Here is a 57,671-nt window from a genome sequence, read left to right on the forward strand (position 1 = left end):
CTGCTTGTATTTTGTTTTCTTGATTCACCTTACTCCCCTCCTACCGCTGCAGCTGGTGGTTCCACCTTGGGTGCCATTGGATGTGTCAGCCAGCATGCTACCTGATGTGTCGATGAAACTTCGGTCGTATCTGGCATCTCTTCCAGACAGATTTTCATCGCATGTTTGCATCTGGCTGCAAAAGGACAGCCTTTTGGCGGTTTAAACAGATCCGGAGGAGTTCCAGGAATCGGCAGCAGTTCTTGGTCACTCGTTTGATCCAGTCGTGGCATGGAAGCCAGCAAGCCCCATGTATAGGGATGCTTCGGATTATAAAAGATCTCTTCCAATTTGCCCGATTCAACGACTTTCCCGGCATACATCACGACAACTCTTTCAGCGATATCTGCAACAACACCCAAGTCATGGGTAATCAAAATAATGGATGTTTTGATTTTTTTCTGCAAATCTTTCATTAAGTCAATTATTTGTGCCTGAATGGTTACATCCAACGCAGTGGTTGGTTCGTCAGCAATCAATACCTTGGGAGCACATGCCAGCGCAATCGCAATCATCGCCCGTTGTCTCATCCCACCACTGAATTGGTGTGGATATTGATTGAAACGTTTTTCCGGACTGGGAATCCCTACCAAACGGAGCATTTCTATCGCTTTTTTCTTTGCATCTGCTTTGTTCATTTTCTGATGCTTGATGATCCCTTCCATGATCTGGCTTCCAACTGTCATCGTAGGGTTAAGGGAGGTCATTGGATCCTGGAAGATCATCGCAATTTGCGTACCCCGAATCTTTTCCATCTCTTTTTCAGATACTTTGGTTAGATCTTTTCCGTCAAATAAAATTTCTCCACCTTTGATGACCGATGGCGGACTGGGGAGAAGACGCATAATGGTTTGTGAGGTTACACTTTTACCACAGCCCGACTCACCGACAATCGCAATGGTTTCCCCTTCTTTCAGATCAAAGGATACTCCGCGTACAGCCTGTACTTCGCCCCCGTGCGTCTTAAAAGAAACCTGTAAATTCCGCACTTCCAATACTGTTGACATTTCCATCCCTCCTTATTTCCTCATTCTCGGGTCAAGCGCATCGCGCAATCCATCACCGATCAGGTTAAATGACAACATCATAGTTCCCAAAACGATAGCTGGAATTAATAATTCATGCGGAAAAATTTGCAAGTTTTTCGCACCATCGTTAATAATTACGCCCAAGCTTGCTTCAGGTGGACGAATACCCAAGCCGATAAAGCTTAAAAAGGCTTCATAGAATATCGCTGTTGGGATCGCAAACATAATCGCTACAATAATCGGGCCAATGACGTTCGGCAACAAATGCTTGAACATAATCCGGAAATGGCTTGCACCCAAGGTTTTGGCTGCCAAGACATACTCCTGGCTTTTCAGTTTCAATACTTGTGCACGCACAACCCGAGCGGTTGGCAGCCAGTTCGTCAGTGCCAATGCCAACGCAATCGGTAAAATTCCCGGTTCAAATACGATCAGGAGTAAAATAACCACAATGGTGTTGGGTATACTATATAGGACTTCAATCACGCGCTGCAGGATGTCATCTACGATTCCACCAAAGTAACCGGAAATGACACCAATCATCACACCCAGAGCAATCTCCAGAATCGCTGCCAGGAAAGCAATCATCAGAGAAATTTTCGTTCCATACCAGACCCGGGTCCATAAATCGCGGCCAAGGTTATCCGTTCCAAATCGATAATCATCGCCACTAATCAAACTCTGGATCGTCGGTTCCATATCCTGAAGTGACAGGTTTTGCGTCTGATAATCCGTTTTCCCCATGGAAGGGCCAATAAATGTAAAGAAAAGAATAATTGCTAGTAAAACAACGCCAATCATGGCTCCTGCATTTCTATAAAATCGGCGCCAAACATCTTTCCAAAAACCGACCGATGGTCGTGAAATCTGGTTTTGTGCCATATTGTCCATTTTTACCGGTTGAAACATTTCTTTTGTGAGCTGCACAGATTCTTTCATCAAACCATTCACTCCTTCCCGCCTTGAGTTATACGAATGCGCGGATCAATCAGTCCATACAAAATATCCACAATAAAGATGGCCAATAACAGGAATGCACTATAGAAAATGGTTACTCCCAAAATCATGGTGTAATCGTTATTGGTAATCGTTTCCACAAACAACTTGCCCATTCCCGGAATGGCAAAGATCAGTTCAACTGTCATAGAACCAGTCATGATGTTGACCGTCATAGGGCCCAAAATGGTTACCGCCGGAATCAATGCATTGCGCAAAGCGTGTTTAAAAATGATCGCATTTGAGGCCAATCCCTTTGCTTTCGCAGTTTTGATATAATCCTGCTCCATGACCTCAACCATTTCCGTTCGGATATAGCGGGAGATTTGAGCAATCACCAAACCAGACAAGGCCAGAGTTGGAAGTACGGTATGTTCCCAAGTCCCCCAGAGCGCAACCGGAAACCAGCCCAATTTCAGACCAACCACATAGGATAACACTGCAGCTACCACAAACCCGGGAACCGAAACTCCCAGGATGGCTATCACGGTCGCCATATTATCGATCCAGCTTCCCCGTTTCAATCCTGCGATTACTCCCAAAATGATACCGATGATCGATCCAAATAGAATCGCCTGTAATCCCAACTGCGCAGAAGCCGGAAATCCTTCCAATACCATGTCTGTGACTTTGCGACCGTCAAAAGTCAACGATGTTCCCAGGTCTCCTTTCAATAAACCGCCAAGGTATCGGAAATATTGAACATGTAATGGATCTTTCAAACCATATTCTCTTAAAATCTGTTCTTTCAGTTGAGGAGGAAGCTTTTCTTCATTGCGAAGTGGACTTCCCGGAAGCATGTGCATCAGGAAAAAGGTGACGGTAATAATCAACCATAAGGTGACCGCCATGTAGGCAAAGCGCTTCAGCGTATACTTCAATAAATCCACATTCCTCACATCCTTTCATCAAGATACAAGGTATATGTCGCAACGGACATATACCTTGTACTTTTATTACAAAATTATTTAGATTCGATATATGCTTCTTTCAGGTCAAAATCTCCACCAATGAAGTGCCATTTGACTCCTTTAACATACGGTTTTACCAGATACAACCGGTCATTATAGTGTGATGGCATAGCTCCTACATCTTCAACAAAGATTTTTTCCGCTTTAATCAGATCTTGAGCCCGTTCTTCAAAGTTTGGATTGGTTGCAGACTTTTTAACCAATTTGTCGTATTCAGCATTACTCCATTTTCCTCTGTTGTTCGGGCTGTCGCTTAAAAAGAATTCCATATACGTCATCGGATCATTGTAGTCAGGTCCCCAACCAAACATCGCCAGTTCAAAGTCGCCCTTCTCGGTCAATTCCAAACGCTGTTTAAATGTTACACTCTTGATTTTTACATTTACTCCAAGATTGGTACGCAATTGCTCTTTGTAGAATTGAGCAGTTTCAGGGTTTGGCTGGATATTGTTGATAAGGAGTTCAAGTTCAGGTGGAGCGGACATACCAATTTCTTTTAATCCTTCTTTCAATAATCTTTGTGCTTCCGCTTTGTTTACTTTTGGCGGTTCTACTTTATACAAATCACGGAACGATTTTCCATTTACTTTAATCTGAGGTGGAACCCAAGCGCCAGCGGGTTTACCAATACGGAAAACTTTTGCAACCAATTGTTCACGATCTACAGAGAGATTAAATGCTTGACGGATTTTTTTGTTACCCAGGAATTTCGCCACTTCTGGTCTTTTTGCCTTAAAGTTGAACATCAGTACCCAACTGCTAGCGTACGGAGGAATGAATTTATCTTTGTGGTTTAAATATTTACTTAAATATGCACCAGTTACGGGACCGCTCCAGTCAAGTTGACCTGTCTCATACAACTTGAGCGCCGTACCTGTCTCCGTTATGGCATGCAGATTCACCGTCTCCAATTTCACCTTATCTTTATCCCAGTAGTTTTCATTTTTCTTCAGCACGATTAAATTCTTTTTCTTTTCTGCAATTTTAAACGGTCCAGTAAATGCCATCTTATCCGGTCCTAAAGCATACTGTTTTCCAAACTTTTTCACCAGGTCTTCCCTTACTGGAAAATAGGTTGCAAAGGAGACTAAATCCAGGAAGAAAGGAATCGGTGCCTTAAGTTTTACCTCCAATGTCTTATCATCAAGTGCCTTAACTCCCAGGGAATCTACAGGCTTTTTACCTTGAGTGACTTCTTCTCCATTTTCAAGGTAAGCCATGATGAAAGAATATTGGGATGCAGTCTTTGGATCAGCTGCCCGTTTCCAGGCAAATTCAAAGTCTTTTGCTGTAACAGGCTTTCCATCGCTCCATTTCGCATCACGCAGCTTAAATTTGTATGTTTTCTTATCCGCACTTACTTCCGGCATTCCAGCCGCCAATGCAGGTTGGGGATTTCCATCTTTGTCAAATCGGAAGAGACCCTCTTGCGTATTTTTGGTAATGTCAATCATCGTGGTGTCTCCATCCATCCCGTAGTCCAGGGTTTTCGGCTCTTCACCCATATACCAGTTCAATGTTTTGGTATCTTTAGGCTTGTCCGCAGTTTTGTTGCCACCGCCACCACAAGCAGCCAAAAGCGAAGAAGAAACTAGTAAAAGTGCCAATGAGAGCGCTACTTTCTTGCGCATGCGGTATTGTGCCTCCTTTTTATATATTTTGAAGATATATATGGTTAAGACCAAAGTCTTAATCCCTTAGTAATAATCATATACTTTTTTTGATGATAGGCAAGCATATGAATAATAAATTATTTCTATGATTAAAACTCTTGAATTTATTAAAAATGAATCAACCTTGCCTTCTTGATCCAATCTTACGAATTACAAATATATATGATAACATTCGTCATTCATCTTCTTTTACAGGGGATCAAGTCAACCTGTTTTGAGTCATTTCACTTCAATTTAATAGCTCTAAAATACATATATATATTCACAATTTTAATAATAAAATCTGGAAAAAAAGCGCTTTCATAAAAAAGTTGATAGGATATAGTGGAGGATATTAATATCATATTCGATTTTGCAATCATAGTAAAGCTTTAATTTAAAATTTGTTTCCTTTTTTACTGATAAAAAATAGTTCATTTTGCCTGAAGTTATTACTGCTCACATCGTACAGGAGAAAGGTCTCAGTTTGGCAACAATTTCTCTTCTGCATTGCATAATTATAACTGAAATTTGTATAGATATAAAATCAAATTTTAAATTCCTTTATTTGTTATTAATAAAGATTTCCCTAAGAATAAATTAAGTATAATCTATATTAAATAACAATTTTTGTATAATTAAATACAATTATTTACTTAATAATAATCATACATTCTCCTGAAATAAAATGCAAGTATTTTAATATAAAACAATTAAACGATAACTTGATAGAACTTTCATCCTATGGACAGAACATATCTATTTGGTAAATATTGATATTTTTTTTGGCATAAATAAAAAATGAGGAAAGCATGTTGTCGAGCAACACCATCAGAGGGGAAAAAGGTGTTCTGTTTTCTATAAAGCTAAGGGATGGGTTCCTTGCCGATTGACTGTGATGGCACAGAAGTCGTCACGGAGAAAGGAACCCATCCCGAAGCGCGGGAGAAACGTATCCATATTTTCTGGATAACCTCGAAAAGAAACCCCTTTATTTTTCACCCTGGTTACTTCTTTCTCTTCTTGATCCAATCTATTTCTGGTATGGAGATCTTCCATTTCTTTTTTACCAGTTTCACAAATTTCTTTAACAGAACCAGTTTTTTCTCTTCTTTTTGTGCCGCTGCCAGTATATAGGGTTTTGCTTGGTCGAGAGATAGGCTTTGCTCCCCATATATCGCTTTTAGCACCTGAAATAACTGTTCTGGAAACAACATCTGAACATAAATCAATGCAAATTCCGATTCACTGAGCGGAGTCATCTCCTGATATCCTGATAAGATTGTGGACAATACACGTATACTCCCGGTTCGTCCATAAGCATATAAAAGCCATTGAGTGAGATCACGTACGCGAATATCGCAAATTACATCTGCCCAATCGACCAAATAAATTTGCTGCTCTCGATCAGATACAATATTTCCGCGATGCAAATTGTTATGACAGATATTTCCGTATTGAGCTGTTTCTTTACAAACAGAATCTCCGCCCATCTTCGTAAAATATTCAAGTAAATTTTCCATAATCCCTTGGGTATAAGTAGCATAATCCAACCAAGTGATATCGGCATCGGTCGGTTGATGAGTCCACTTGGCTGCAAGCTGGAACAATTCGATTTGCCGATGTGCCTGTTTAAACTGGGAAGACCACCTTCCTGTTTGTTGGAATTTTCGATGAAATAGGGTTGGAACAAAATCCTGACTACTTTGATGGACAAACGCCAAATAACGACTCACCTGTTTCCATTCATCCAAATGATGAAGACGAACAGGCTGTGCATCGATCCATGGCAATAAAACATAACGATGATGAAAACCATTAAAAAAAGGCTTTTTATTTTTGGTCAAAATGGGCTTGGGAATCATCACATCTTTTTGTTCCAAATAATCTCCCAGTTCAAGAATGAACTGCCAACGATCTTTTTGACCCGGCCGTATTCTTTTTAAAACAAATGCGCCTTGATCTGTTTCGATATTTAAAACACCAGCGAGCGGCTTGGCACGAATTATACGCAAATCATAATGATATTGCAGAAATTCATTCAGTCTGGATTCACCTGTCCACTTGATCACATTTTCCATCATTTCTGGCATCTTTCTCACCTCTTGCGATTAAATTATGCCCAGTTGATGGAAAATGTGCGAACGCCTAAAGCCAAAAAAAAGAGCGACTCTGAAGATCGCTCCCTACTTCTCATCCTGACTGATATATGCCCATTTCAAACTGTATTCAACGCCATAAGGATGACGATAAAAGTCTTTCACATGCTTTTTCTGCAAAAAAGCACTTCCTTTATAATACAGCGGAATCACGACAGCCAGTTTTCCGGGCTGAACGATCAACTGCTCCGCTTTCATCCAATCTTTCATTTTCCTTGTCTCATCCGTTTGGTTCAAACTGGAGTCAATGATTCGATCCAACATGGGGCTGTTGAACCCACCTTCATTCATTTCTGAGGTAGAGTGCCAAATATTGATAAAACTGCTGGGATCATTATAATCAGCTGTCCAACCCTCGAATAACAAATCAAATTTTTTATTCTTCTTTAACACCTTTCGTGCGTCAGGAGCAGGAGTATCAATCAATACTTCCAGGCCCAGATTTTCTTTTAACTGTCTTTTGATCTCCAGTGCCGCTCCACGTCTTTCATCATCAGGTGAAAGCAATACAAGTTTGGGGGGCTTATCCAAATTTAGTTCGGCCAATCCCTTTCTCAAATACTCTTGTGCTTTTTTCCGGTTGAAAGTTACCAAGTCTTTCTTGGCTATACTGCGAAATGATTTGCCATCGACAACAATCGACGGAGGTACCAACGCTCCAGCTGGAGTCGATCCATCTTTGATGAATTTGACAATCGCCTGGCGATCAATAGCCAATGTTAAAGCAAAACGTATATTTTCGTTACGGAAAAATTCTTTTTTATGGTTCATGATGAGATAGTTGAGTCGTGCCGTTTCTGCATGAACATATTCAGGAGAATTAATATATGCATCATTAAAATTTTGCAACCGGGCAATATCCAATTTTCCTGAATTATACAAATCAATTTCCTTAGCCGTATCTTTCATGATATGAATGGTCACTTGATTTAAGCTTACACTGCCTCGATCCCAATAAGTGGGATTTTTCTTTAAAATGATTTTTGAAGGTGTAAAGCTTTCCATCACAAACGGGCCATTGTAAACCATGGAAGTGGAATTGACTGCATATTGTTCATTAAATTTTTCAACAATATCTTTTCTTAAAGGAACAAAATTGGGCATGGCCACAACACTGAGAAAGTGTGAATCTCTTTTTTCCAACTCCACTTTCAATGTTTTATCATCCAGGGCCTGAATTCCAACCTGATCTGCAGTAACTTGTCCCAAATTATATTCCCGCGCATTTTTAATTGTGTGTAAAGCATACGCCATTTGTGCTTTCATCTCGGGATCCAGCATCCGTTTCCAGGCGTACTCAAAGTCATGGGCAGTGACGGGCTTGCCATCACTCCATTTCGCATCTTTACGGATATAAAAAGTATAAACTTTTCCGTCTTCGGTGATCTCGTATTTCTCTGCAACACCAAGTACCGGGCGATTATCTTTTCCAATTCGCATAAGTCCTTCCTGAACACTGTTTAAAACGTTTCCACCATTGATTTCCGCAAATTTGGCTGGATCCAACTGTGTGGGCATCCTTGCTTCCGTGATTTCCAATGTCTGATCTTTACTTAATCCACCTTCTTCTTTTAAATCCAGGGCCTCTGTTACATCACAAGCCGTAAATAACAGAGAGCTTGCACAAATACTCAGAAAGGCAGCTCGCCATTTTTTCAAACCCTTAACCTCCCATATTTTTAAATATTTGGTCGAAATCAGTTTTCAAAAATCCGTTTTTTCTTTGGAAAACGGATTCCTTCCCTCATTATGAAAACACGATCACATGGAAAGTGATCCTGAGATCCCTATTTGACCATCGCCTAATCTGGCTTGCTTTTTTGTTTATTATAATGATATCTAGGGAAAATTAAAATATAAAAGCATTTTTTAACAAATGGATTATTATTAAAAAAAGCGTTATTTTTCCTTAAAAAAGGAAAAATAACGCTTTTTTTAATTTCTTTCCATCATTTGCTAATATATGCCCATTTTAGACTGTACTCCGCTCCAAACGGGTGTCGAATGAAATCCTTGATGTTGGATCGTTGTAAAAAAGTTTCTCCTTGATAGTACAAAGGGATGACAATAGCCAATTGATCAGGATCAATCAACAGTTTTTCAATTCTTGTTAAATAAGTAAGTCTTTTTTCCTCATCCGTTGTTTTCTGACTTAATTCTACCAAGTTGGTTAATACAGATGATTGTTGGATGAGATCTCTACCTGTTTTGGATGACAGGAGTTCCAAAAAAGTACCGGGATCATTGATATCCGCTGTCCATGAGTCCAGCATGAAATCATATTGTCCTGTCTGCTTCAGGCTTTCCAGTTTTTCCGGTTCAGGTGTTTCCAATAAAATATCCAGTCCCAAATTCTCTTGTAACTGTTTTTTGATCTCGATGGCCACTTTTTTTCTTTTATCATCCGGTACAAGAAAACGTAACGAAGGCGGACGTTCGTCGAGTTCCCTTAACCCATTGGCCAAATACTTCTTCGCCTTTTCCGGATTATAGGAAACAAGCGATTTCAAACTCACATTTCGATAAGTTTGGCCTTCACTGGTAATCAATTCAGGTGGAACCATTCCTTCAGCAACCTTGGATCCATCTTTTAACCTTCTAACAATCACTCGACGGTCAATGGCTAATGAAATGGCTTTGCGAATATGTTCATTTTGGAAAAATGGCTTGTTCAGATTCATGAACAGGTAATGTGTTTGTGCCATTTCGGTATGAACATACTCGGAAGATTGCTGAAAACCTTCAGGGTCATCATGAATTCTAGCCACATCCAACTGACCTTGATTATACAGTTCTTTCTCCTTTTCAGGATCTTTCATTACATGAATTTCAACCATTTTCAGGCTCACGTTACTTCGATCCCAATAGGTATTGTTCTTCATCAGCACAATTTTTGACGGAGTAAAGGTGATCATCACAAATGGACCGTTGTACACCATCGTATTTGAGCTTGTGGCATATTGCTCATTATACTTCTCAATGATGTCTTGCCTTTGTGGAGCCAAAATGGGTAATGCCACTTTACTCAAAAAGTTCTTGTCTGGCTTACTTAGCTTGACCTGAAGGGTCAAGTCATCCACCACTTTAATTCCGACAACATCCTGTGACACTTTTCCCTGCTGATAAAGATAGGCATTTTTGATCCCATACAAAACAGAAGCAAACGAGGATTTATGTTTTGGCTCCAAGAGGCGTTTCCATGCATAGGCAAAGTCGTGGGCTGTCACTGCCTTTCCATCGCTCCATTTGGCATCGTTCCGGATCTTGAACGTATATATTTTTCCATCCTCACTGACTTGTACATCTTCTGCCATTCCTGGTACCGGTCGATGCTCTTTCCCCATTCTCATTAAAGGTTCTGTTACATTGTTCAATACGTTAAGGCCATTGATTTCACTTAAATATACAGGATCAAGCCTGGCATCCATTCGTGGCTCAGTCATCCTTAACACTTGTCCATCCTCTAAGCCTCGGTTGAGATTGGCTCCCCATCCCATCGGCAATTCACAACCGGCAAGAATAAGAGGAAGGATCAGCAGGCAGATCCAATATTTTATGTTCTTCAAATTGACCACCCAACTGTTTCTATGGTACTGCTTGTTGGCACCTGATCTGTTCACAACATGTCCGTTCTCAAGACCTCGATCGTCTGATTTTCCACTTGCTGTTTTCATTGTAACAAAATTGCTTTTCCCACAGCTTTTTTTTACAAATTAATTAGACAGTTTTTACAACCTGTTAAAAATACCTACAAATACTCACAAAAAAATCCCTGCCTTCTACTCAAATCGAAAGCAGAGATGGATGTTCATGATTTTAAGCAAAGGGAGGGTTCTTTTTGGACACTGGATAAATCACATCAAGTCCACCTGTCACATTGATAATATTGCCCGTAAGAAAATCCGATTCATCCTGGCAAAGGAAATGAATCACACGCGCAACATCTTCTCCAGAACCAGGCCTGCCCCGAGGTGTTTCATCATCTGATAATTGAGCGACATCCTGAATACGCCACTCTTTTTTCTCACCTACAATGTCTCCTGGACAAACCATATTCACTGTAATCCCATATGGAGCTTCTTCGACAGCCAACGTTTTTGTAAAGGAAACCAATCCTGTTTTGGCTGCTGCATAGACTGAACGGTCAGGCCAAGAAGGCGCTTCGCCTGCCCGACCAAAGCCGAACATTATGATTCTCCCCCATTGCTGGCGACGCATATAAGGTAAAGCAGCATGAATGGTCCATAGTGCACTCAGCAGGTTTCCCGTCACCATTTGATCGATATCCTGCAGGGAATGTTCATAAAACAGTTTCCGCTCACGAATAAACGGCCCCACTGCATGAATGAGTGCATCAATACGTCCAAAATGGCGATAAACATTTTCTACTAATTGAACCGCTTCCTCTTGAACGGTCACATCAGCTGGAAAAAACTCAGCAACTATTTGTTGTTCATGTAAATCCTGTAACCAACTGGACATCTCTGACTTCCATTTTCGCCCATTAATAGCCAAATACCAGCGATTTTCACCCATTATCGATGCTGTCAACTTCCCAATTCCACTCGTTGCTCCTGTAATCAATGCGACACGCCTTTGTTTCAATCGCACATTCATCCTTTCCCAGATCGAAGGAAGAAGTAAATCACCTCAAGCTTCTATGTTCTCCGATAGAAAAACTTGCCATCTTGTTCTTCCTGCACCAGCTGGTTCTCATATCGCAGATACTCCAAGTGTGCAAGCGTTTCGGCTATGGCAAAACGCAAATTATGCACGGAAAGATTTTGACCAAACATATAAAAACATGTTTCTACGGTCGTTACTTTTCCTTTTTCAGCCACAAATTCAAGTATGGTTTGTAAACGCTTGTTATGATGCTCTTCCAATTGAGCAATGCGTTCTTGATAATGGTCAAACATCGGTCCATGAGAGGGAAATACCCATTTTACCGGAAACTCTTTCAGTTTGTTTAATGTATCAAAATAAAGAGCAAGCGGATTATGATGGCACTCAGGCCATAAACTGATATTGGGCGTAATTTTTGGAAGGATTGCATCTCCACCAATCAGGATTTGTCGTTTCGCATCATAAAAACTCAAATGCCCATCTGCATGCCCAGGGGTATGAACAATTTCATAGACGTGATCTCCCAGGCGAATGGTCTGACCAGCGGATAAAAATTGAACATTTGGATGGGGTTCTACCCATTGATGAAATCCTTTCAGGTGGTCAGGTATTTGTTTCACCCAGTTTTCTGGCAAACCGTGTTTTCTGTAAAAATCCGCCATATGTTCTGGTAAATGACTCTTTCGATCAAAAAAGAGCATCGCTTGCTTCCAATCCGTCTCTGAAATATAGACAGGTGCCTGTGTCATCTCCTGGAGTGTTCCAGCCATGCCATAGTGATCCGGGTGATAATGCGTTAACACAATTTTCTCCACATCTGTCCAAGAAAAGCCAACTTCGGAACGAACTTTCTCCCAAACATCCAAACTGTCTTGCGTCTTTAATCCTGTATCGACAATGGTGTAACCGTTTTTCCCCTGAATCAGGTAAGCTTTGATGATTTTTAACGGAAATGGTAAAGGCAATGCTACTTCGATGATATCTTCCCATTTATTCATCCTTGGTTTCCCCTTCTTTATATAGTCCATTCACTCAAAGATGCGACTTGATATGTAGCCGATATCGAAGAGTGCTCATACATTTCTGGCGTTGTTACTCCACTATAAACGAGCAAGGTATCAATCTGCGAATTCACACCAGCCAAAATATCGGTCTCTAAATTATCCCCTATGATTAGCGTATTCTCAGGGGAAGAACCTAATTTTTCCAAAGCATAGCGTAAAATAATGGGCTCTGGCTTTCCAATGATTAGCGGTTTAACACCTGTTGCTGTAGCAATGGCAGCAATCAGCGAACCAGCTCCGGGTAACAAACCGATTTCTGTAGGCAATGCCTTGTCAGGATTTGAACCGATCAACTGAGCTCCTTGACGGATGAAGAGACTTGCTTTCTTCATCTTTTCATAGGTAAATTGACGATCTATTCCCACGACAACCACTTCAGGATTATTTTCTGTCAATGTACAACCTGCCTCTTCAATCGCTCTTTTCAACCCTTCTTCACCGATGACATAGACGTATGGGGAAGAAAGTTCTTCTTTCAGGTAATTCGCTGTAGCCAGTGCAGAAGTGTATACTTGTTCCGGTTTTGCTGGAAATCCAAAAGCACGTAAGCGTTCGGCTACTTGTTCTGGCAGGCGGGATGAATTATTGGTCAAATAAAGATAGCGTCGTTCCGCTTGCTGTAAACGTTTGATGAATTCAACCGCATCAGGAATCATTTCACTTCCACGGTAAAGCGTTCCGTCCAAATCAATTAAGTACCCTTCATATTTCTTCATTTTCTGACCTTCCCCACAATAATCATTCGTTTGCTATCTTTCTGATAGGGTTCCCCACGAAAACTGCCATATGATGCGGTCACACTCATTCCTGCCTGTGTCATCATATCCACCATTTTTTCATACGTATACATTTTTACACGCTCTTCGTATCTTCGTTCTCCACGATCATCCCTAATCCAGATCGTCTTGTGGACAAAATCACCATCGATCCATCGAACTTCCCGAATCCAAACCCCTTCTTCCTCGCGTTCTGATTCTGGAACCAACTGGCGAATAACGGCTTCCCGATTCAGAAAATCAATTAAAAAACGTCCTTCAGGTCTTAACACCCGTACGATTTCACGCAGTACTTGCTGGTTTTCGTCATCTTCCCGAAAATAGCCAAAAGAAGTAAACAGGTTTAATACCACATCAAAAGAATCATCCACAAAAGGGAGTTGGCGCATATCACCATGAACAAATGGAATGTTCAATCCTTCTTGTTGAGTTAATTGATTGGCCCGTTGTAACAAAGTATTTGACAGATCCAAACCAACTACATGCAAGTTCTGTTTAGCCAGCGTAATCGAATGTCGACCCGTCCCACAACATAAATCCAGGATATGGTCACTTGGAGTCAGTTCCAACCACTGGATGACTTGCTGCATTTCCTGAGTCGCCATAGCACGATTTCGATGTCGATACACAATCAAATAATCTTCACCGAAGCTTTGTTCGTACCATTCTGGATTCATTGGATTTCCTCCTTTGATGGCTTACACTTTTCATTTTATCAAAAAAGACAGTCACAATAACGAAGGAATGGGTAAAAGATAAAAACCAGCTTGTTGACTAAGTTTCTGATGTATGTCTGTCAACAGACCCACATGTTGCCGAGCAACATCATCAGAGGGATGAAAAAGGTGTTCTGTTTTTTATAAAACGGAGGGCTGGGTTCCTTACGGAGTGACTGTGATGGTACAGAAGTCGTCACGGAGGAAGGAACCCAGCCCGAAGCAAGGGAGAAACGTATCCATATTTTCAGGAATGCCTCGGTAAAATCTTTAGATGGTTATTGAATAATAAACCCATAATATAAAGCGTGTTCCACTTACATGAAACACGCTTCTTCTCTATATCCGCCGATGCCGAAATACAAGTTTCCAGATCTATGCCAAAGCATTCACTTGCATTCCAAGTAAACGCCTATGCTTCTTGTTCTGCTTTCGGGCGAATATAATAAATACAATTCTGCCCGCCTTTAGCCTTACATGTGTATTGTTCCACTTCTGCATCAAGTAATCTGCGAAACCAATTTAATTCACAGGAACAAGCCTGGTTATAACGATTCGCTACCTGAGCAATCGGGCAGTTATACTCAATCAAAGTAAAGGAGTCCTGATCATTTTCTTCCCATTTCACCATATATCCTTTACTATCTTGTAACTTGGCCAATTCTTCTACACGCTCACGCAAATTCAATCCCTTGAACCGGTCTTGATATGTTTCGGTCAGTCGTTTCTCGCGACTGCGAAACAATTCCTCAATGATTTCTTCTCCATGTCGTTCTTCCAAGTCTTCTAAAAGATCCAGCGTAAAGGTATGATAATTTTTCGGAAAAAACTCCTCAGACTTTTCTGTCAAAAAATACTGACTGGTAGGTCGACCCATCGACTGACGAAGCAATTGGGAGGTGACCAATTGATCTCGCTCCAAGGTATTCAGATGGCGACGCACCGCCATCTCTGTCACTCCCAGATGTTCAGCCATATCACTGACGGTCAACGGCCCCTTCGTCTTGAGCAATACCAGTATTTGATTACGGGTTGAGCCGCTTTCTTTCATCTGGCTTCACCATCCTTCTTTTCATTGTACAGAAACGTACAACACTTGTAAATTTATATGGCATCACACGAATATCTTCTTATGAAAGATTTTTTATATAAAACAAGACATATCTCTTTTTGCATTGAATCAATTTTTCTTTCATTATTCTATATTCCCTAATGCCCGCTCTTTTTCCAGATAGGATTCTACTGATTGAATAAATTGACGATAAGTCTCTGTGTCCTGTCCATACTGCTCCAAGTCTTCTTTTTTCAATTCATCATAATAACGCACCAGTTTGTCTCTGAAATGCACTTTTTCTTTGATCCTGCTTGCCAAAGATGAATCAATGACTTGTTCATCTTCCAAAATATCGACGATATCCAAATAGCCACCCGGATCCCTCATAATAAAACCATCAATCATCACACTGCCTACATCGATCATACACTCAACGGCTAAATGTACAGCACGAGCTACAGCAAATTCCACGACCTGGTTCATCTCTTCAACCCTTGCCTGCTCCAATACCTGAATGCACTTTTCCAAGTAGCGAAGCTGGCGATCAATCCGATCTGTATTCACTTCATATATCATTATATCTTCCCTCCAGATCCTCACATCCGTATAACAACTGCATTTATTATACGACATAATGTTCTTTTTTTGAGATGATTTTCATTTTATGTATATCTTTCCTTTTCCTTCTCCTCCAAGAAAAAAGAGTTCAATCCTTATTATATAGGTAGACTTCGACCAAATAAGTGAATAGGTTCGTACATTTTTCATACGACTCCTTCGCTCCATATATGATTCGGCGATCATTTTGCCTCACTTCTTGTTTCAAGTCTTGACTGATCGATCAGGAAATAAAAGATGTCCCATTCGTCTCCCTTACATAAAAAATGAGATCAAACAGATACTAACTGCTGACAAATCAAATAAAGGAGGGCATATCGTGCAAATCTCAACAAAGGACTTGCAATACCTTACTGATGAAATGTCTTGGGAATTATTGGCGATGAAAAAATGTCACCACTATGCAACTGAATGCCAGGATCAGCAAATAGCACAGCTGATGAATCAAATCGGACAAATGCATCAACAGCACTATGAAACGCTACTGGCTCAATTGCAATCGGCCACGGGTACCACCAATCAAACCACTTATACACAATGAAAGAGGGAGAATCCTATGCAACAGCAACCGATACAAACACAAACAGGGTTACCTCAAATCAAAGGCCCTGAGATGAATGATCGTGATCGAATCAATGATCTTTTAGCTTTCGAAAAATATTTAGCCAGCGGTTATAATACAGCGGCCAACGAAGCAAGCAATGAACAATTATTCCAGGTTCAAATGAATCTGTTAAATGACATACATCGAGCCCAGCACGATCTATTCAATCTTATGCAGCAGAAAGGCTGGTATAAAGTAGAAGCAGCCCAGATGAACCAAATCAGCCAAAAAGCACAGCAATTCGCCAATTATCGTACGCAGTTTCCTTATGCTTGAGATTGTATGCTCCCTGTCGCATGACGCGGGAGCTTTTTTGTATTCTATGCACTAGTTTTGTATAATTTTGGCTTCCTTTGTCACGCTAGAAGGAATGGAATTGATTTCCCAGAAAATGTATGTATGGGATTTGATTTGAGATAGGGGGAGCATCCAATGAACCAGCTAGCCTACATTTCTACACGTGAAGCGGCGGAACGGTTGCAAGTGCACGCTCGTACGATACGTAAATGGATTGATACTTTTGAAGAATATATCTGCCCGGAATGGAATGAACGTGGGCACTATTTATTAACGGAAGAAAGTTTATTACGTCTGGCCGATATTAAGGAAAGACTGCAAGAACCAAACAAATCCATGAGACAAGTGCGCGAAGACCTGTTTCGTGAAGGAAAAATTGCAAAAGACCATGATTGGAATCAAATGAATCCGGAAAAAACTTTCCGTTATATTTCAGACAATATGGAAAATATGATTGACATGGTCGATGAATTATTTACACGAATCGAAAGAATGGAAGGGCATCTCTTTACTTTATTTGATGCGATGGAAAGCATGGAACAACAGTTGGCTGCCGTTTCTTATGAAAGTATTCCAGCCAGTGAAATCCACAAAATGTTCGATGACATCCGTAAAAAACAGGATCAACTGAAAATGGAATTGCGTAATGCGAATTTTACTCAGCGACTCATCTCTGCAACCAGAGAAACTTCATTACCACCTCGCAAGAAAAAGAAAAGTTTTCTTTTCTTCTAAAAAATGAGACGGGTACCGTTTTAATTCAAAAACAGACTCTGGACAGATCCAAGCATTGATGCCAAACTTTACTCATGAACGATATTTCAAATAAAGGAGCTTTACTTATGAACAACGATTTCATGTATTTATATGATGAAACCGAAAACACGCGTACCCGCTTTGTCAGTTTTATAGGTGAAACCAACCGCTTTGATTTGGCCATCACCATAACCGATCGCTTTTATGGTAAATTGCTGGTATTAAATTTACAATCCAACCGATTTGCGATCATTGGTCAAGATGATTTAGATGAGCCAGGTTATCTTGAACATGTCTATCAACTCTCCGAAAAAGAAGCAGATGAGCTACGGCAATTTTTACAAACAATGATTTAAATTAAAAAAACAGAGGTGATCCTGAAGCTGAAAAAAACCCACTAAAAAGTGTGGGTTTTTTTGTTTGTATATCGTTTTACCAACTCGGATACCTTAGGGTTAAGAGGTGAGAAGCCATGAGCAAACAACCCGATTTTAAAGAGTTCAAAACGGTTGAGTCCATGCGAAATGAAATCCTGCCTGAGGAATTTCCTGAAGGTCCTTATGGCTCATCCAGAAACGAAAAGTTAGGTAAAAACTCTCCATGGGAGGCAGATCAGTACAGAGTCTCTGCTTTTACTTATGAAAACCGGGAATTTCATGAAGACTTACAGCGACAGATTCCCGGAAGTCATCCGCTACATGACGATCCAGATCAATAAGAGGTATCCAATTTGGATCTAGGGATTTTTCTGATCAGATACACGGCGAAGTACAAAGTAAGCACATCCAAAATTGCAGAATTCATTTAAATACTCTTCCAGGTAACTGATTTTTGTTTCTGTAGTGGCCCGGACATGGTGATCATGGAAGAAGCCTTTCAACCGCAATTGTCCATATCCCCAGTCCCCTACAATAAAATCGTATTTATTTAATATTTCACTGTATCTTTTTTTAAACGCTTCTGGATTCCAGGCATCTCGATAATTTGTCAACAATTCATATGTAATGCCTTGCACTTCCACTCTATCCATTGATCAACGACGCAATTGGCGCCTTCCTCCTTTTTACTAAATCATGTACTGTCTGGAAACAGCATCCATTTTCTGTAAATCTGATATAGTACAGATTTGTTTTTTTTCATCTGTTAACTATTATGTTATCATATCTTCCATTTCCTCACTATGTTTTTATTGGAAGCGTATTCATGAAAAAAGCGGGCAAGCTAACATCAAGGAGGTGATCCATCTGAAGACTAGAACTTGGATTTATGGCTTGATAAGCTTTGTTATATTCATTATGTCCGCATGTTCCCCTCGTCAAGCAACACCCGAACAAACCGGAAACCCTGATGAACCCCTTTACCGGGAAAGCAATAATCCATCTCGCCTAGGTGCAGTGCGACGAGACAACAGCGATATCAATGGACATGAAAGTGCTGCAAGTGGCGGCCAAAATGAAATTGGCTATTTTCGCCACAATCCGGAGAATTATCGAACCAATGGAAACAAAGTTCCCCAGCCACATAATGTATTTATCGATCGTCCGATCCTCGCCAAGCATATCGCTCAATTGGTAACAGTTTTGCCAGGTGTAAAAGAATCCACCGTATTAGTGACAGACGACCACATTTTTGTCGGTGTCCGTACAAAAAATGGAAAACACAATCCCAAAATCCTAAAAGAAGCAAGACGTACTGCAGAAGCGGTAACTCCACGTTATTATAAAGTGCATGTAACAGATAGTGCCAAACTGGAGTCTCAAATTAACAATGTAGGAATGCGGATGCGTACCAATCACGATGTTGAAGGAGTTAAAGGCGATTTAGAAAATCTGCTGAGACAAATGGGAGATAAAACGCCTCCAGACGTAAACGAAAATATTCAACCCAAGTCCAAAACCGATATCGGATATTAAAAGGACGCTCCATCAGGAGACGTCCTTTTTGTTTAACGAGCGGCTGTTTTTTTGTTCTTGATGAGCTTGTGCAGATTTTACCTGTTCATGCGCATGATAAGAGCTGCGAACAAGCGGTCCTGATTCTACATGGGAAAAGCCCATTTTCAAACCTTCTTCTTTCAAAGCGGCGAATTCTTCTGGTGTATAGTAACGCTCGATTTTGAGATGTTTTTTTGTTGGCTGCAAGTACTGTCCAATGGTCACAATATCCACATCATGCGCTCGAAGATCTCGCATGGCTTCGATCACTTCTTCATAGGTTTCGCCAACGCCCACCATAATACTTGACTTGGTTGGAATTTGTGGCTGCATTTCTTTTGCCCGTTTCAACAGCTCTAAAGAGCGGTCATATTTCGCTTTGGCTCTCACACGATCCGATAAACGTCGAACCGTTTCGATATTGTGGTTGAGGATATCCGGCTTGGCATCCATCACTATCTTAAGTGCATCCCAGTTCCCCAAAAAGTCCGGAATTAATACTTCCACACTTGTAAATGGATTCCGTATCCGAATCGCTTTAATCGTGGCTGCAAAAATGGCAGCTCCACCATCATTCAAATCATCACGAGCAACTGAAGTGACCACTGCGTGCCGAACTCCCATTTGTTCAACCGCTTCCGCCACCCGTTCAGGCTCTGCCCAATCCAACTCAGTCGGCAAACCTGTCTTGACAGCACAGAAACGGCAGGCCCGCGTACATATATCGCCCAAAATCATAAAAGTAGCGGTCCGATTGGCCCAGCACTCATAAATGTTCGGACAACGGGCCTCTTCACAAACCGTGTGAAGCGTCTTGCTTCGCATCATCTTTTTGAGCTCTTGGTAATTCTCACCCGTTGTCAATCGTACCTTTAACCATTCCGGTTTACGTTCTTTTGTCGACAATTTATTCCCTCCATCTATCTGCACTACTTATCAAAAGGTCGCTGTTAGCTAGAAGAGTCATTCTTACTTATTGTACCACAAAACAATGATTCCCTACCTAATCCTCAACCCGTTTGATTTTTTGTTTTGATTAGCAGAAAGATAAAATAGGGAGCACCGATCGCAGCGGTAAATACGCCTGCCGGCACTTCCAATGGTGCAACAATCGTCCGTCCCACCAAATCAGCCAAAACAACGATAATTCCTCCAAGCAGTGCAGATGTAGGAAGTAACATATCATAGGATGAGCCCACCATTCTTCTCGCTGCATGTGGAGCAATCAAACCAACAAAGCTGATCGCTCCGGCAAATGCAACGGCAGAACCAGCCAAACCCGTACCAAGCAATAAAATAAACAATCGATTGCGCTGCACGCGATCCCCCGCACCGATGGCAATATCATCGCCAAATTGCTGGATGTTAACGGTTCTCGACATGAAGAAAGCCAGTGGGATCAGGATACAAACCCATGGAAGCAAAGTGTATACTTCCTTCCACTCGCTTCCGTACACACTTCCGGTAAGCCAGGTTTTGGACTGTACCGCTCTGTAAACGGGTCCAAGCAAGATAATCAGGTTCGTAATTGCCTGTGTTGCTGTATATAATCCAATCCCGACCAAAACCAGCCGGAAAGGAGAAACTCCCTTTTTCCATGCAAAGGCATACATCAACAAAGCAGTGACCGTCGCTCCTAAAAATGCCGCAAAGGGAATCCATCCCAAACTGACAGATAAGGAAGTGGTACTATCACTAAACAAAGTAATAATCGATACAGCAGCAACTGATGCCCCCCCTGTAATCCCAATAATATCAGGGGAAGCAAGTGGATTTCGTACCATTGCCTGGAGCAATGCACCTGAAATCGCCAGAGACATCCCGGCAAACAGGGCAATCAATACTCTCGGAAGGCGAAACGTATTCACAATCAAATGGTGAAACTCGGATCCCTGGCCAATCAATACTTTGAAAACGTCAACCGGAGAGATTGTCACTTCACCCATCCCAATACTAAGCAGGATCACCGCAAACAAAATCACTGCCAGAACCAGAATGACTGCAATGGCTTTCATATCAATGAAAAAGGAAATATTTTTTCCCAAACGGACCCCGCGAAAACGTTTCATCCTTTTTCACCTGCATTTCTACGAGCAAGATAGATAAAAAAGGGAGTACCCATAATCGCTGTCATCACGCCAACTGGAATTTCTTGCTGGGTCATGATAAAACGACCGCCCAAGTCCGCACTGATCAGAAAGATGGCTCCAAAGATGGCACAGTAAGGGATAATCCAACGATAATCAATACCGACCATGGCCCGGACAATATGAGGAACAATTAGACCAACAAAAACAATGGGACCAGCAATCGCCACAGATCCTCCAGCCAATAAAATGATCACGCCACCTACAGATAATTTGATAAGCCCCAACTTCATCCCCAAACCTCTGGCCACATCATCCCCTAACGCCAAAACATTCATCTGCTTCATGACTAATAGTGCAAACAACCAGCCCAAAAAGATAAAGGGAAAAATGCCAGACACCATTTCCAGCTTTCGGCCTTGAACAGAACCGGTCAGCCAGAATAGCAGCTCTTCCAAACCTTTTTCGTTCATCACCAAAATTCCCTGAGTCAGTGAGGCAAATAGAGCAGCTACAGCTGTTCCCGCCAGGGTTAATTTGACCGGCGTCATACCGTCACGCCCTAACGAACCTAAAAAGTAAACAAAAAGTGAAGTGAGTGCAGCCCCAACTAAACCAACCACCATCAAGGAAGTAAATGCCTGCACCGAAAAAAAGGAAACAGCCATTACAATGAAAAAGCTGGCTCCGGCATTAATTCCCAGTGTCGCCGGGGAAGCCAGAGGATTTCGTGTCAAACCTTGCATCAAGCCACCAGCAATGGCCAGGCTTGCTCCTACTACAGCAGCAATCACTGTCCGTGGCACTCGACTCGTCTGAATAATGAGATGCTCGTTTGAACCGTTAAAATGGAAGAAAGAATCCCACACCGTTTGAAAGGTCATATTCTTGAATCCAAACATGATACTTGCCAACATCAATCCCAAAACAAGCAAAGCACCTATAACCAATCCGATTATTTTTGATATCCGCGTATGTAAAATCTCTCTCACTTTCTGTCACCTGACTTCCATTTACACATAAAACCATTCTCAGTCTATTAAATCTTTTCCTTTATTGTCAATGAAAATCATTATCACATTTTTGATTGACAACGATTATCACTATTTGTATATTAGGTAATGAAAATCATTATCAAAAACAACAAAGGGGATACAGAAAATGTTGAAGCGTCATCGTCTGTTCGGCCTTTTTACTCTTCTTATGGTTTTCTCTCTGATCGTTGCTGCCTGCAGCTCTGCACCAGGCGCAGACTCATCCAAAAGCGAAGCCCAAAAAGGGAAAACGCGTACAATTGAACACGTCATGGGTAAAACAGAAGTGCCAGAAACCCCAAAACGTGTAGTGGTTCTCACCAATGAAGGAATCGAGGCTCTTCTCGCATTGGGAGTAAAACCAGTGGGTGCAGTAGAAGGATTTACGGGTGGATGGTATCCTCACATTGCCAAAGAGATGGAAGGCGTTACTTCGGTGGGGACAGAGCATCAGCCCAATTTGGAAGCGATCGCCAAACTGAAACCGGATTTAATCATCGGAATGAAAATGCGGCAAGAAAAAGTGTACAAACAACTTTCAGCCATCGCACCCACCGTCTTCAGTGATAAACTTCGCGGAGACTGGAAAGAAAACTTCAAACTCTATGCAAAAACGGTGAATAAAGAAGCAGAAGGGCAAAAATTAATCGCTGCGTTTGATAAAAAAGTGGAAGAAGTAAAGAAAAAAGCGGGGGACCTGACCAAGAAAAAAATCTCCATCGTTCGTTTTATGCCTGGTAAAGTACGGATTTATCAAGGAGATACCTTCACAGGTGTTATCTTCAAACAGTTAGGCTGGGCACGTCCAGAATTACAGGCGAAAAATGAATTCGCTGTGGAAGTCACTCGTGAACGGATTCCAGATATGGATGGCGACATCCTCTTATACTTCACTTATACACCGAAAAAAGATGGAGATTCTGCTTTGAAATTGGAAAAAGAGTTTACGAACGACCCCTTGTGGAAAAACTTGAATGCAGTCAAAAATCAACAAGTATTTAAAGTGGATGATATTATCTGGAATACCGCTGGCGGAATCAAAGCAGCAAACCTGATGCTTGATGAACTCAGCAACAAATACATTCCACAATTTAAAAAGTAATCCGCTTCCTCCCATCCCATACCACTTCCAAATAAAAGGCATCTCTTGTTTTATACAAGGGATGCCTTTTTCCATTCACCTAAATCTTCCATCCATGTCTTTTTTTATTTGAGACATACTAACATAACAAATGATAACGATATTGGTGATGGTATGAACAAGAAATGGATCTCCTCACTGTGTCTCGGAATATTACTTATATCTACCTGTTCTTTTTTAGACAGTGCACATGCCAAAAACGAAAACCCTGACATGCTCAGGAAACATATGTTTGAGACAATGCAAAACCTGACAGGCATTCCCTGGTACTATTTGGCAGCCATGAATCAATATGAAAAAAATGTTGCCCGTCTTGCCAAAAACAAACCAAAGCAAACAGGGCTGATCTCCATTCAGGTTCCTTCCTATCTATGGGCTGGAAAAGCCAATCCCTATCTTGATGATATGAAACCTGCCTCGATTCACTTTTTTTCAGGTATGGGTAAAGATGCTAACGGGGATGGTCTGGCCAATCGCCAGGATGATCTCGATCTTCTTTATTCTGTTTCTCTCTATCTACTGAAGCAGGGTACGACTGAAACAAACATACGTGAACAATTATGGCAATACTACCAGCATCCGATAACCGTCGATATTATTACTCACATCGCCAAAATTTTCTTGAAATACAATCGGATCGATTTAGACGAATATACTTTTCCCATTCCACGTCCCTATTCTTATAGCTATCGCGATACGTGGGGTGCGGGACGCGGTTGGGGTGGCAGGAGGATCCATGAAGGTACAGACATTTTCGCCGGCTATGGAACGCCTGTCCTCAGTACATGTTATGGGTATGTAGAGTTGATGGGATGGAATCGCTTTGGTGGTTGGCGGATTGGCATTCGTGATATCCATAACAACTACCACTATTTTGCTCATCTGGCCGGATTTCGCAAAGGGTTGAAACAGGGAGACATCGTTAAGCCCGGCGAACGAATTGGCACAGTGGGATCAACCGGATATGGACCTCCTGGGACTGCCGGAAAGTTTCCGCCTCACTTACATTATGGATTGTACAAGTTTAATGGGCGAAATACCTATTCAATTGATCCATATCCGTCACTCAAAAAATGGGAAAGACAAACCTTGAAAAAGAAGAAAGGAAACCAGCTAAAATAGAAAACAGCATGGAATCGGTACACTCAATTGAATGGATAATCATATTTCATGATTTCTGTTATCTTATTCCTGATTACGTGTTTTTTCAGCCACTGAACTAAACTTAAAAAAGGCTACTGGATGATCCCCAGCAGCCTTTTTTATTATTATTCATTCTATTCAGATGATTGATTGAGATGGGATTTTCTTCGAGAGTACAGGAAATAGATAACGATTCCAATCACCCACCAAACGAGGAAACGAATCCAGGTTTCCAATGGTAAGCCAAACATGAGAAAGAGACAGAAAATGACTGCGAGAGTAGGAATAGAGAAAATGGCTAGACCAGGTTTGGACGGAATTCCTGGACAACGGAATTTCCGCTCCAGATTGGGTTGGGTAAATCGAAGCACAATCACTGCAATCGAAATCAGCACGAATGCCGCCAAGGTTCCCAAGTTAACCAGCTCAGCCAGCTTATCTAATGGAAAGATTGCCCCCAACAGTCCACAAGCTATTCCATAGATCCAGGTTGCTTTATATGGCGTTTGATACTTTGGATGGACAGTGGAGAAAAATTTGGGCAGCAATCCATCACGGGACATGGCGAAACCGATCCGGATTTGTCCATAGAGCATAACCAGCATGACGGTCATCATCCCGATCACAACACCGAGGTCGATAATACCAGCAACCCAATCCTGCCCCACAAATTTCATCACATAAGATACAGGAGCCGCTTGTCCCTTGAAATTCGTAAATGGCATAGCTCCGGTAACAATCAGAGTTACAATGATATAGAAAATGGTACAGATCCCCAGGGACCATAAAATTCCTCTGGGCAGATCCTTACCGGGATTCCGTGTTTCTTCAGCTGCTGAACTTACAGCATCAAATCCCAAATAAGCAAAGAACACGACGGATGCGGCTGCCCAAACACCACTAAATCCAAAGGGCATAAATGGGGTCCAGTTGTCCGGTTTTACATAGGCCACACCAACCAGGACGACAAGAACAACGACTGCCAATTTTAACCATACCATGATGTTGTTAACCCATTTTGATTCACGCACACCAATCGAAAGTAAAAAAGTGATAATCATAACAATCAGAAACGCTGGCAGATTAAAGTACGTACCTTGTGCTGTGTCAAATGCTCCCGTCAAGGCTTTCGGTAATTCAATGCCAAATCCACTTAAAAATGATTGGAAGTAACCGGACCATCCACCCGATACCGTACTCACCGCCAGCATATACTCGAGCATCAAATCCCAACCAATGACCCATGCCAGAAACTCACCCAATGTGACATACGTATAGGTATAAACAGATCCAGAAATAGGAACCATGGAAGCAAATTCAGCATAAGCAAAAGCACTGAGAGCACAAGCAATTCCGGCAATGATAAAGGAAAGAACCAGTCCCGGTCCAGCTGTTAATGCCCCTTTTCCTGTCAGCACGAAAATCCCTGTTCCAATAATGGCTCCAATTCCCAAAAAAGTGAGGTCAAATGCGGATAAATCGCGGCGAAGCGGAATTCCTCCAACTCCTTCTTCTCTTTGCTTCAATAAAGTGCTTACACTTTTCCTCCTGAAAAGATCCATCTAACTACCTCCTTTTTTGATTGATGAAGAAATAGATATTTCCATAATTTCAGAAAATATCTATTTCATATTTGTAAAGATATAATAGCATAAATGAATGGAGAATTGAATATAAAAATTCACTTTTTATTAATAAAAACAACGATTTTAACGGGAATTTATATTATAAAATATTATTTTATACATAATATTAAAACAATAAGTTCACCCACTTTTAAAAAGGGGTGAACTTTTTTTGGTTGATTCATTTACGTCCCAGAGCTTCTAAAATAGCGTCTGGCTGTAAACCATGGATCGCCTGATTTCCCACAACCGTTACGGGTACGCCTAAAAATCCCATCTTTTTCACTTCTTCCAGGTAAGCAGGATTTGATCCACAATCTCTTACTTCATACTCAATTTGGTAATCAGACAAAAATCGCTTTAATACGTTACACTCGATACAATGCGGTTTCGAGTAAACAATCACTTTCATTCGAACTTCTTCCCCCTTTTCCCTTATTATATCTTTTTTCTTCCGCTATAATAGGACTAGAATTTGATGAACGGGAGAGATGACATTGCATAAGAATTTACGATCTTTTATCGAACAACTCAAACAGGAAAAGGATTTGGTAGAAATTGATGCACCTGTTGACCCCAATCTTGAACTGGCTGAAATCCACCGACGAGTCATTGCGGAAGAAGGACCTGCTCTGCTCTTTACCAATATTCGCGGGAGCCATTTCCCGGTTATCACTAATTTATTTGGTACTCCACGCCGAGTAGAACTCGCTTTTGGCCCCCGTCCGGAACAGTTGATGAAGCAAATCGTTCAGCTCATGCCTAAGTTAATGCCCCCGAGTCCAAAAGCTTTATGGGGTGAACGAAAGCTCATCAGCGATTTATTCCGAATTGGCCTAAAGCCTGTTTCCAGGAACAAGGCGCCTGTGTTGGAAAAACAGCAAACCAGGGTTGACTTGACCAAACTTCCGGTCATCACATCCTGGCAAGAAGATGGCGGGCCCTTTATCACACTCCCATTGGTTTACACCGAACATCCGGTCACCCATCAGCATAATCTGGGCATGTATCGCATGCAAATCTTTGATGAAAAAACAACCGGAATGCACTGGCAAATCCACAAAGGCGGCGGGTTCCATTACCATGAAGCGGAACAGCGCAATGAGCCCTTGCCTGTTCGGGTTTTTCTAGGGGGACCACCTGCACTCATCGTATCCGCCATTGCTCCGGTTCCTGAATTTTTGCCTGAACTTTTACTGGCTTCCCTGCTATTGGGAGAAAAATTACCTGTGGTCAAAGAAGGACAAGGATACCCCATCGTAGCTGAAGCAGAGTTTGTTCTTTCTGGAAAGGTATTGCCACACGAGCGTCGGCTTGAAGGGCCTTTTGGAGACCACTATGGTTACTATTCTCTGGCTCATGAATTCCCTGTTTTCCATGTTGAAAGTATCCATCACCGCAAAGATGCCATTTACCCTGCTACTGTCGTTGGAAAGCCAAAGCAGGAGGACTACTATTTAGGCGAGTTTCTGCAACGTCTTCTTTCTCCAGCCTATCCGATGGCCATGCCAGGTGTCCGTGATCTATGGGCTTATCCAGAAACAGGTGTTCATGCTCTGGCTGCTGCCGTTGTACGCGAAAGCTATAAACGGGAAGCCCTTGCCAATGCCTTCCGTATTCTAGGTGAAGGTCAATTAACCCTCACCAAGTTTTTAATCATTACGGATCAGCCCACTCCTCTCGAAGATTTCAAACGTCTTTTTGAGCTCATCATGGAGCGATTTGATCCGGCAACCGACCTGTTTATCTTTAACCATACTTCGATGGATACACTTGATTACACCGGTCGCCGGCTCAATCATGGCAGTAAAGCGATACTGGTCGGAACAGGCGAACCGATTCGTGATTTGCCATCCCATTTTGAGGGACCTGATATGGATGGGGTTCGAAAAGCAGCGATATATTGCCGAGGAGCTCTGGTTCTGGAAACATCCCCCTTTACAGAACGCCCTGAGCTCGCCCAGGAACTGCTGGATCACTATGGTGATCAGTTACAGCAATGGCCTTTTATCTTCCTGGTTGACGATATTCAAGCAGCTTCCGGTCAAACCCCGTTTTTATGGACCATCTTTACACGTTTCGACCCAGCCCATGATATCTACGCTCGTACGGATTTGGTGCGCCATCATCCGAGCTACCGTTTCCCCATTCTGGTCGATGCACGTATGAAACCAGGATATCCTGATGAGCTGGAAGTAGATCCGAAAATCAAAAAGCTGGTCGATGAGCGCTGGAAAGAATATTTTCCAAGATCATGAAAGGGCATCCCTCAGGGGGTGCCTAAGTTTTAGCAAGAAGGGAATATAGGAGATATGATGATTATTAAGAAAAGAGATGAGGAGGACATGGCAAATTCTTTTCCCAAACATCTTCCAAAAGACGCACATCCAGAGAATAAGCTCTTGTTTCACACGCTAAAACAATATCTCCCTCCCGATTATCTGGTTTTTTACCAACAAACTCTATTCGGTTACCAACCCGAATTCACGATTATCGGTCCGGATTTGGGGTTGATTGTATTGGAAGTGGAACATCTGTCCCATTTATCAACCTGGTATCCACCCTACTCACTCATGCATCCAAATACAGTCATTATTACTCCAGCACTGCTGCGAGCTCGAAACTACGCTTGCCAAATCAGCCACTCTCTTCAGCAAAAAATACAACACACACAAGGATCGTCTTCTTTTTCCTTTCCATATGGTTACGGCATTGTGTTCACTCAACTGTATCAAGAAAACTTGAAACAAAAAGGATTAGCTTCTTTACTTCATTGTCCCTATGTGCTAACGCGTGATGATATTGATCCATGCTCCCGTTCTTTTTCCAGTGAAGCTTTGCTTCAATGCCTGAAAAAATTAATTGCGAATCCGTGTCCCATTTCTGTTTCGCTGCTCTCTTATATCATGAAAACAGCTTTGCTTCAGGTAAACACAAAAGATCCCCTGATGAATTAAGCTTCATCCAAGGGGATCTTCTACTTATCTTGGCAGTTGCTCCAAGCGCTGGTAAATTTGCTCTTCTGTTAACCCATTGGCACTAATGACAGGACAGTTTTGCACAATATCCTGCATGCCCATCACATTCTCATCAACACCAGAAATGACAATGGCATCATATTGGGCCTGTTCTGCATTATTGCCATTGGCCTGGCCCAAGGTTTCCACCTGATAACCTTGTCGACTCAAGTATTCTTGTACATTTGAAAGATTGGCTTCTACAGCTACTCGTTTCAAAGTCAACACCTCCAATAAGAGTGTGCAACCAAATAATCCAGTTTATACAAAAAAATGACCCCCCACCTGGATCGGTAAGGGATCGGTGATAGACCATCCTGCCATACCATATAAACATTAATCCAAAATTTCACCAATGATTCCGCCAATTCCACTGCCACTGCTTTTTTCGCCATCTTCGCCAGCTGCCTGTGCAAATATACGGCTGACCAAACGATTAAATGGAAGTGACTGAATCCAGACGGTACCTGGACCTCTCAGTGTTGTAAAAAACAAGCCTTCCCCACCAAAAAGTGCTGTCTTCACATCTCCCACAAATTCCGTTTGGTATTGTACATTTCTTGTCATGGCGACAAGGCAGCCAGAATCTACACGAATAATTTCATCGGGAAACAGGACTTTTTTATAAATGGTTCCACCTGAATGGATAAAAGCGAGCCCATCTCCTTCCAGTTTCTGCAAGATGAAACTTTTCCCTGTGAAAAATTTCCGGGCCATTTTTTGTTGAAATTCAATTCCCACAGATACGCCTTTCGCTGCACAGAGAAAAGCATCCTTTTGGCAGATAATTTTGCCCCCCAATTCAGCCAAATCCATGGGGACGATTTTGCCTGGATACGGGGCTGCAAACGAAACATGCCTTTTCCCCTGGATCGCTGTATTGGTAAAGAGGGTCATAAACAACCCTTCTCCCGAAAGAAGACGTTTTCCAGCACTAAACAATTTACCAAACAGACCACTGCTGGCTTGGCTACCATCACCAAAAATGGTTTCCATCTGGATATCGTTTTCCATCATCATTAAGCTTCCTGCTTCAGCGATCACACTTTCACCGGGATCCAATTCAATTTCCACAAATTGCATATCTTCACCATAAATACGAAAGTCAATTTCGTGAGCATTTTTCACAAGCAGTCACATCCTATGCAAAAGGTTCTCAACTATTTATATATTACCTTTTTATCTTGAATAATTGTACTTGTTCTCATAAGTTTTTTCTCTACTTTGCAATTGAATGATTGAGATCACTGACTTACAGATTTATTCCCGACCGAATCTTAAGTCCCCAAAAAAATAATCCTGCCTAACACCAATTCACTTAGGCAGGATATTCTTGCTTACTGTTTCATTCTGGGATCAAAAATGTCACGCAATCCATCTCCCAACAAGTTGAAGCCAAGAACGGTTAACATGATGGCTAAACCTGGGAAAATCATGGTCCAGGGTGCTGTCTGGATAAAGGGACGAGAATCTGACAACATGGTTCCCCACTCCGGCTCCGGTGGCTGTGCCCCAAGCCCCAGGAATCCAAGGGCTGCCGCTTCAATAACGGCGGTAGCAAAGCTGAGTGTTCCTTGCACCATAATCGGCGTCCAGCAGTTTGGCAAAATATGGTGGAAAAGGATCCGGCTATTTTTCATTCCGATCGCTCTGGCAGCCAGAATGAAATCTTCTTCTTTCACTCTTAGCACACTCGAACGCATCAGACGTCCAAATGTAGGAATATTAATAATCGCAATGGCAATCAAGGCATTGTTGAGCCCGGGTCCCAAGATTGTTACAATCGCAATCGCCAGCAAAATGCCTGGAAAAGCGAGTAGAATATCAAAGAATCGGGAAATAATGGTATCTCGCCATCCGCCATAAAAACCAGCAATCAATCCCAGAAAACTGCCAAACACAATAGAACCCGTCACTGCAAAAAATCCAACCCACAAGGAAATCCGAGCACCATAAATCACGCGTGTAAAAACATCTCTTCCCATTTCATCGGTACCAAACCAGTGCTCGGCCGACGGTGCCTGATTCAGATCATCGGATCTGGCTGAATACTCATAAGAAGTAAGAACCGGTGCCAAAATGGCAATCAAGATAAGCAAAAGAATAATAATACTGCCAATAAGAGCTGAACGGTGGCGAATAAATGCCCGCATAAACTCTTTCCAGGGTTTCTCGTCTTCCACATGATTTGGTTGGATCTCTACCTTCGCTGTGTCTGTTTGCATATCATTCTCTGCTACTTCAAATGTAGAAAGACCTTCTACATTTCTTCCGCAAAGTAGCAGGGGTGACACCTCCTTTTCACTCGAACGGAAGATGTGTTATTTTCGACCATACTGAATGCGTGGATCAATCCAGGCATAAATCAAGTCAACAAGCAAGTTGATTAAAACAAACATCGTCGCTACTACCAAAATCCCTGATTGAACAACGGTATAATCCCGTTCACTGATCGCTGTATATAAGTAGCGACCAATTCCAGGCCAACTGAAAATGGTTTCTGTAAGTACGGCTCCACCCAGCAATAGACCCAGTTGCAATCCAATCACCGTCAATACTGGAATGGCTGCGTTTTTCAGCGTATGTTTGTATACAACCCAAAATTCAGAGAGTCCCTTTGCCCGTGCCGTACGAATATAATCCGAACGCATGACTTCCAACATGCTTGAACGTGTAATTCGAGCAATGATGGCCATTGGTACTGTTGCCAAAGCAACTGCAGGCAGGATCAGATGTTTGACAACATCCCACAACACTTCGGTATCTCCATAAATCAGAGTGTCAATGACATAAAAGTGTGTAATGGGTACCATCTGAATTCGTGGGTCCATGCGGCCATTGGAAGGGAGCCAATCCAATGTTTGTGCAAATAGCCACTGTTCCATCAAACCCAACCAGAATACAGGAATCGAAATCCCGATGAGAGCAATCACCATCGATGTGTAGTCAAACCATGAATTCTGTCGCCATGCCGAAATAATCCCTAAATTAACCCCAAAAAAGACGGCAATGAGCATGCTGGTCAATACCAATTCGGCAGTCGCCGCCAGAAAGGGACCAATCTCTTCAGAAATCGGCCGTTTCGTAATCAGTGACTTACCCAGATCTCCTTGTAAAAGCCCTTTGACATAATCCAGATACTGCTTGTATAACGGTTGGTCCAAACCCAGCTCTTTCCGAATCTCTTCGACCCGTTGTGGGGTTGCTTTCTCGCCCGCAATCGTTTGTGCCGGATCACCAGGTATCAAATGAACAACTGCAAATGTGATAATGGACATACCAATAAGAACCGGAATTAACATCAACAATCGGCGTACTGTATAGGCAAACATTTTTCGTCTCACCTACCATTCTTTCCACTCTTTGTACATACAAAGTGGCATTGCACAAAGAAAGCAATGCCACTTTGCGAAGCTGTTAATTTTTCTTCTCAACAGATACTTTGTGTAATTTATAGGTACTTGTTGGATGTGGGAAGAACCCTTTGATTTCAGCTTTTCCAGCAATCGGTACTGTCGCATGTACGAGTGGCACCCATGGAGCGTCCTGTTTAATGATCTCTTGTGCTTTTTTATACAGTTCTACCCTTTTGTTCTGATCAATGCTGCTTTGTGCTTCAACCAGGAGCTTATGCACTTCTTCGCTGGTGTAGTAAGAGATATTGGATGCATCTTTTTCACGTGCATTGTTTTTATCTAACAAGACATACAGGAAGTTATCGGGATCTCCATTGTCTCCATTCCAACCATAGAGAGCGAGTTCATGCTCCCCGCTTTTCACTTTTTCCTGGTATGTTTTCCATTCAAAGGTCACGATCTCAACATCGATCCCAATCTTTTTGAAATCTTCTTTTAAGAATTCGGCTACTTTTTTACCGTTTGGCAAGTATGGACGTGGATCTTGTGGTGCATAAAGCTTCAATTTCAGGCCTTTCTCAAAACCGGCTTCTTTCAATAGTTGTTTTGCTTTATCCAGGTTAAATTCATAATCTTTCACATCTTTGTTATAGCCAAGCATAAAGGATGGATATGGGTTAACGGCTGGTTCAGCCAATCCTGCATAGAAGTTGGAGATAATCCGTTTTTTATCGACAGCATAGTTAATCGCTTGACGTACTTTTGGATTGTCCAGCGGTTTTTTCTTCATATTAAAGGACAAGTAAGCGACATTCATCCCTTGCTGTTTAAACAATTGCAACTTCTTGTCTTGTTGCACTTGTGCGACATCGCTTGGGTTCATTCCATCCATAATATCGATATCGCCCGATTTCAATGCTGTAAAGCGAGCAGCGTTATCTGGGATGGATTTGAAAATCAGTTTGTCGACTTTTGGATATCCTTTATCCCAATAGTCAGGGTTTTTCTCCAAGGTAATCGTATCGTTCTTTTTCCACTCTTTAAATTTAAACGGACCTGTACCTACTGGGTTTTCATTAAATTTTTCGGGATCTTTTTTGATCGCTGTTGGTGAACCAATCGCAAATGGTGGCATTGCCAGGTTTGCAAGGAAAGGACCAATTGGCCGATTGAGCTCAAATTTCACGGTATAATCATCCACTTTGGTGACTGCTTTAATGACATGGTCTTTATCACCCTTATATCCACCGAACATATCTGGATAGTAGGTGAATTCGCCACCTTTGTGTTGAGGATGATTCTTGTCCATCCAGCGTTCAAAGTTAAACACTACTGCATCCGCATTAAATGGTGTACCATCATGGAATTTCACATTTTTCCGGAGATGGAAAGTCCATACTTTTCCATCTGGAGAACTCTCCCATTTTTCGGCCAAACCAGGTTGAATCTCCGTGTTTTCATCTTTGTATTGGACTAATGTATCATAAATCATGCCAGTTACTTTGAGCGACTCACCATCGGTCACCTGAATGGGATCCAGCTTTTTCGCATCAGCACCGCGACCATAAATCAATGTGGTTCCGGTGTCTTTTTTAATTCCCCCGCCACCGGAATTACAAGCGACGAGTACCATGGATAATAAGAAGACCATTGCTAGAGCCAATGTCCAAAAAGGCTTTTTTCTCACTTTATTTACCTCCTTGATCTTTTTATTTTCAAAAATGAATGCCTCTTTTTATATCCGTTGTCACCTTCCACCTCCTTTATTGAATCAAATGGCATGCGACAAAATGACGGTTTCCTTTATCCACAAAAGCGGGTCTTTCTTTTTTACATACATCCATGACATACGGACAACGTGGATGAAAAGCACATCCTTGTGGCGGATTCTCCGGGCTTGGTACATCCCCTTGCAAGATAATGCGTTCCCGTTTTGCCTCTGGATCCGGAATCGGGACTGCGGAAAGCAAAGCTTGCGTATAGGGATGCAATGGATTGTCATAGAGCTCATCCCGATCCGCCAATTCTACCATCCGACCCAGATACATCACGCCTACTCGATCACTGATGTGCTTGACTACACTCAGGTCGTGAGCAATAAAGATATAAGTCAGGCCAAATTGCTCTTGCAGATCCTCCATCAAATTGAGTACTTGCGATTGAATGGAAACATCCAGGGCAGATACAGGTTCATCCGCAACAATCAGTTTGGGTTTTGTGGACAAAGCCCGTGCAATCCCGATCCGTTGCCGCTGTCCACCACTGAACTGGTGAGGATAACGGCTCGCATGATGCTTGTCCAGACCAACTACTTGAAGGAGTTCCAATACTTGTTCTTTTCGCTCTTTGTCATTGCCAATACCATGAACAATGAGCGGTTCTTCCAGGATATCACTTATCTTCTTGCGCGGATTAAGCGATGCAAACGGGTCCTGGAACACCATCTGCAAATCCCGACGTGCCTGTCGCATCTCTTCCTGACTCAGCTTTAACAAAGATTTGCCCTCAAACTCCACTTCTCCTGACGTCGGCTCGTACAAGCGCAAGATGGTTCGGCCTGTCGTCGATTTTCCACATCCGCTCTCGCCTACAAGACCGAGTGTTTCCCCTTGATACACATCAAAACTGACCTGATCAACCGCACGAACCTCACCCACTTTTTTGCCAAAAAGCCCGCCACGAATTGGAAACGTTTTCACCAAATCATGAACTTTCAACAGTGGCGTTTGTTGCGTTTGTTTCTCCATTGTTGCCGCTTCCCTCCTTTGCCTGATGTAACCAACAGCGGCTTAGATGTCCTTTTTCTGTTTCCAATAGTTCCGGTTTTTGACTCCAACAATGATCCATGACATACTCACACCGAGGAGCAAAGCGGCAGCCTTGAGGCATTCGAAGAGGATGAGGAACCTGTCCCGGAATTGAATAGAGACGTTTTTCATTCCCATCCAGTTTTGGAATCGATTTCAACAATCCTTGTGTATAGGGATGGGTTGGATTTTTAAATAAATGACAGCAGTCCGCTTCCTCTACGACTTGTCCGGCATACATGACAATGACACGATCGCACATTTCGGCAACCACACCCAAATCGTGGGTGATCAGCAAGATCGATGTTCCATACTCCTTATTGAGTGATCGCATCAAATCAAGGATTTGTGCCTGAATCGTCACATCCAGAGCAGTCGTCGGTTCATCCGCAATCAGCAGACGAGGATTTAACACCATCGCCATGGCAATCATCACACGCTGTCTCATCCCACCAGACAGTTGGTGAGGATATAGGTCGAGAATCCCTTTACGCTTGATTCCCACCTTTTCCAGCATGCTTAAGCTCATGGCCTGCGCTTCTTTTTTGGAGCATTTTTTATGAATTCGAATGGCTTCCACCATTTGATCGCCAATGGTAAATAAAGGATTCAATGATGTCATTGGCTCCTGGAATATCATGGATATATCTTTTCCACGAATCTTGCGCATTTGTTTGTTCGTCCAGTGCGTAATATCCTGACCTGCAAATCGGATTGTCCCTCCCACGATTTTTCCTGGTGGATTGGGGACCAGACCCATCACAGCAAGTGATGTTACACTTTTTCCACAACCCGATTCTCCTACCAGTCCAACAATTTCTCCTTCATTTACCGTAATGTCTACTCCATCAATCGCTTTCACGACGCCTTTGTCTGTAAAAAAGTGCAGCTGTAACTCCGATATCTCTAGAACAGATTGGCTCATAAGAACACCTCAAACAAAGAAAAAATAAAATAACCCAAAGATAAGTTCTATATATTTAATATAAATACTTCTATATTTTATATCAAGTTCGCCATTCAGATAAAAATTCCTTTTTAAAATCTAAAATAAATAAAGATGACTTGGTTAATGAAGATAATTAGGACTAAGTGCGAAGATTTTATTTCCTCTTATTACCGAAAAACAGGAATAAATTGGATTTTTCATGTGAAAAAGGCGTTCTGTTTTCTGTGAAGTAAAGGGATGGGTTCCTTACGAGATGACTGTGACAGTACAAAAGTCGTCACGGAAGAAGAAACCCATCCCAAAGCGCGGTAGAAACATATCCATATTTTCAGAATTATTGAGGCTGCTCTACAAACCCGGGATTCCTTTTCCAGTTGAACGACTTCTTGCTCGTTTTTATAGAGCGGGAGTAAAACGGAAAAGGAAAACCGGCATATAACGGATATTTTGTCAACAAGATGTATCGATTATTTTTCTTTTTGCTTGAGCGAAGGTTGTGCAGGAGCAGGAGGTGGCAGCATCGGTGAAGGCGTTCCGCCTTTTTTCTCGCCATTTGCACCATTGTAAAAGTAGTATTGCGGTACATCCCCGACTAAAAGCGCTTGCACAATGGGATACTCGGATTCGACTGTCATCACCTCTTCTGAAAAGGGAACCAGTACGCCCATTTCTACTCGAACATGCATATTCAACGTGACCATCACCATGTTAATCCCTTGAGACTCCGATTTGGGAATGAGTGTCACCTTTGGCGCACCTTTTGGCCATATCTCTAGCGGAATATAAGGACCATGATCAGCAAAAAGTTCACTTTGCCAAATTTGGCCCAAACTGATTTCAATCGGCCGGTCCTTGAGTTGCTTCAGTTTCTTATAAATGCCTGACACCGCATGGGTATAAATATCTGCTTGAACTTTTGAATCAATTTGTATAAATGAAGTTTCCCCATTCTGCTTTTTTTCCACTTTCACCAGTTGATTGAGGTCATTCCCCAGCTCCTTTTGCTTTTCAATCCCTTCTAAAATGGCTTCCTGAGCAATTTTTTTCACTTCTGTTTTTGCCATATGTATCATAACTGGATGAAGATTTGTTTCGATCATGTTCAAAAACCAGAAAAATATCATGATCACCAATACACTGAGAAAGAGAAGGACGATATATCGTTTGCGTATAAATCGACTCATCTTCCTCTTGCGTACCATTTTCCGTCGAAAACGCACGGGACGATCCCCCCTTACATTAAACCTATGCGAAATCTACTATCAATTTGAGCAAAATATGATACAATCGATGGGAAATGGAGGGATCAACATGAAACCGGCAATCGATCTAACTCGCTACGTATCCAATTTAGATAAAAATGTTTATGCGATTTTCAATTTGCCAGAAGAAGTGATTGCGGTCATCTTTGCCTATGTAAGTCGCAGTCCAGCCAGTTTTCGTGAAAACCTGGCAAAATTACTGGCAGACAGCGAGTTAGCGACCAACCTGCACAGTAGTAATTCAGCTACAGCCTATTCCAAAAAAGCGGCCCGATTTCACGAAAAATGGGTTGTTGGCTATGGACATAGCAGTGTAGCAGAACACGCTGTCGCTCACATCGGCATTGAAAAAATCAGTCGACTCGCATCCGCTGAACTGGAACTGGCCAATACCTTTAACAGCTTTACCGAATACAGTCAGAGATACCAACGCCCCAAACGTGGGGATTTTTATATACCTCAAGAACTGGAGCAAGCTCCTGAACTAAAGAAGGCCTATATCCAATTCAATGAAAAAGCTTATGACATTTATGAAGATATCATGGCAGGGCTCACTCGGTATTTGCTCCAGACCATTCCAAAAGAAGAGAACGAATCAGATCAACGCTTCCAACTTCGAGTTGAAAAAATTGCCTTTGAAGATGCACGATATGTGCTTCCATTAGCTACCTTGACCAATCTTGGAATGACAGGAAATGGACGGGCTTTGCGAGATACGTTGGTTCGTCTGCTATCGAGTGCTTACACGGAATGTCACCATTTGGCCCATGAGTTGGAACAGGAAATTTCGAAAGTGATTCCTACCTTATTGAAATACGTTAAACCCAATGAATATCTCATCGAAACCAGGAAAAAACTGCAGCAGCAATTTCAGCAAGTCCTGCCAACAGGAACTGCAAACACAACAGGGCCTCAAGCACGCTTTATTCATATGCCGGATTATCGTACCGTCTTAACCCAGCTCGCTACTTACCTGCTACTGACCGAACATCCCTATTCCCTGGAAGAGGCTGAGGTGATCGCTCAGCAGTACAGCATGGAAGAGCTGGAACAAATCGCTACCCATTCGTTATCTGCATTACGCTTCTTCGATAATCCTGTAGATGAGCTCGGACACCTTACTTACCGGTTTGAATGCAAAATATCAGAAGCCAACTGGCATCAACTTCTCCGCCATAATCGAAAAACGCATTTTACCTACACGAAGCCAACCACTCGGTTAGGATATACCATTCCTCCCCATATCCGGGAAGCAGGCTTGACTTCTGTATTTGTTGCGCTAATGGAAGAAGCGGAACAAATCGTACATCAAATAGAAAGCTTTGAGCCAACCATCGCTGCTTATGCAGTGACAAATGCCCATCATCGTCAAGTGGTTGCTACGGTAAGTTTGTGGGAGCTCTATCACCTGATCAATCTTCGTACGTCCCCAGAAGCCCAATGGGATATTCGCCATACTTTCAATCAGATTTATCAAGTGTTAAAGGATCAACATCCGGTTCTCGCTCAATTTGCGAAAAGAAGGCAATAACAATCGATGAAACCAGATGGCAGGGAAGCAATTCACAACTAAGATCAAGGATCTTGCGATTCCCTGCCTTATCTTCCTAGAGAAGCAGCAGAGAATTCTTACGCAACTTCCAGAGAAGAGGGAAACAAACGATTTTCAAGGTCGATGTCTAAAAATATTCTAGAATATCCTGAAAATATGGATACATTCCTCCCGCGCTTCGGCATGGGTTCCTTCCCCCGTGACGACTTCTGTACCATCAGTCACACCGTAAAGAACCCATCCTCCGTTTTATAGAAATCAGAACTGATGGTTCTGCTCGTTAACATGTGGATCTGTTAACAGACCCGGCATTTAACGGAAACTTAGCCCATAAGCAGAAAAAATATTCCTTTCTTGGGTTTCTATTCTATTCACTTATTATATTTTTCAATATAATAAAAGTAGAATGAATTTACGAACAAAAAATATCCCTGATTATCGGATATAAATGGAAGGAGTATCAAAATGGAGGTGAAATCTCCTTGACCAAGTTAATCATTGATCCTGGACATGGGGGAAACGACTCCGGTGCAGTTCATGAAAATAATCAGGAAAAAAATTTTACCTTGGATATCTCGCAACGTATCTGTGATTATTTACAAAATCACTACATCGTGGACATTTTGATGACTCGTACGACCGACGTATACCTCAGTCTGGCAGAACGAACCGACTTCGCCAATCACCAGCAAGCAGATTATTTTATTTCCATTCACATCAATGCTGGCAATGGAACTGGATGGGAAAGCTATATATGGGACGGACCGCTTGATCAGGAAACCATCGATGCGCAAAATACGATTCATTCTACAATCATGAATAGGATTGGACCGACATATGGAGTGATCGATCGTGGCAAAAAACGGGCAAACTTTCATGTTTTGCGTGAAACGACGATGCCAGCCATTCTGTTGGAAAACCTCTTTATTGACTCTGAAAACGATCTCAATCTATTGCTCAATGATCAGTTTATCGATGACTTATCCCATGCGATTGGTGAAGGGTTAGCCAAAGCTTTATCATTGCCCCAAAAAAGTTAATGTGCATAAACAGCAACAACTCAGAATCCATTTGACTCTGTCATGAAAGAAGTTATGATCCATGGTGAAAACATGGTACCTGGTTCAAGCTGGTGACAAATAGAAACTGGAAAAAAGAACAGGAACAGGAGTATTTCAGATGTTTTCATAATTTATGAATCATTGGCACGGTGGGGAAAAAATTTTTTCCGCCACTCTTTTTCATTTACGTGGCAAAAAACGTGATTTTCCTGTCATAATTTCTTCATAGCATGTTGTTTCACCAAGGGCCCTTTCTTCTGCTGGAATGCGGACAAAAAGCAACAGAACCAGATTGATGATCGAAGCGATCCATGCAGTCAGGTAGGCACCCATGGCCAACGGAAGGGTTACAAATTCAATGATAACGGCTACATAATTGGGATGACGTAAATAGCGATAAGGACCTTTTGCAAGCGGGACATGTCCTGGAACCACCCATATCCTTGTATTCCAATAGGGTCCCAAGGAATGTATACACCACCATCGTAATCCTTGCGCTAACATAAAGCCAAGAAAGGGAAGCCACCACCAAGAAGGTGAAGCAGCATGCAATATCTCTTTTTCCAAAAGCATACCAGCAAAAAATAAAACATGAACAGCAACCAAAAGCGGATAGTGTTTTCGGCCAATCTCATATCCACCTTGCTCTTTGATCCATGCTGCATTTTTTTTTGCCAATAACAGTTCAACACATCGCTGGATCACAACAAGCCATAATACATACTCAAACATGACACGCTACCTCCTCATCCCAACACAACAAAGCGAGCTCCGAACTGAATCCTGGACCTAGTGCCGTAACCAGGCCATAACTTCCGTATGGATGACTCTCTTGCAATTCTCTTTCCAATACAAAAAAAACCGTCGCTGAGGACATATTGCCATAATCACGCAAAACGGAATAGGCATGGGTCAATGGATCCCTGGAAATTCCCAATGCTTCTTGGTACGCTTCCAATACCTTTCTTCCCCCAGGATGGGAAATCACATATTGAATATCTCCCAGCTGAAGATTGATTTCCTCTAAAAATTCGTCTACAATCGGTCGCATTTGCTTTCGAACCAAAGTTGGAATATCACGGGAAAAGATCACTTTCAGTCCATCATCTTCCAATTCCCATCCCATGACATCCATGGACTCTGGCCAGATGATACTTTTGGTTGTTACAATACGTGGTCCAAAATAAGGATTACTTTTGCTCCCTGTTACCAAAACAGCTGCTGCTCCATCTGCAAACAAGGAAGTAGCAACCAGATTGCTCTTGGATCGATCATCACGACGAAAGGTCAGTCCACAAAGCTCTAAAGTCAAGAGCAAAACACGCTGAGTGGGAAATGCCTGTACATATTCATAGGCTCGAGCCAATCCAGCTACCCCACCTGCACATCCCAGCCCCCAGATCGGTGTCCTTTTGACATGAGGCTTCATCTTTAAACGGTTAATGAGATGCGCATCAATACTTGGAGTTGCTAACCCTGTTGTTGATACAAAAAGAAAATGGTCAATCTCATGGGGTTGAATGCCGGTCGACTCCAAACATCGTTGAATCGCCTGCTCTCCCAGCTGACAGGCCATTTCTATATAAATTTGATTTCTTTCCTTAAAGCTTCGATCTTCTTCATACCACTCTCTGGGTCTACTGAAATAACGTTGTTCAATTGCTGTATTTTCAAAAATGGAGAGCAATCGGTCGATATGCGGAAATGTATCTTGAAACAACTGCTTGCTGAAATCACGGATTTCTGCTTGATTATATGTATATGGAGGAACAGCTGTTCCTATCGATAGTATCCTTGCCATAATCATTCCTCCATTTAACGGATTTTTTCTTATATTCCCCTTTCCACTTTCATCCTATGCTGGTCATTCTTAAGAGACATTTACTGTAGAAAGGTGAAAAATGATGAAAAACATATTCATTTACTCGATCACCCTAATCATTTCATTTCTCTTGTCTGGCTGTGTCATCAAACAAAAACAGGAACCCACTTCTCCTCATGAAAAAATCGAAGTCCTTACTCCACAAACCGAAACCAAATCATCCAAAGAATTTTCATCTTCCAAACAAGCCAATTGCCACGTGATTGTTGGATCATTCAAGGAACCACAAAATGCTCAGAAACGGGTAAAAGAACTCGAAAGCAAAGGGTTTCACGCTGAGATCATGAAAGTTCAAGTGAACGGAACCACCTGGTATCGAGTAAATACAGGAAGTTACCCTGAGCACTCGCAATGCCAGGATCTGCTCAATCATATAGAATCGGCAGGCTTTGATGGTTTTATTGCTGATGAATAACAAAATAAGCCCTCTATTCACTCTGAGGGCTATTTACGTATTTCAAGACATCATGCATATACATTCGCTTTGTCCACCCATAATACAAACCATAGATCACCATATAAGCAAGCACAGACATCCCATATATATCCCAGATCGGCTTCTTGAATAACGCACTAAACATATGCATGGCCGCAGATGCATGACAGATTCCAACAACAAAGGGAATCGAAAACAAGAGAAAAATTTGAGCCTTCAGTAAAAAAATTCCCTCTTTTTTCCGCATCCCTATTTTGTGAAGCACTACCCACTGCTTCACATCACTTGGTAATTCAGTAAAAATTCGAAAGTAAAGAATGCTTCCTGCACCAAGAAAAAACAACACCCCTATAAACAGGCTGACAAACATCAATGGTGAAAAGATCTCTTTAACCGCTTGATATAATTCATAGGTGCTTTGTACATGATAGGCATCTCCTTTCTTTTCTTTCGCCAATCGATCCAGATCCAGTACCAAGCCCTTTGACTTTTTCCAGTCTGAAAAACGATAAGCATGAATCGTCAGTTGCTGGGAATCGGGTGCCCATTTTTTCAGCTGGTTAAACTGCTGATCCGTAACTACGGCAAAAAATTTGGTTTTTGCATGCTCATTCCAAATCCGATGGACGACATGCTTTACTAACTGAAATGAATTCGTTCGATCCCCGATCTTTACATTTACACGCTTGTTTGATAACGTCTCTACTTTGTCTTTGGCCATTCCACTACTGTCAATAAATGCCATTTCTCCCAAGTGTAATGAGAGGGCATACGTTGCTGGATTTCCCGTCAACCGTTGATAGTCACTTTGGGACATGAGAGAAACCATCTGCTTTTCTTTCTGCATTTGTGCCAGGATCAGAGGAACATGTTCTTCCTGAATGACCTGCAATCCTTGATGTTTAAAGTGCTGCTCCATCTCTTGGGGAGACATCCCCTGAATATTTCCCTCAATACTCAAGTGAAAAGGAGTTTGATCTGTGGCTACTTTTTCCGCTTCTATATAGTAAGTGAAACACACACTCACAGAAGTAAGAACCACGCTGCACAAGATCGATACCATAAATAAAATGCGAGCATTGTCTTTCAACCGAAAGCGCAATTGGGAAAGCAGTATCAGGTTCGTCCCATGGTAAAAAACCGGTTTCTTTTTTTGGAGATAATCAATGATGGCCACGCTAAGCTGAGTAAACAATAATTGGGTTCCGATCAGAACCAATAGAAAAATGAAAACAAATTGTTGTACCAAACTTTTCAGATCCGCCGTCCAAGCCAGAAAATATGCTCCTCCCAGGCAAAGGAGCGATAGAACCACTTTCCACGTAGAAAAAGCAGGTGCTGGTTTTTCTTTTACAGCTTCTCTGAATAAATCCGCAATTGACTGTTTGCGAATGGTAAAGCGGCTCCACCAGGACAATAGACTAAAGATAAGGAGAAATCCAACGATCGTCAGTCCCAGTGCCTGAAAGGAAATAGCAAATGAGATGGGCTCTGTCAAATCCAGGACGACAGACACCAGCAAATAAAAGAGCTTCGAAAAAACGAGACCGAGACATACACCCACTCCAATGGCCAAACAACCGACCATCATATTTTCCCAAAAAATAATGCGTGTTACGTGCTTGACGGACATCCCCAAACATTGTAAAAGTCCCAGGTCATGCTTCCGGTTGCGCAAAAATGCAGACTGGGAGTATCCAATAAAAAGAATCGAAAACAATCCAACCATTCCTTCAACCAAAAACATCAATGCCATAAACTGTTTTGGAATCTCTTTGGATTGCAAGATCGGATGAAACAACAAGGAAGCGTAAAGATAAAACATCCATACAGAAAATGTGCAACTGAGGAAATATGCCAAGTAACTCCTCATATGATGTTTTACATTCTTAAAAGCGAGACTTCGCAAGTTCATAGGATTCTCCCCCCAATGCTGTCGTTACCTGCATAATCTGCTGAAAAAAGGCTTGTCTCGATTCTCCACGCCGGATTTCTGTAAACACTTTCCCATCCTTGATAAAAATCACTCTGTCACAGTAGCTGGCTGTAAAAGGATCATGCGTGACTGTCAAGATGGTGGATTGTTCTTTTTTATTTAACTGCACTAACGATTCCATTAAGGATTTGGCTGACTTGGAGTCCAGATTTCCTGTTGGTTCATCCGCTAAAATCAGGGCTGGAGAATGTACCAGAGCACGAGCTGCCGCTGCCCTTTGTCTCTGCCCACCAGAAACTTCGTAGGGGCGATGGGACAAGACCTGATCAATCCCCAAATATTTAGCCAATTCATTCACCCGCTGTTCCATTTCTGCAATTGGACGTTTTTCCAACACCAGAGGCACCAATATGTTTTCTTTCAATGTCAAGGCATCCAATAAATAAAATTCCTGAAAAATAAAGCCTAATCTTTTACGCCGAAAATCAGCCAATTCATCATCACTCATGTTTGCTACATTTTGTCCTTCTATCCAGATTTCTCCCGAAGTTGGACGATCAATGGTCCCAAGGATCTGTAACAAAGTGGTCTTTCCACTGCCAGATGGCCCCATAATCCCTACAAATTCCCCTTGATGGATTGTTAAATACAAATCCGTTAATGCTTGATAGGTAACCCCTTTAGACTTCTGTCCGTAAATCTTCGACAGATTTTTCGCTTCGAGTATGATCATGTTTCCACTGTTCCTCCTGATCTTTTTCTTGTTATCTATTAGTCTACTGATTTACTTGTTTGACTCCCATTGATTTATCTTTCAAACAGGCGGATGAACCTTTCATTTTTGTCATGATCAAATAAAAAAACCTAACCCTAAGGGTTAGTGGAATAGATGAGGGTAAATGTGGTTCCCTTTCCTTCCTCGGATGTGACAGCAATCTCATGATTTAATGCAGTGAGAACTTTTTTGACCAAATATAATCCCATGCCAGTTGCCTGAGCAAAGCGCCGACCATTCTCCCCTGTAAAGAACGGATCAAAAATGCGGGGTAAATCCTGCTTCGGGATTCCAGGACCTTGATCCTGAATATCCAGTAAAATACGTTGCGATTCCTTATGCAAGCGAAAAGTAAGATAACTGCGTTTCCCCATCTGGGAAGCATACTTTAAGGCATTTTGCACGATTTGCTCAATGACAAAGCGGTTCCACTTGCTATCGGTTAAAATGATCCATTCTTTATCGTCTGCCACTTCCAATTTTGGAAAGATACCCAAGCGAATAAAGGCTTTCTTTTTCCCCTGGATCACTTGTCGAACCTGATCCAATAAAGAAACAGGACGAATTTGATAATCGAGTGAAAAATCATTTAAACGAGCCATATTGAGAACCATATCCAGTCCTTCATTAAGTTTCTCAACCTCTTCTTCCATACTTTTCAGATCATCTCTTTCAAACATACCAGGACTGATCTTTTGCAACATCAATGAAAGAGAAGCCAGTGGCATTTTCATTTCATGTACCCATATATTCATATATTCCAAATGTTGCTGATGGGCTTCTACATACTTCTTCTGTTCTTGTATGGCGATCTGGTACAGGTGTTCAGCCACTTCCGAAAATCGTTGATGCTCGACGAGTTTGGGCTGATCCCAAAAAGAAAATTCGCTTAATTTTGTCGCCTTTAACAGTTGATCACAGCGGCGGTAAAAAGGGTACCATTGTATAAATTGGATCACTAAAAATATGACAAGCAATACTCCCGATAAAATCAAGGTATATCCCCATTCTTGCTGAAACAATATCCATGCTTCCTGATGAAAATAAAAAGTGAGTGAAAAAGTGGCAATGATTAAAAGCCACTGCAAAAGAAATAAAATGATCCATCCCACTCTTTCTCGCAAGAAAAAAACAAGTGCTCGTTTCACCTTGTTTCCTCCAGGCCATTTATGTCGAATATGTATCCAACTCCCCGTTTTGTCTGAATGAGGTGGTCAAGATTCCACTTGCCCAGCTTTTTACGTACACGTGTCACATTGACTGTTAAAGTATTATCATCAACAAAATCGATATCATCCCATAACGCTTCCAAACAATCTTCTCGGGTAACCACTTTTCCAGCGCGTTCCATGAGTAAGCGGAGCAGCTTCACTTCATTTTTGGTTAGAGATTGTACCTGTCCACCATAATCCATCTCCATTTTACCGATATGTAAAGTGAGTTCACCAACACGAATGATGGGTTCGATTGATCCCTCTTCTCTGGCATACTCCCCATAAGTTCTTCTCAAGATCGCCTTGCATTTCGCATGTAAGACTTCCAGATGAAATGGCTTGGTGATATAATCATCTCCCCCGCTTTCCATGCCCATCACTTGCTCCATTTCGGAAGCACGTGCCGAAAGAAAAAGAATGGGAACAGAGGAAAGCTGACGGATCTGTCGACATAAATGAAAACCATCCTGATAAGGAAGATTGACATCCAAAATGACTAAGTGAGGTTTAATAGAGGTAAACTCTTCGATCACTTTCGTAAATTCCTGAACAACAAAAACGTCGTAACCATATTGCTGTAAATAGGAACGAATCGATTGGGCAATCTTTTCTTCATCTTCGACGATATATATCCGATAATTCACTGAATCACTCCCTTTCTCTACTGGAAAAGGAAAACCGGGTTTGTCAACAGACCCTCATGTTGCCGAGCAATACCATTAGAGGGTTGAAAAAGGTTTCTGTTTTCTATAAAGCGGAGGGATGGGTTCCTTACGGAGTGACTGTGATGGTACAGAAGTCGTCACGGAGGAAGGAATCCATCCCGAAGCGCGGGAGAACGTATCCATATTTTCAGGATCGTCTCGAATCCCTTTCTAATATCTTCCATCTGTTTGCATTCTCATTTCGAAAATACTGCCAATAATCATGTTCTTTTGCCTGTTCCCATTCCTTTTTTAACAATCCATATACATATACATCCTCAAGTCCCTGAGATGTTTGGGTCATTTGTCGAAGCTTCCCTTCCAATTGAAAGCACAGACGTTTCGGGATCGCTTGACTTGCCTGATTACTTACGGCACAACGAATCTCAATCCGATTCAACTTCCGCTCAACAAATAAATAATCCATTAAGGAAAGCACAGATCGAGTCATCACCCCTTTTCCTTGTGCATCCTGAGCGAGCCAATATCCGATTTCAGCAAAACCAAGCGCTGTGTTGATTTGATTCGCACCGACCATTCCGGCAAAACGCAGTTGATACCAAATACCAATATGAATCTCTTTTCCCAACGAAAATTGTTCCAAAGCATGACGGATAAATTGCTCAGTATCTGTCACTTCCTTCGTTGTCTCTGCAAAAGGTACATAGCGTTTCAAGTGATCCCGATTTTTCACCACACACTGAAAAATCTCTTCTGCATGATGGATCTGTACAAGCTTTAATACAATCTCTTCTCCAATGGTATGATCAAGGATGCCCATATCGATCCCTCCCCAGCCATTAGTAAACAGAACGATAGAATAGAAGAAGAAACATAAAGTATACAACTCCAAAGATTAACAGGGAGAAAAATAGAGAATACACATATGTAAAAATTCGAAAACGCTTAATACGTGCTGCGATCATCCGGTTAAGCTTGCGAACAGAAAAATAAAAAGCCGGTCCAAAAAGAAGCAGGAAAAAAACACTGACCCAAATTAACAGGGTTTGCTGTCCATTTGCAAGCGGTGTAGAAGAAGCTAATTGATAATGTTGAACAATCCACCATCGCCCAATCGCAAATACACTTAACGTGATGAAATAATAAATGTACCATTTTCGATTCATGCTGAAGACCCTCCATCATTTGCATCGATCTTACCGCATTTCACAGAAAACAAATGGTCAGATTCTTTATGAAAGAAACCCAGCTTATAGACACCGTTTTCCGTTATATGCGATTTGACAACAGACCCTCATGTTGCCGAGCAACACCATTAGAGGGATGAAAAAGGTTTCTGTTTTCTATAAAGCGGAGGGATGGGTTCCTTACGGAGTGACTGTGATGGTACAGAAGTCGTCACGGAGGAAGGAATCCATCCCGAAGCGCGGGAGAAACGTATCCATATTTTCAGGTTAGCGAAAGACTGACTCGCTTATTTACAACTTGATTATATAACAAAACGGGATGAACCTTCATACTGATCTCGGCTCATCCCCATTCTTTCTTCTTGACCTTTTTCCAGTCATCCATTTCTGTGTAATATACTTTAATTACTGCATTTGGCGAATAATAACTGCGATACGGATGTCGCTTTTGATAGTCTTCCCATTCTTCTGATGATGCTTTTTCTACACGAACAATCTGAGGCACTTTTCCGTCTAGCCCTTGTTTAAATTGGTGATAGTCATCTTCATGCAGGAGGATCGTTTTCACTTCACCCGGATTTTCTGTATGAAAAGCGATTTCTTGTTCCCTTTGTATTTCTTTCCGTTTATCTATGGCTGGATCTTTTTGTTCCAATTTTTTGGCCACAAAATAACATAACCACACAATAAAAGGAAGCGCTAACCATACAAGAAAGATCCGACTCCACTCAAAAGTGGTATGCCGATGATAAAAGTCGGTAAAACTTGACGAATACTCTTCATTTTGAAACATAAATAAGGCACCGAAAAAAAGAATCGGTACAAGATAATGACTAAGTACCCGTAGGCCATTGGATATTGTCCAGTCTTCTCTTCTAAGGAGAAACAAGGCAAGAAACTGACGCGATAACAGAAAACGAATCAGCCTTCCAAACAAGATTCGAATAATCTCAACCATCGATGAGACTTCATCTCCCCAACATCAGATTTTTTTGATCAGAAAACGTCCTCCGCCAAAAACAAGGCCAGCTATAATGCCAAACAAGATGTTGGAAATGGTAGATATAAAAAGGAACATCGTAACTCCCCAGGCAAGTGGAATGATAAACGAAACAAAAAAACTGAAAACAAACAGGAACAGGAATATTACAACAGCTGTTGCCGAAGAATCGAGTAAGTTTCCGAGAATAAAGGCTAAAAAAGAGATCTCAATAAAAGGGAGCAATACCTTGAACAAACCGAAAATGGACTTGACCACCTTTTCATCATCCTCTCTCATTCGCTCAACTCTCTTGCTGTCTTACGGTCTTGATCAGGCAGAGGACGCAGGTTATTCTCCACAATCCCTGCGCCCTTGTTCCTGATCCTTCCATTACGAAATATTGGCGGCCTCTTCCATATGATTGGAAATTTCTTCGTCAAGTTCACTAAGCGGACGGGCTTCTGGAGAATTTCTCATGATCTCTCTTCCCCACTCAATTCCCAATTGATGGGCTCTTTCAACTTCTGATTTCTGGCTGTGATCCACTTCTTTTCCATTTTCATCGAAAACATATGGAGGGCTACATCTGACTTTATAAGTCTTGGATTGCGCCCGTTGTTTTTCCTTTCCCCGGACATAGACCATCATGGTTCTTTCCGGCAATTTCTCTACATCTTGTACCCGAATCCGCTCACGTGTAATTTTTTCGACTTCATCGGCTCCTTCTTCTTGTGCACAGCTCATGACTACTCCAATATTCGCTTTAATCGCCTGGATGAGTTCTTCATTCTTGAAATGGTCAATTTCTCTTGTAACCAGTCCCATGCCATGATTATGACGCTCATCTTCATTTAACAGAATGGTAAAAATGGGGATTTGCAATCGGTGGGCTTCATCAATCATAATCAAGTGAAACTTGGAATCAGATGGACGTCGTCTACCAATCTGATGATAGAGATAAACGAGATAACCCACTGTTACTTTCAGCTCATGAGACTTCATTTCTTTCAGATCAATCATCACCAAATGTCCATCATCCATATACTTACGAATATCTAATGCCATCTCCCGTTGCAGATAGATGCGTCGGGTCGTTGGATCCTGCAGCAATGGCTCAATCAAATTCAAAAGAGGTTGAACTTCTTTTTTCCATTCTTTTCCTCCTACATGCGACCAATAATGGCGAACATATGGGTCCTTGATATTTTTCAAGATCTGTTTCCGGAATGCTTCATTGGTCATCATGTATTCCACTTCCAAAAGTGTATGTGGCTGATCATCCAACAACAAAGCGTGAATGGCCAGTGTCAAAATGCGCTGTAACGGAATCATATTCTGATTTTGCGATCCATCAAACATGGTCCGATCATACATCAATATTCTGGCGATCCGTTCAGCCATCTCATTGACTGGCATGCCATCAATTTTATGCAAAAAGTTTAAACCGATGAGATTGGTTGTATCATCCGATAAATCATAGTAATGGATCTTCTCTTTCGGGATGTTTTTTCCGTCTTTTTCCATTTTCCGCAAACGGTTTTCAATAATCGGAATAATTTCACGTGCCGGATCAATAATGGTAAAACCAGGTGCCTGATCTGGATTTTCAATCCATTCATCAATCATCGATTGCAGCATTTCCACCGCAGCACTTACTCTTCCCATTCCTTTCGAGCCTGTCAGTACAAAATGATTTCTCAACTGATCATACGATAACTTGACAATTTGGTCTTTATCACGTGGATGAACCAGTTTCCCAATCTTTACTCCATCTTTTGGGCCATCATAGGATGCAATCTCATAGGGTAACAGATGAGCCAGATAGCCTCTGGGCTCTTTTTCTTTCGGTTCCTGATAGATCAGATGATCACCTGGCGGCAAATGAAAGAGATTCGCCAATTCTTCATTGGCCCAAATCATAAACGTAAATGGAAGCGGATAAGGAATTAGGTTACGATCCAACATAAAGTTAAAGATTTTCCGTTTTCTTCGCTTAAAGTGAATACTTCCTACATCCTTCATTGCAGAAATAATCCGATTGGCTACCGAGTTTACTACTTGGTCTGTTTCCTCTTTTTTATTACTCCAAATAGTCATGCGCACTTTAAAAGCCAGTGATTTTTCTGTGGCCCGTTTGGTTAGGGCTACTTTACGTGCTTTTTCTTCCGGCTCCATTTCTGTCATCTTTTTATTTTTCAATCCTTTTTCCGCTTTATCAAAACGCTTGTTCAAATACTGCCATTCCACTGGTGAAAAGTGAATATCAATATAAGTTCCACGTCGAAGTGTGGCCAAAATCGATCCGATCTCGCTTTTTTTGTTATCCGCCATAGAGGCCAGTGGCAGTCCCGTTCGATGGATGAAATATCCTCCTCTTCCTCCTGGTTCTGGCCCAGGAAATTGTTTTTCATCCAAAGGAATCAACTCTGCTCGTGGATAAGCAATTTTAATCGCATCATACACTTCTTTTTGTTTATCAGAAGGATAAGCCAGGTAAATGCCGATCTCCTGGCTATCTGGGAGCATCGCAAAACGCAATCGAAACCATAGGGGACCCAATTGTCCTTTTTCCTTAAAATGGCGTTTCATCGTTCCGAATCCTTTGATCATGCTCATGATTTTGTCCGGATCCAATCCTATGTCCACACGTGGCAAAATCCGTATATACTTGACATTTTTCTCGGCCGAACGACGATAGGCAAGATAAACGGCAAAAACAACCGCTGTAACAATCAGTACGAAAAACAGGCTGATCAATAAAAGTTCAAAGAAAAACTCACCAACAGAAGGTAACCAGTTTCCAAATGTGCTTGCTGCTACTTCCGATGCCTTTTTCCCTTCTAACTTTACTTCCAGATACTCATGCAACTCTTTGAGTACAACTAAAAACGCAACGACGCCAATCACTTTTAACACCATTGCCATTTGGTCGTCTTTTCCCTGTGGGTGTTTGAACCAACTCACTCAATCCCACCTCTTTTCGAGTCTGGATGATAAAGACCCTTCTCACTTTTGCATCCGACTGAGCTTGGCAATATTCCCGGTCGCTTTATCAATATATCTTTGCAGGGTATTCGCCAGATTTTGCATATTTGGATCACCTTGCTGGACTGTACGCAACACACTGATCAGATCATTTCTCTTCCATAGCACGCCGATCACCAAAACGGCTTGCAAGAGAATCGTCAACAAATAGCCATTTTTGGGCGGAGCCATCATATACAGGAATTGGGAAATTGCTAAAATCAGGCTCAAAAACAAACCAATCACAATTTTGACCAGGGCGTAGCCAACAAATTTTTTCACCCAGTCAATCGCAATATTAGACCAGGCTGGATACAGTGCCAGGAGAAGTGCAAATGGAGCAAATAAAGCGAGAATGACAAATAAAATCTGATACAGGATCATTGCACCGGCTATGACAATAAATACAACACCCAGTATGATATGCATGATCATCAATAACAAAATAAACCCAAGTCGCTGAAAGGTACTTTCCGGTTGAACCATCGGATTATTTGCTTCTGCTTCTTCTTTTACTGCTTGTCCTCTCTCCTGACTCCCTACTTTATGCCCTAAAATTTTTTGGATTCGTTCTTGCGTCAAAGATGGATCACTGGATGTTTTTCCATATTGCAACATCAGATAGGGTTCATAAATCAACATATCATACAGCTTATCGGCGGCAACAAAAGAAGCTACCTCAGAGTCATAAGGATTTTTTCCTTTCTGCAAGGTAATGTTGTTCCCTACTCCCATGATTTCTTGGCTGATTCCGCTACTGATATTATTGAGATAGCGCATCATCCCTCCGGAATTGGCAAAGAAAGCCAATGATGCCATTAAAATAAAGAATGTAACTACCATTGCTTGCCACGCTTTGGTTGTATTTCTCTGCACAATCCCTTTGTAAGCGATCCATGCCCCTGAAATCATGAGTACAAAGATAAGAAAATTTCCCCACAATCCTTTTGAACCAATACTTCCATTTGAAAATCCTGTCAATTGCTGGATTGATCCTTCTACTGCAACGGTAAAGGCATCAACCAGGTCCAATGAAAAACTGTTTTCTACCAGCATGATCACATTGAAGTTCCAGGTCAATAACAACTGCCAGAGCATGTTATTAATTTCATGCATCAACCCATACCCTGCATTTTGTGCGGTATTAACCAGATTCCATGAATTTTGTTCTCCTGCGTAGTTTACCAACGCATACCGACTGGGCTGATATCTGGCAAACCGAACCTCATATCCATGTGTTTTCGCCTCTGCAATACGCTCTTCCGGGAAACTCGTTAAAATGTCAAACAGCAAATTATGCCCTTGATTATCTGTTTTGGGATCTGCTGCTAACACACTACGGCTGAAAAGAAATATGAAAAAAAACATCGCTACTAAAATGGCCCATATTTTTTTTCTTCTCATCACCATTTAATCCCCTTCATATTACACACATCACTAATTCGCTCATGGTACAATCGCCTTTCTCGTTGTTCGATGAATGACAAATTCTCTTTCCTCTTCAGACTCTTCCCGTTCCTTGATTTTTGCACCCGGACGTGTATCAAAAGCACGGAACAACCTTTCCTCCAACACACGAATCTCAACTTCATTGACTCTTTTTTCCAAATCGGACATCAAACAGGTTCCAGTCGGCAAATTGCGGATTTTGTCGATATTTTCCTCATTGACTTCAATGCCCAGAATGCGACAAGCTGCCTCTGCTTCCTGTTGATCCCGACAGCGAAATACAAATCGACACCCCAGATTGGATCGAATTTCTTCTCCCAATAGATCTTTGGCATTCTGACTGATTAGATAAATGGCTGCATTTTTGCTGCGACCTGTCCGTACCAACTCTTCCAAAATCGCTCGTCCTTCCCGTACCTTGGCCAATCTCCATGATTCATCAAACACAACCATCTTGAAATGATCCGAAGATTGGTTAGAGAAACGGCGCGAAAAATCCGAAATGGCCATGAGCAGGGCGATCCCCATTCGACCAAAGTCTGTCTGACTTTCTTCTGGCAACTGCAAGTCTTCAATTTGCAAAATGGTCAAAGGCTGAGACAAATCAATCGCTTCTTGGGTTCCATCTCCGAAAAGTAATTGGCCTTGTCCTGAATGAGCCAAATAACTCAAAACATCAATCATTTCTTCAATACTATCCCGCTTTTTTTCCGGGACGGTATCCAGTCCGTCACGTAAAATCTGCAATACTTGCATCATCGAAGGTGAAGCGGTCTCCAATGCATAGTCGACGGCTTTTCCGATCACAATCGCTTCATAAGTCCCATCCGATGCCCGGGCAAGAAATTGTAAAATCCGCTTGGCTGTTTCGGCTGATGCCGCTCTTTCTGATGGTGTCTTTGCTCCCATCAATGGATCCAGCTTCCCACGATCTTCCATGCTCGCACGCAAGGTAACGATCCGGGTAATATCTCGCAACTCTGGCAAATACTCCGGCCAATGTCCACGCTCATCTTTTGGGTCAAAGATCAATACCTTTGAACCGCTTAACAAGGCTTGGTATGCCAGGAGATTCGCTCCCAAAGATTTACCTGCACCCAGTGACCCAATAAAAGCGGCAGAAGCAGTAGTCGACAGGCGTTTATCCTTTGGGCCACGATCATGTTGGAAAAAGACAGGGATATTATGTGACATACCAATTAAATATCCTTTTCCATCTCCCAATTGTCTCGTTGCCCCAATCATGCTGGCAGCTACTGCAGCTGGTTCCATGTAATGAATATAATCTGTAATGTATCTTTTAGCTCCTGGAATGAACTCATTAAATCCGCGCCATTGATCTCCATATGGCACCTCAATCTGAATCATCATGTCACTGTATAAATCTTTAACCAGTTGAATGCGTAAGTTCAGCTCCTGTTCACTGTCTGCATATACACATAAAACCGCAGAGGTTGTAAGTAAGGGAAACTTGTCGGTACGCAGGTTATTTTCCAATTCCAAGGCTTCCTGACGACTGTTTACGATATGATAGGAGGTGTCTTCACCGCTTTCGATCGCATGTTCATCTTCTGCCTTTAACTCTTTTTTCTTGTTGACTACCTGTGCAAGTGCTTTGTTATACTCTATCGACTCTGTTCGCACCGATGCTTCAACAGGAAAAGAAAGTTTTTGCAAGCAATAAAGCCATTCAATACCAGGAAAATTTGCTTTATCTGGAATATGGGAGATTGTCAGAAAGGCCATATAACCCTTCTTCCACTTTCCATCCACATGCTGTTCAACCACGAGCTGCCTTCCATGTGAGTCATCAAATTTTCCTTCGGTTAACGTTAATATATCTCGTCCAGGACGGACAGTTTTTTTCCCATGTTTATCCTGGTTGACTGGAATCGCTTGCGGCTTCCAATGATGTCGCCGCGGCACTTCTTTGATGCCACGGTAAAATCCACGACGGATCAACCACTCCAGATCAGCTGAACTAACACGCCGTACATTGAGAAACCCATTTAAACGTGTATAAACAAATTCTTCCTTGGACATGGCCGCCTGAATTTCTTCAACAAATATCTCTGGTGCATCCGTACCCGATCGATCCAGTAAATACCGTTTAAAATCTTTCAAGAGATAGAGAAACTCCTTTAGAATCGGCAATCCTTTGACCTGTGTATCTTTTAACTTTACACCGATAAAAAATCGATAGCGGATCAGATTTTTTCCTGACAGGTGATCCATACTTGCACGAATATGCTGTTGTCCCACTTCAACGAGGGGTTCAACCAGCTGTTCTTTCAGTGACTCCTCGATCTCATCCAGATTTTGATACTCAGGAACAACCAAGGCATGTGTGTCGAGGTTAATATTCCAATAAAAAGCCTCCAAATTTCCATGGAGGCTTAATTGATCATCCATCGAGCGATAGTCATAATGAAAAGGATAAATCTCATAATATGCAGATACGGAGCCATCTGCACTAAATACCAAATTGTTTTCAAAGTATTTTACAGGAAATGCAATACGGCTCAATCCGGATCACCTCCAGAATGGATACGATATGCAATAACTCCATCGTACTGGTATTTGGTTCCTTGTTTTTCCAGATTTTTATATCTTGCAAAATGATGTTTTTTAAAGCTATGCTCTAAATAACGAAAAATAAATCGATGTGGCGCTTTTCCATCCAAGGTTTTGCTGGTAAAAAACCATGCAACCAGGATGGGAATGCCAATAAACTTTACGAGAAAGTAATCAATCATATTTACAGGCGGAAAAGCATTCAGAACAATCATGATTAAAAGGGTTCCTACAAAAAACCCTAACTGCCGATATGAAACGGGTTGTGGTAAGTGAATGCCTTGGATTGAATAGACGGTTTTTTCTATCCGAAATACCTGATTATATACACGAATCTGCCTCATTTCAGATAATCCTCAAATAGCCACTTGAAACCGTCTGTCCCCAAGGCCTTGATCAACTCCGGCTGGAATACAAACACACTCACAACCATGGCAAATAAAACAAAGCCGAGAAAGGCTGTAAAAGCCCGTTTCCAAAACAGGGTTAAACTAATAATAATGACAACGAGAAAAAACAAGGAACCCACTTCTTTGCTCGCTGCTTCTTGCAGCTTTTGCCCTGGTCCGGCAAGCCATATGAGCAAAGCACTATACATGATCACTTCTCTCCTTGTTTCATTTTTGATACATAGAATCGGTCTTTTTCCTGAATAAGGGTAAATTGGTAATGATAAGTCACTTTAATGGCTGATTGTACATCTTCAAGCAATACATCACAATCCGCTTTGTATTCAATTCCTTGTTCTTTGTAAATCTTCAGGTTAGATAATTGAACAAATTTAAATATCCCTTTATAACCTTGAACCGGCTTTTGATCCTTCATCATATAAGCGATCTGTTCTTTCCGATCCTGGGTATATGACTTCCAGAAATCATTCAAAAACGTTTCCACTTTTTTGCTTGTCGCCTCATCGACCAGCTGCCCCTCTGACTTCTCGTCTTTCTTTTTTTCGGTTAATTGAGCAGCTTGTGGTCGAGGAATTTCATAGGGTTGATCAGCAACCAAATAAGACTCTCCCGCTTTTTTCACGGGAACTACCAAATAGCGAAGTACCCGTTTGTCGTCTTTGCCACTCTCACTATATAGCCATTGCTCAACAAATACCGTCACATCTTTAATGTCACTGCCATCTGTACGTGTCTTGACATTCCAAACACTTGTCATAAAAACTTCCGCTTTTTCAAACGTCGCATCTTTTACATCCATTTTTACACGATCAA

56 protein-coding genes (1 of these 56 running past the window's edge) are annotated in these 57,671 nt (G+C 41.8%); 13 read left to right on the forward strand and 43 right to left on the reverse strand.

Annotation, left to right across the window (positions count from 1 at the left end; all coding sequences use genetic code 11):
* Nucleotides 1–29 precede the first annotated feature (29 nt).
* The 13 genes from BMZ78_RS03815 to BMZ78_RS03875 form a co-directional block, all read right to left on the reverse strand.
* The gene (locus BMZ78_RS03815) at nucleotides 30–1,052 is read right to left on the reverse strand and encodes an ABC transporter ATP-binding protein (RefSeq protein WP_245739723.1); all 1,023 of its coding nucleotides are present in this window, start codon (nucleotides 1,050–1,052) and stop codon (nucleotides 30–32) included.
* A 6-nt stretch (nucleotides 1,053–1,058) separates the two neighbouring features.
* Nucleotides 1,059–2,006 (reverse strand): ABC transporter permease, encoded by a 948-nt coding sequence (locus BMZ78_RS03820; RefSeq protein ID WP_093228117.1) that lies wholly within the window; start codon nucleotides 2,004–2,006, stop codon nucleotides 1,059–1,061.
* An 8-nt stretch (nucleotides 2,007–2,014) separates the two neighbouring features.
* The gene (locus tag BMZ78_RS03825; RefSeq protein ID WP_425263912.1) at nucleotides 2,015–2,944 is read right to left on the reverse strand and encodes an ABC transporter permease; all 930 of its coding nucleotides are present in this window, start codon (nucleotides 2,942–2,944) and stop codon (nucleotides 2,015–2,017) included.
* A gap of 83 nt (nucleotides 2,945–3,027) precedes the next feature.
* On the reverse strand, nucleotides 3,028–4,665 hold the full coding sequence (locus BMZ78_RS03830; RefSeq protein WP_093228118.1) for a peptide ABC transporter substrate-binding protein: 1,638 nt from the start codon (nucleotides 4,663–4,665) through the stop codon (nucleotides 3,028–3,030).
* A 1,028-nt stretch (nucleotides 4,666–5,693) separates the two neighbouring features.
* On the reverse strand, nucleotides 5,694–6,779 hold the full coding sequence (locus tag BMZ78_RS03835) for a phosphotransferase (protein WP_093228120.1): 1,086 nt from the start codon (nucleotides 6,777–6,779) through the stop codon (nucleotides 5,694–5,696).
* A 93-nt stretch (nucleotides 6,780–6,872) separates the two neighbouring features.
* The gene (locus BMZ78_RS03840) at nucleotides 6,873–8,504 is read right to left on the reverse strand and encodes a peptide ABC transporter substrate-binding protein (protein WP_093228121.1); all 1,632 of its coding nucleotides are present in this window, start codon (nucleotides 8,502–8,504) and stop codon (nucleotides 6,873–6,875) included.
* 290 nt (nucleotides 8,505–8,794) lie between these two features.
* Nucleotides 8,795–10,411 (reverse strand): peptide ABC transporter substrate-binding protein, encoded by a 1,617-nt coding sequence (locus BMZ78_RS03845; RefSeq protein WP_175482273.1) that lies wholly within the window; start codon nucleotides 10,409–10,411, stop codon nucleotides 8,795–8,797.
* A gap of 250 nt (nucleotides 10,412–10,661) precedes the next feature.
* Nucleotides 10,662–11,462, reverse strand: coding sequence for an SDR family oxidoreductase (locus tag BMZ78_RS03850; protein WP_093228124.1), 801 nt, complete (start codon nucleotides 11,460–11,462; stop codon nucleotides 10,662–10,664).
* 41 nt (nucleotides 11,463–11,503) lie between these two features.
* Nucleotides 11,504–12,469: an MBL fold metallo-hydrolase gene (locus tag BMZ78_RS03855; protein WP_175482274.1), complete on the reverse strand. Its 966-nt coding sequence runs from the start codon at nucleotides 12,467–12,469 to the stop codon at nucleotides 11,504–11,506.
* Nucleotides 12,470–12,486: 17 nt separating this feature from the next.
* Nucleotides 12,487–13,251 carry a TIGR01457 family HAD-type hydrolase gene (locus tag BMZ78_RS03860; RefSeq protein WP_093228127.1) on the reverse strand — a complete coding sequence of 255 codons (765 nt, stop codon included), beginning with the start codon at nucleotides 13,249–13,251 and terminating at the stop codon, nucleotides 12,487–12,489.
* Entirely contained in the window at nucleotides 13,248–13,988 is a 741-nt protein-coding gene (locus BMZ78_RS03865; protein ID WP_093228129.1) for a class I SAM-dependent methyltransferase, read from the reverse strand. The genes BMZ78_RS03860 and BMZ78_RS03865 overlap by 4 nt, the downstream gene beginning before the upstream one ends.
* A 451-nt stretch (nucleotides 13,989–14,439) precedes the next feature.
* Entirely contained in the window at nucleotides 14,440–15,078 is a 639-nt protein-coding gene (locus BMZ78_RS03870) for a helix-turn-helix transcriptional regulator (RefSeq protein ID WP_093228130.1), read from the reverse strand.
* Between the two features lie 144 nt (nucleotides 15,079–15,222).
* Complete coding sequence (locus BMZ78_RS03875) at nucleotides 15,223–15,657, reverse strand: DUF86 domain-containing protein (protein ID WP_175482275.1); 435 nt, start codon at nucleotides 15,655–15,657, stop codon at nucleotides 15,223–15,225.
* Between the two features lie 361 nt (nucleotides 15,658–16,018).
* Between BMZ78_RS03875 and BMZ78_RS03880 the strand changes: the two genes are divergently transcribed.
* From BMZ78_RS03880 to BMZ78_RS03900, 5 genes are all read left to right on the forward strand, one after another.
* Nucleotides 16,019–16,240, forward strand: coding sequence for a hypothetical protein (locus BMZ78_RS03880; RefSeq protein ID WP_093228133.1), 222 nt, complete (start codon nucleotides 16,019–16,021; stop codon nucleotides 16,238–16,240).
* Nucleotides 16,241–16,255: 15 nt separating this feature from the next.
* Nucleotides 16,256–16,579, forward strand: a complete 324-nt coding sequence (locus BMZ78_RS03885; protein WP_093228135.1) for a spore coat protein — start codon at nucleotides 16,256–16,258, stop codon at nucleotides 16,577–16,579.
* 156 nt (nucleotides 16,580–16,735) lie between these two features.
* Nucleotides 16,736–17,335 carry a MerR family transcriptional regulator gene (locus tag BMZ78_RS03890; protein WP_093228136.1) on the forward strand — a complete coding sequence of 200 codons (600 nt, stop codon included), beginning with the start codon at nucleotides 16,736–16,738 and terminating at the stop codon, nucleotides 17,333–17,335.
* A 107-nt stretch (nucleotides 17,336–17,442) separates the two neighbouring features.
* A complete protein-coding gene (locus BMZ78_RS03895) occupies nucleotides 17,443–17,712 on the forward strand; it encodes a DUF3055 domain-containing protein (protein WP_093228138.1) in 270 nt (89 codons plus the stop codon).
* A gap of 116 nt (nucleotides 17,713–17,828) precedes the next feature.
* A complete protein-coding gene (locus tag BMZ78_RS03900) occupies nucleotides 17,829–18,074 on the forward strand; it encodes a hypothetical protein (RefSeq protein WP_093228139.1) in 246 nt (81 codons plus the stop codon).
* Between the two features lie 18 nt (nucleotides 18,075–18,092).
* Here BMZ78_RS03900 and BMZ78_RS03905 read toward each other — a convergent pair whose 3' ends face one another.
* Nucleotides 18,093–18,386 carry a YutD family protein gene (locus BMZ78_RS03905; protein WP_093228141.1) on the reverse strand — a complete coding sequence of 98 codons (294 nt, stop codon included), beginning with the start codon at nucleotides 18,384–18,386 and terminating at the stop codon, nucleotides 18,093–18,095.
* 364 nt (nucleotides 18,387–18,750) lie between these two features.
* On the opposite strand from BMZ78_RS03905, the gene BMZ78_RS03910 reads away from it, so the two are divergent.
* A complete protein-coding gene (locus tag BMZ78_RS03910) occupies nucleotides 18,751–19,269 on the forward strand; it encodes a YhcN/YlaJ family sporulation lipoprotein (protein ID WP_341849621.1) in 519 nt (172 codons plus the stop codon).
* Between the two features lie 12 nt (nucleotides 19,270–19,281).
* Here BMZ78_RS03910 and lipA read toward each other — a convergent pair whose 3' ends face one another.
* From lipA to BMZ78_RS03925, 3 genes are all read right to left on the reverse strand, one after another.
* Nucleotides 19,282–20,196 (reverse strand): lipoyl synthase, encoded by a 915-nt coding sequence (gene lipA / locus BMZ78_RS03915; RefSeq protein ID WP_093228143.1) that lies wholly within the window; start codon nucleotides 20,194–20,196, stop codon nucleotides 19,282–19,284.
* A gap of 104 nt (nucleotides 20,197–20,300) precedes the next feature.
* The gene (locus tag BMZ78_RS03920) at nucleotides 20,301–21,359 is read right to left on the reverse strand and encodes a FecCD family ABC transporter permease (RefSeq protein ID WP_093228145.1); all 1,059 of its coding nucleotides are present in this window, start codon (nucleotides 21,357–21,359) and stop codon (nucleotides 20,301–20,303) included.
* The gene (locus BMZ78_RS03925; RefSeq protein ID WP_245739724.1) at nucleotides 21,356–22,369 is read right to left on the reverse strand and encodes a FecCD family ABC transporter permease; all 1,014 of its coding nucleotides are present in this window, start codon (nucleotides 22,367–22,369) and stop codon (nucleotides 21,356–21,358) included. Before BMZ78_RS03925 ends, BMZ78_RS03920 begins: the two co-directional genes overlap by 4 nt.
* 169 nt (nucleotides 22,370–22,538) lie before the next feature.
* Here BMZ78_RS03925 and BMZ78_RS03930 point away from each other — a divergent pair, with 169 nt between their 5' ends.
* Together BMZ78_RS03930 and BMZ78_RS03935 are read left to right on the forward strand one after the other, a co-directional pair.
* Complete coding sequence (locus BMZ78_RS03930; RefSeq protein WP_093228146.1) at nucleotides 22,539–23,513, forward strand: ABC transporter substrate-binding protein; 975 nt, start codon at nucleotides 22,539–22,541, stop codon at nucleotides 23,511–23,513.
* Nucleotides 23,514–23,666: 153 nt separating this feature from the next.
* A complete protein-coding gene (locus BMZ78_RS03935) occupies nucleotides 23,667–24,674 on the forward strand; it encodes a M23 family metallopeptidase (protein WP_093228148.1) in 1,008 nt (335 codons plus the stop codon).
* Between the two features lie 155 nt (nucleotides 24,675–24,829).
* Here the strand turns inward: BMZ78_RS03935 and bcaP are convergent, their stop codons facing one another.
* Together bcaP and BMZ78_RS03945 are read right to left on the reverse strand one after the other, a co-directional pair.
* Complete coding sequence (gene bcaP / locus BMZ78_RS03940) at nucleotides 24,830–26,257, reverse strand: branched-chain amino acid transporter BcaP (protein ID WP_093228149.1); 1,428 nt, start codon at nucleotides 26,255–26,257, stop codon at nucleotides 24,830–24,832.
* A 244-nt stretch (nucleotides 26,258–26,501) separates the two neighbouring features.
* A complete protein-coding gene (locus tag BMZ78_RS03945; protein ID WP_093228151.1) occupies nucleotides 26,502–26,732 on the reverse strand; it encodes a glutaredoxin family protein in 231 nt (76 codons plus the stop codon).
* 79 nt (nucleotides 26,733–26,811) lie between these two features.
* On the opposite strand from BMZ78_RS03945, the gene BMZ78_RS03950 reads away from it, so the two are divergent.
* Together BMZ78_RS03950 and BMZ78_RS03955 are read left to right on the forward strand one after the other, a co-directional pair.
* Complete coding sequence (locus tag BMZ78_RS03950) at nucleotides 26,812–28,578, forward strand: menaquinone biosynthesis decarboxylase (protein ID WP_093228152.1); 1,767 nt, start codon at nucleotides 26,812–26,814, stop codon at nucleotides 28,576–28,578.
* Nucleotides 28,579–28,665: 87 nt separating this feature from the next.
* Entirely contained in the window at nucleotides 28,666–29,277 is a 612-nt protein-coding gene (locus tag BMZ78_RS03955; RefSeq protein ID WP_139203256.1) for a hypothetical protein, read from the forward strand.
* 24 nt (nucleotides 29,278–29,301) lie between these two features.
* Here the strand turns inward: BMZ78_RS03955 and BMZ78_RS03960 are convergent, their stop codons facing one another.
* From BMZ78_RS03960 to yunB, 8 genes are all read right to left on the reverse strand, one after another.
* Nucleotides 29,302–29,556, reverse strand: a complete 255-nt coding sequence (locus BMZ78_RS03960) for a YkuS family protein (RefSeq protein WP_175482277.1) — start codon at nucleotides 29,554–29,556, stop codon at nucleotides 29,302–29,304.
* Nucleotides 29,557–29,673: 117 nt separating this feature from the next.
* Complete coding sequence (locus BMZ78_RS03965) at nucleotides 29,674–30,465, reverse strand: TIGR00266 family protein (protein WP_281244535.1); 792 nt, start codon at nucleotides 30,463–30,465, stop codon at nucleotides 29,674–29,676.
* A 209-nt stretch (nucleotides 30,466–30,674) separates the two neighbouring features.
* Nucleotides 30,675–31,562 carry an ABC transporter permease gene (locus BMZ78_RS03970; protein WP_093228157.1) on the reverse strand — a complete coding sequence of 296 codons (888 nt, stop codon included), beginning with the start codon at nucleotides 31,560–31,562 and terminating at the stop codon, nucleotides 30,675–30,677.
* 96 nt (nucleotides 31,563–31,658) lie between these two features.
* The gene (locus tag BMZ78_RS03975) at nucleotides 31,659–32,669 is read right to left on the reverse strand and encodes an ABC transporter permease (protein ID WP_093228158.1); all 1,011 of its coding nucleotides are present in this window, start codon (nucleotides 32,667–32,669) and stop codon (nucleotides 31,659–31,661) included.
* A gap of 85 nt (nucleotides 32,670–32,754) precedes the next feature.
* Nucleotides 32,755–34,326 (reverse strand): ABC transporter substrate-binding protein, encoded by a 1,572-nt coding sequence (locus tag BMZ78_RS03980; protein WP_425263913.1) that lies wholly within the window; start codon nucleotides 34,324–34,326, stop codon nucleotides 32,755–32,757.
* A 130-nt stretch (nucleotides 34,327–34,456) separates the two neighbouring features.
* Nucleotides 34,457–35,440, reverse strand: a complete 984-nt coding sequence (locus tag BMZ78_RS03985; RefSeq protein ID WP_093228159.1) for an ABC transporter ATP-binding protein — start codon at nucleotides 35,438–35,440, stop codon at nucleotides 34,457–34,459.
* Complete coding sequence (locus tag BMZ78_RS03990; RefSeq protein ID WP_093228161.1) at nucleotides 35,397–36,425, reverse strand: ABC transporter ATP-binding protein; 1,029 nt, start codon at nucleotides 36,423–36,425, stop codon at nucleotides 35,397–35,399. The genes BMZ78_RS03985 and BMZ78_RS03990 overlap by 44 nt, the downstream gene beginning before the upstream one ends.
* 491 nt (nucleotides 36,426–36,916) lie before the next feature.
* Nucleotides 36,917–37,669, reverse strand: a complete 753-nt coding sequence (gene yunB, locus BMZ78_RS03995; protein WP_139203257.1) for a sporulation protein YunB — start codon at nucleotides 37,667–37,669, stop codon at nucleotides 36,917–36,919.
* A 91-nt stretch (nucleotides 37,670–37,760) separates the two neighbouring features.
* On the opposite strand from yunB, the gene BMZ78_RS04000 reads away from it, so the two are divergent.
* Both BMZ78_RS04000 and BMZ78_RS04005 read left to right on the forward strand, forming a co-directional pair.
* Nucleotides 37,761–39,242 carry an FAD-dependent thymidylate synthase gene (locus tag BMZ78_RS04000; protein ID WP_175482278.1) on the forward strand — a complete coding sequence of 494 codons (1,482 nt, stop codon included), beginning with the start codon at nucleotides 37,761–37,763 and terminating at the stop codon, nucleotides 39,240–39,242.
* Between the two features lie 503 nt (nucleotides 39,243–39,745).
* Nucleotides 39,746–40,303 carry an N-acetylmuramoyl-L-alanine amidase family protein gene (locus BMZ78_RS04005; protein WP_093228166.1) on the forward strand — a complete coding sequence of 186 codons (558 nt, stop codon included), beginning with the start codon at nucleotides 39,746–39,748 and terminating at the stop codon, nucleotides 40,301–40,303.
* A gap of 201 nt (nucleotides 40,304–40,504) precedes the next feature.
* Here the strand turns inward: BMZ78_RS04005 and BMZ78_RS04010 are convergent, their stop codons facing one another.
* Nucleotides 40,505–41,056, reverse strand: coding sequence for an isoprenylcysteine carboxyl methyltransferase family protein (locus tag BMZ78_RS04010; RefSeq protein WP_093228167.1), 552 nt, complete (start codon nucleotides 41,054–41,056; stop codon nucleotides 40,505–40,507).
* The gene (locus tag BMZ78_RS04015; protein WP_093228169.1) at nucleotides 41,049–42,125 is read right to left on the reverse strand and encodes a type III polyketide synthase; all 1,077 of its coding nucleotides are present in this window, start codon (nucleotides 42,123–42,125) and stop codon (nucleotides 41,049–41,051) included. Before BMZ78_RS04015 ends, BMZ78_RS04010 begins: the two co-directional genes overlap by 8 nt.
* A gap of 103 nt (nucleotides 42,126–42,228) precedes the next feature.
* On the opposite strand from BMZ78_RS04015, the gene BMZ78_RS04020 reads away from it, so the two are divergent.
* Nucleotides 42,229–42,621 carry an SPOR domain-containing protein gene (locus tag BMZ78_RS04020; protein WP_175482279.1) on the forward strand — a complete coding sequence of 131 codons (393 nt, stop codon included), beginning with the start codon at nucleotides 42,229–42,231 and terminating at the stop codon, nucleotides 42,619–42,621.
* A 13-nt stretch (nucleotides 42,622–42,634) separates the two neighbouring features.
* Here BMZ78_RS04020 and BMZ78_RS04025 read toward each other — a convergent pair whose 3' ends face one another.
* The 14 genes from BMZ78_RS04025 to BMZ78_RS04090 all read right to left on the reverse strand — a co-directional run.
* Nucleotides 42,635–44,557, reverse strand: a complete 1,923-nt coding sequence (locus BMZ78_RS04025; protein WP_093228172.1) for an ABC transporter permease — start codon at nucleotides 44,555–44,557, stop codon at nucleotides 42,635–42,637.
* Complete coding sequence (locus tag BMZ78_RS04030; protein WP_093228174.1) at nucleotides 44,532–45,311, reverse strand: ABC transporter ATP-binding protein; 780 nt, start codon at nucleotides 45,309–45,311, stop codon at nucleotides 44,532–44,534. The genes BMZ78_RS04025 and BMZ78_RS04030 overlap by 26 nt, the downstream gene beginning before the upstream one ends.
* 137 nt (nucleotides 45,312–45,448) lie before the next feature.
* A complete protein-coding gene (locus tag BMZ78_RS04035; protein WP_093228175.1) occupies nucleotides 45,449–46,501 on the reverse strand; it encodes a sensor histidine kinase in 1,053 nt (350 codons plus the stop codon).
* A complete protein-coding gene (locus tag BMZ78_RS04040; RefSeq protein WP_093228177.1) occupies nucleotides 46,498–47,211 on the reverse strand; it encodes a response regulator transcription factor in 714 nt (237 codons plus the stop codon). The genes BMZ78_RS04035 and BMZ78_RS04040 overlap by 4 nt, the downstream gene beginning before the upstream one ends.
* A gap of 208 nt (nucleotides 47,212–47,419) precedes the next feature.
* Nucleotides 47,420–48,052 carry a GNAT family N-acetyltransferase gene (locus BMZ78_RS04045; protein ID WP_093228178.1) on the reverse strand — a complete coding sequence of 211 codons (633 nt, stop codon included), beginning with the start codon at nucleotides 48,050–48,052 and terminating at the stop codon, nucleotides 47,420–47,422.
* A gap of 19 nt (nucleotides 48,053–48,071) precedes the next feature.
* The gene (locus BMZ78_RS04050; protein ID WP_093228180.1) at nucleotides 48,072–48,398 is read right to left on the reverse strand and encodes a hypothetical protein; all 327 of its coding nucleotides are present in this window, start codon (nucleotides 48,396–48,398) and stop codon (nucleotides 48,072–48,074) included.
* Between the two features lie 364 nt (nucleotides 48,399–48,762).
* The gene (locus BMZ78_RS04055; protein WP_093228181.1) at nucleotides 48,763–49,377 is read right to left on the reverse strand and encodes a hypothetical protein; all 615 of its coding nucleotides are present in this window, start codon (nucleotides 49,375–49,377) and stop codon (nucleotides 48,763–48,765) included.
* A 24-nt stretch (nucleotides 49,378–49,401) separates the two neighbouring features.
* Nucleotides 49,402–49,698 (reverse strand): hypothetical protein, encoded by a 297-nt coding sequence (locus BMZ78_RS04060; protein WP_093228183.1) that lies wholly within the window; start codon nucleotides 49,696–49,698, stop codon nucleotides 49,402–49,404.
* Between the two features lie 93 nt (nucleotides 49,699–49,791).
* Complete coding sequence (locus BMZ78_RS04065; RefSeq protein ID WP_093228184.1) at nucleotides 49,792–52,365, reverse strand: ATP-binding protein; 2,574 nt, start codon at nucleotides 52,363–52,365, stop codon at nucleotides 49,792–49,794.
* A gap of 42 nt (nucleotides 52,366–52,407) precedes the next feature.
* Nucleotides 52,408–53,829, reverse strand: coding sequence for a CD3337/EF1877 family mobilome membrane protein (locus BMZ78_RS04070; protein ID WP_175482280.1), 1,422 nt, complete (start codon nucleotides 53,827–53,829; stop codon nucleotides 52,408–52,410).
* A 42-nt stretch (nucleotides 53,830–53,871) separates the two neighbouring features.
* Nucleotides 53,872–56,400: an ATP-binding protein gene (locus BMZ78_RS04075; RefSeq protein ID WP_093228187.1), complete on the reverse strand. Its 2,529-nt coding sequence runs from the start codon at nucleotides 56,398–56,400 to the stop codon at nucleotides 53,872–53,874.
* Nucleotides 56,397–56,792, reverse strand: a complete 396-nt coding sequence (locus BMZ78_RS04080; protein WP_093228189.1) for a TcpE family conjugal transfer membrane protein — start codon at nucleotides 56,790–56,792, stop codon at nucleotides 56,397–56,399. Before BMZ78_RS04080 ends, BMZ78_RS04075 begins: the two co-directional genes overlap by 4 nt.
* The gene (locus BMZ78_RS04085) at nucleotides 56,789–57,046 is read right to left on the reverse strand and encodes a hypothetical protein (protein ID WP_093228190.1); all 258 of its coding nucleotides are present in this window, start codon (nucleotides 57,044–57,046) and stop codon (nucleotides 56,789–56,791) included. Before BMZ78_RS04085 ends, BMZ78_RS04080 begins: the two co-directional genes overlap by 4 nt.
* A 2-nt stretch (nucleotides 57,047–57,048) precedes the next feature.
* A protein-coding gene (locus BMZ78_RS04090; RefSeq protein WP_093228192.1) for a conjugal transfer protein crosses the window boundary here: on the reverse strand, nucleotides 57,049–57,671 show its 3' portion. 286 nt of this gene lie beyond the right edge of the window; 623 of the gene's 909 nt are visible here — the last part of the coding sequence; the start codon falls outside the window, past its right edge — the gene reads right to left on this strand; its stop codon occupies nucleotides 57,049–57,051.

This window comes from Thermoflavimicrobium dichotomicum (assembly GCF_900114055.1).
GTDB lineage: Bacteria > Bacillota > Bacilli > Thermoactinomycetales > Thermoactinomycetaceae > Thermoflavimicrobium > Thermoflavimicrobium dichotomicum.

Excerpts from the sequence above, each read along its gene's own strand:
- BMZ78_RS03820 (WP_093228117.1), bottom strand. The coding sequence starts at position 2,006 with ATGAAAGAATCTGTGCAGCTCACAAAAGAAATGTTTCAACCGGTAAAA.
- BMZ78_RS04045 (WP_093228178.1), bottom strand. The coding sequence starts at position 48,052 with ATGGGCATCCTTGATCATACCATTGGAGAAGAGATTGTATTAAAGCTT.
- BMZ78_RS03955 (WP_139203256.1), top strand. The coding sequence starts at position 28,666 with ATGGCAAATTCTTTTCCCAAACATCTTCCAAAAGACGCACATCCAGAG.
- BMZ78_RS03930 (WP_093228146.1), top strand. The coding sequence starts at position 22,539 with ATGTTGAAGCGTCATCGTCTGTTCGGCCTTTTTACTCTTCTTATGGTT.
- BMZ78_RS03905 (WP_093228141.1), bottom strand. The coding sequence starts at position 18,386 with ATGGATAGAGTGGAAGTGCAAGGCATTACATATGAATTGTTGACAAAT.
- BMZ78_RS03980 (WP_425263913.1), bottom strand. The coding sequence starts at position 34,326 with ATGGTACTCGTCGCTTGTAATTCCGGTGGCGGGGGAATTAAAAAAGAC.
- bcaP (WP_093228149.1), bottom strand. The coding sequence starts at position 26,257 with ATGGATCTTTTCAGGAGGAAAAGTGTAAGCACTTTATTGAAGCAAAGA.
- BMZ78_RS03975 (WP_093228158.1), bottom strand. The coding sequence starts at position 32,669 with ATGTTTGCCTATACAGTACGCCGATTGTTGATGTTAATTCCGGTTCTT.
- BMZ78_RS03855 (WP_175482274.1), bottom strand. The coding sequence starts at position 12,469 with ATGAATAAATGGGAAGATATCATCGAAGTAGCATTGCCTTTACCATTT.
- BMZ78_RS03875 (WP_175482275.1), bottom strand. The coding sequence starts at position 15,657 with ATGATATATGAAGTGAATACAGATCGGATTGATCGCCAGCTTCGCTAC.
- BMZ78_RS03865 (WP_093228129.1), bottom strand. The coding sequence starts at position 13,988 with ATGAATCCAGAATGGTACGAACAAAGCTTCGGTGAAGATTATTTGATT.
- BMZ78_RS03985 (WP_093228159.1), bottom strand. The coding sequence starts at position 35,440 with ATGGAGAAACAAACGCAACAAACGCCACTGTTGAAAGTTCATGATTTG.
- BMZ78_RS04010 (WP_093228167.1), bottom strand. The coding sequence starts at position 41,056 with ATGTTTGAGTATGTATTATGGCTTGTTGTGATCCAGCGATGTGTTGAA.
- BMZ78_RS04030 (WP_093228174.1), bottom strand. The coding sequence starts at position 45,311 with ATGATCATACTCGAAGCGAAAAATCTGTCGAAGATTTACGGACAGAAG.
- BMZ78_RS03895 (WP_093228138.1), top strand. The coding sequence starts at position 17,443 with ATGAACAACGATTTCATGTATTTATATGATGAAACCGAAAACACGCGT.
- BMZ78_RS03970 (WP_093228157.1), bottom strand. The coding sequence starts at position 31,562 with ATGCAAACAGACACAGCGAAGGTAGAGATCCAACCAAATCATGTGGAA.
- BMZ78_RS04020 (WP_175482279.1), top strand. The coding sequence starts at position 42,229 with ATGAAAAACATATTCATTTACTCGATCACCCTAATCATTTCATTTCTC.
- BMZ78_RS03920 (WP_093228145.1), bottom strand. The coding sequence starts at position 21,359 with ATGAAACGTTTTCGCGGGGTCCGTTTGGGAAAAAATATTTCCTTTTTC.
- BMZ78_RS04060 (WP_093228183.1), bottom strand. The coding sequence starts at position 49,698 with ATGAGAGAGGATGATGAAAAGGTGGTCAAGTCCATTTTCGGTTTGTTC.
- BMZ78_RS03830 (WP_093228118.1), bottom strand. The coding sequence starts at position 4,665 with ATGCGCAAGAAAGTAGCGCTCTCATTGGCACTTTTACTAGTTTCTTCT.
- BMZ78_RS03815 (WP_245739723.1), bottom strand. The coding sequence starts at position 1,052 with ATGGAAATGTCAACAGTATTGGAAGTGCGGAATTTACAGGTTTCTTTT.
- BMZ78_RS03950 (WP_093228152.1), top strand. The coding sequence starts at position 26,812 with ATGACATTGCATAAGAATTTACGATCTTTTATCGAACAACTCAAACAG.
- BMZ78_RS03870 (WP_093228130.1), bottom strand. The coding sequence starts at position 15,078 with ATGAAAGAAAGCGGCTCAACCCGTAATCAAATACTGGTATTGCTCAAG.
- BMZ78_RS04000 (WP_175482278.1), top strand. The coding sequence starts at position 37,761 with ATGAAACCGGCAATCGATCTAACTCGCTACGTATCCAATTTAGATAAA.
- BMZ78_RS04050 (WP_093228180.1), bottom strand. The coding sequence starts at position 48,398 with ATGAATCGAAAATGGTACATTTATTATTTCATCACGTTAAGTGTATTT.
- BMZ78_RS04055 (WP_093228181.1), bottom strand. The coding sequence starts at position 49,377 with ATGGTTGAGATTATTCGAATCTTGTTTGGAAGGCTGATTCGTTTTCTG.
- BMZ78_RS03890 (WP_093228136.1), top strand. The coding sequence starts at position 16,736 with ATGAACCAGCTAGCCTACATTTCTACACGTGAAGCGGCGGAACGGTTG.
- BMZ78_RS03850 (WP_093228124.1), bottom strand. The coding sequence starts at position 11,462 with ATGAATGTGCGATTGAAACAAAGGCGTGTCGCATTGATTACAGGAGCA.
- BMZ78_RS04085 (WP_093228190.1), bottom strand. The coding sequence starts at position 57,046 with ATGTATAGTGCTTTGCTCATATGGCTTGCCGGACCAGGGCAAAAGCTG.
- BMZ78_RS04070 (WP_175482280.1), bottom strand. The coding sequence starts at position 53,829 with ATGAGAAGAAAAAAAATATGGGCCATTTTAGTAGCGATGTTTTTTTTC.
- BMZ78_RS04025 (WP_093228172.1), bottom strand. The coding sequence starts at position 44,557 with ATGAACTTGCGAAGTCTCGCTTTTAAGAATGTAAAACATCATATGAGG.
- BMZ78_RS03885 (WP_093228135.1), top strand. The coding sequence starts at position 16,256 with ATGCAACAGCAACCGATACAAACACAAACAGGGTTACCTCAAATCAAA.
- BMZ78_RS03860 (WP_093228127.1), bottom strand. The coding sequence starts at position 13,251 with ATGAAGAAATATGAAGGGTACTTAATTGATTTGGACGGAACGCTTTAC.
- BMZ78_RS03935 (WP_093228148.1), top strand. The coding sequence starts at position 23,667 with ATGAACAAGAAATGGATCTCCTCACTGTGTCTCGGAATATTACTTATA.
- BMZ78_RS03900 (WP_093228139.1), top strand. The coding sequence starts at position 17,829 with ATGAGCAAACAACCCGATTTTAAAGAGTTCAAAACGGTTGAGTCCATG.
- BMZ78_RS03945 (WP_093228151.1), bottom strand. The coding sequence starts at position 26,732 with ATGAAAGTGATTGTTTACTCGAAACCGCATTGTATCGAGTGTAACGTA.
- BMZ78_RS03835 (WP_093228120.1), bottom strand. The coding sequence starts at position 6,779 with ATGCCAGAAATGATGGAAAATGTGATCAAGTGGACAGGTGAATCCAGA.
- BMZ78_RS04015 (WP_093228169.1), bottom strand. The coding sequence starts at position 42,125 with ATGGCAAGGATACTATCGATAGGAACAGCTGTTCCTCCATATACATAT.
- BMZ78_RS03990 (WP_093228161.1), bottom strand. The coding sequence starts at position 36,425 with ATGAGCCAATCTGTTCTAGAGATATCGGAGTTACAGCTGCACTTTTTT.
- BMZ78_RS04080 (WP_093228189.1), bottom strand. The coding sequence starts at position 56,792 with ATGAGGCAGATTCGTGTATATAATCAGGTATTTCGGATAGAAAAAACC.